The 57,671-nt window shown below is 39.1% G+C and carries 57 protein-coding genes, 3 tRNA genes, 1 pseudogene and 1 riboswitch (1 of these 62 running past the window's edge); of the genes and pseudogenes, 38 read left to right on the top strand and 23 right to left on the bottom strand.

All coding sequences use genetic code 11. The features are described 5' to 3' along the window. The 6 genes and pseudogenes from GVK91_RS07065 to purH form a co-directional block, all read left to right on the top strand. Positions 1–758 (top strand): annotated as a pseudogene (locus tag GVK91_RS07065) (hypothetical protein); the annotation flags it as partial. A gap of 72 nt (positions 759–830) precedes the next feature. Next, positions 831–2,423, top strand: coding sequence for a hypothetical protein (locus tag GVK91_RS07070; RefSeq protein ID WP_153848706.1), 1,593 nt, complete (start codon positions 831–833; stop codon positions 2,421–2,423). Positions 2,424–2,584: 161 nt separating this feature from the next. Further along, positions 2,585–3,340, top strand: coding sequence for a hypothetical protein (locus GVK91_RS07075; RefSeq protein ID WP_159727620.1), 756 nt, complete (start codon positions 2,585–2,587; stop codon positions 3,338–3,340). Between the two features lie 11 nt (positions 3,341–3,351). Continuing rightward, a complete protein-coding gene (locus GVK91_RS07080; RefSeq protein ID WP_159727622.1) occupies positions 3,352–4,272 on the top strand; it encodes a LysM peptidoglycan-binding domain-containing protein in 921 nt (306 codons plus the stop codon). A 32-nt stretch (positions 4,273–4,304) separates the two neighbouring features. After that, positions 4,305–4,943, top strand: coding sequence for a uridine kinase (locus GVK91_RS07085; RefSeq protein WP_075993390.1), 639 nt, complete (start codon positions 4,305–4,307; stop codon positions 4,941–4,943). Positions 4,944–5,065: 122 nt separating this feature from the next. Then, positions 5,066–6,592, top strand: a complete 1,527-nt coding sequence (gene purH / locus GVK91_RS07090; protein WP_159727624.1) for a bifunctional phosphoribosylaminoimidazolecarboxamide formyltransferase/IMP cyclohydrolase — start codon at positions 5,066–5,068, stop codon at positions 6,590–6,592. Positions 6,593–6,644: 52 nt separating this feature from the next. On the opposite strand, the gene GVK91_RS07095 is transcribed toward purH, so the two are convergent. Beyond that, positions 6,645–7,013 carry a YkvA family protein gene (locus GVK91_RS07095; RefSeq protein WP_159727626.1) on the bottom strand — a complete coding sequence of 123 codons (369 nt, stop codon included), beginning with the start codon at positions 7,011–7,013 and terminating at the stop codon, positions 6,645–6,647. 329 nt (positions 7,014–7,342) lie between these two features. Between GVK91_RS07095 and GVK91_RS07100 the strand changes: the two genes are divergently transcribed. Further along, a complete protein-coding gene (locus GVK91_RS07100) occupies positions 7,343–8,053 on the top strand; it encodes a DUF4397 domain-containing protein (protein WP_153848711.1) in 711 nt (236 codons plus the stop codon). Between the two features lie 86 nt (positions 8,054–8,139). Here GVK91_RS07100 and GVK91_RS07105 read toward each other — a convergent pair whose 3' ends face one another. Further along, positions 8,140–8,445 carry a septum formation initiator family protein gene (locus GVK91_RS07105; protein ID WP_075993394.1) on the bottom strand — a complete coding sequence of 102 codons (306 nt, stop codon included), beginning with the start codon at positions 8,443–8,445 and terminating at the stop codon, positions 8,140–8,142. Positions 8,446–8,676: 231 nt separating this feature from the next. On the opposite strand from GVK91_RS07105, the gene lpxB reads away from it, so the two are divergent. Together lpxB and GVK91_RS07115 are read left to right on the top strand one after the other, a co-directional pair. Next, entirely contained in the window at positions 8,677–9,792 is a 1,116-nt protein-coding gene (gene lpxB, locus GVK91_RS07110) for a lipid-A-disaccharide synthase (RefSeq protein ID WP_159727628.1), read from the top strand. A 57-nt stretch (positions 9,793–9,849) separates the two neighbouring features. Next, positions 9,850–10,485, top strand: a complete 636-nt coding sequence (locus GVK91_RS07115) for a hypothetical protein (protein WP_153848847.1) — start codon at positions 9,850–9,852, stop codon at positions 10,483–10,485. Between the two features lie 64 nt (positions 10,486–10,549). On the opposite strand, the gene GVK91_RS07120 is transcribed toward GVK91_RS07115, so the two are convergent. From GVK91_RS07120 to GVK91_RS07130, 3 genes are read right to left on the bottom strand one after another with little or no spacing between them, the layout of a single operon-like run. After that, the gene (locus GVK91_RS07120) at positions 10,550–11,629 is read right to left on the bottom strand and encodes a DUF3810 domain-containing protein (protein ID WP_159727630.1); all 1,080 of its coding nucleotides are present in this window, start codon (positions 11,627–11,629) and stop codon (positions 10,550–10,552) included. A 20-nt stretch (positions 11,630–11,649) separates the two neighbouring features. After that, the gene (locus GVK91_RS07125; RefSeq protein ID WP_153848845.1) at positions 11,650–12,708 is read right to left on the bottom strand and encodes a nucleoid-associated protein; all 1,059 of its coding nucleotides are present in this window, start codon (positions 12,706–12,708) and stop codon (positions 11,650–11,652) included. Positions 12,709–12,718: 10 nt separating this feature from the next. Beyond that, the gene (locus tag GVK91_RS07130; protein ID WP_200845548.1) at positions 12,719–13,624 is read right to left on the bottom strand and encodes a histone deacetylase; all 906 of its coding nucleotides are present in this window, start codon (positions 13,622–13,624) and stop codon (positions 12,719–12,721) included. 158 nt (positions 13,625–13,782) lie between these two features. On the opposite strand from GVK91_RS07130, the gene GVK91_RS07135 reads away from it, so the two are divergent. From GVK91_RS07135 to GVK91_RS07145, 3 genes are read left to right on the top strand one after another with little or no spacing between them, the layout of a single operon-like run. Then, on the top strand, positions 13,783–14,424 hold the full coding sequence (locus GVK91_RS07135) for a YceH family protein (protein ID WP_153845856.1): 642 nt from the start codon (positions 13,783–13,785) through the stop codon (positions 14,422–14,424). Positions 14,425–14,430: 6 nt separating this feature from the next. Beyond that, positions 14,431–15,621, top strand: coding sequence for an MFS transporter (locus GVK91_RS07140; protein ID WP_159727632.1), 1,191 nt, complete (start codon positions 14,431–14,433; stop codon positions 15,619–15,621). A 1-nt stretch (position 15,622) separates the two neighbouring features. Next, complete coding sequence (locus tag GVK91_RS07145; RefSeq protein WP_153845854.1) at positions 15,623–16,510, top strand: DUF72 domain-containing protein; 888 nt, start codon at positions 15,623–15,625, stop codon at positions 16,508–16,510. Positions 16,511–16,620: 110 nt separating this feature from the next. On the opposite strand, the gene eno is transcribed toward GVK91_RS07145, so the two are convergent. From eno to GVK91_RS07190, 9 genes are all read right to left on the bottom strand, one after another. After that, positions 16,621–17,916: a phosphopyruvate hydratase gene (eno, locus tag GVK91_RS07150; protein WP_046675452.1), complete on the bottom strand. Its 1,296-nt coding sequence runs from the start codon at positions 17,914–17,916 to the stop codon at positions 16,621–16,623. Positions 17,917–18,127: 211 nt separating this feature from the next. Beyond that, a complete protein-coding gene (gene carA, locus GVK91_RS07155) occupies positions 18,128–19,228 on the bottom strand; it encodes a glutamine-hydrolyzing carbamoyl-phosphate synthase small subunit (protein ID WP_075993402.1) in 1,101 nt (366 codons plus the stop codon). Positions 19,229–19,454: 226 nt separating this feature from the next. After that, positions 19,455–19,757, bottom strand: a complete 303-nt coding sequence (locus tag GVK91_RS07160) for a DUF2752 domain-containing protein (protein ID WP_159727634.1) — start codon at positions 19,755–19,757, stop codon at positions 19,455–19,457. 8 nt (positions 19,758–19,765) lie between these two features. Continuing rightward, positions 19,766–20,122: an NINE protein gene (locus GVK91_RS07165; RefSeq protein WP_088162229.1), complete on the bottom strand. Its 357-nt coding sequence runs from the start codon at positions 20,120–20,122 to the stop codon at positions 19,766–19,768. 177 nt (positions 20,123–20,299) lie between these two features. After that, positions 20,300–21,298 (bottom strand): GTPase ObgE, encoded by a 999-nt coding sequence (gene obgE, locus GVK91_RS07170; RefSeq protein WP_046675449.1) that lies wholly within the window; start codon positions 21,296–21,298, stop codon positions 20,300–20,302. A gap of 36 nt (positions 21,299–21,334) precedes the next feature. Beyond that, complete coding sequence (locus tag GVK91_RS07175) at positions 21,335–21,904, bottom strand: adenylate kinase (protein WP_046675448.1); 570 nt, start codon at positions 21,902–21,904, stop codon at positions 21,335–21,337. Between the two features lie 74 nt (positions 21,905–21,978). Beyond that, positions 21,979–22,052: transfer RNA gene (locus GVK91_RS07180), tRNA-Arg, on the bottom strand. A 172-nt stretch (positions 22,053–22,224) separates the two neighbouring features. Continuing rightward, positions 22,225–22,298: transfer RNA gene (locus GVK91_RS07185), tRNA-Arg, on the bottom strand. A gap of 29 nt (positions 22,299–22,327) precedes the next feature. Next, positions 22,328–22,401: transfer RNA gene (locus GVK91_RS07190), tRNA-Arg, on the bottom strand. Positions 22,402–22,589: 188 nt separating this feature from the next. Between GVK91_RS07190 and GVK91_RS07195 the strand changes: the two genes are divergently transcribed. After that, on the top strand, positions 22,590–23,423 hold the full coding sequence (locus GVK91_RS07195; RefSeq protein WP_159727636.1) for an alpha/beta fold hydrolase: 834 nt from the start codon (positions 22,590–22,592) through the stop codon (positions 23,421–23,423). A gap of 103 nt (positions 23,424–23,526) precedes the next feature. Here GVK91_RS07195 and GVK91_RS07200 read toward each other — a convergent pair whose 3' ends face one another. Then, on the bottom strand, positions 23,527–23,862 hold the full coding sequence (locus GVK91_RS07200; RefSeq protein WP_075993406.1) for a DUF3276 family protein: 336 nt from the start codon (positions 23,860–23,862) through the stop codon (positions 23,527–23,529). A 266-nt stretch (positions 23,863–24,128) separates the two neighbouring features. Between GVK91_RS07200 and GVK91_RS07205 the strand changes: the two genes are divergently transcribed. The 6 genes from GVK91_RS07205 (at position 24,129) to GVK91_RS27360 (ending at position 29,538) form a co-directional block, all read left to right on the top strand. Further along, a complete protein-coding gene (locus GVK91_RS07205) occupies positions 24,129–25,010 on the top strand; it encodes a LiaF domain-containing protein (RefSeq protein ID WP_228280190.1) in 882 nt (293 codons plus the stop codon). Between the two features lie 3 nt (positions 25,011–25,013). After that, complete coding sequence (locus GVK91_RS07210) at positions 25,014–26,060, top strand: sensor histidine kinase (protein ID WP_153845851.1); 1,047 nt, start codon at positions 25,014–25,016, stop codon at positions 26,058–26,060. Then, complete coding sequence (locus tag GVK91_RS07215; RefSeq protein WP_153845850.1) at positions 26,053–26,793, top strand: LytTR family DNA-binding domain-containing protein; 741 nt, start codon at positions 26,053–26,055, stop codon at positions 26,791–26,793. The genes GVK91_RS07210 and GVK91_RS07215 overlap by 8 nt, the downstream gene beginning before the upstream one ends. A gap of 31 nt (positions 26,794–26,824) precedes the next feature. After that, on the top strand, positions 26,825–28,255 hold the full coding sequence (locus GVK91_RS07220) for a serine hydrolase (protein WP_159727638.1): 1,431 nt from the start codon (positions 26,825–26,827) through the stop codon (positions 28,253–28,255). Positions 28,256–28,408: 153 nt separating this feature from the next. Then, a complete protein-coding gene (locus GVK91_RS07225; RefSeq protein WP_153845848.1) occupies positions 28,409–29,383 on the top strand; it encodes a D-glycerate dehydrogenase in 975 nt (324 codons plus the stop codon). Continuing rightward, on the top strand, positions 29,380–29,538 hold the full coding sequence (locus GVK91_RS27360; protein WP_182331205.1) for a hypothetical protein: 159 nt from the start codon (positions 29,380–29,382) through the stop codon (positions 29,536–29,538). The genes GVK91_RS07225 and GVK91_RS27360 overlap by 4 nt, the downstream gene beginning before the upstream one ends. Here GVK91_RS27360 and GVK91_RS07230 read toward each other — a convergent pair. Further along, positions 29,535–30,392 (bottom strand): mechanosensitive ion channel family protein, encoded by an 858-nt coding sequence (locus tag GVK91_RS07230; protein ID WP_153845847.1) that lies wholly within the window; start codon positions 30,390–30,392, stop codon positions 29,535–29,537. The genes GVK91_RS27360 and GVK91_RS07230 overlap by 4 nt on opposite strands. Before the next feature lie 143 nt (positions 30,393–30,535). Here GVK91_RS07230 and GVK91_RS07235 point away from each other — a divergent pair, with 143 nt between their 5' ends. The 6 genes from GVK91_RS07235 to GVK91_RS07260 all read left to right on the top strand — a co-directional run bounded on the left by GVK91_RS07235 (position 30,536) and on the right by GVK91_RS07260 (position 36,234). After that, positions 30,536–31,402: an AraC family transcriptional regulator gene (locus GVK91_RS07235; protein WP_153845846.1), complete on the top strand. Its 867-nt coding sequence runs from the start codon at positions 30,536–30,538 to the stop codon at positions 31,400–31,402. Between the two features lie 2 nt (positions 31,403–31,404). After that, positions 31,405–31,830 carry a DUF983 domain-containing protein gene (locus tag GVK91_RS07240; protein ID WP_046675442.1) on the top strand — a complete coding sequence of 142 codons (426 nt, stop codon included), beginning with the start codon at positions 31,405–31,407 and terminating at the stop codon, positions 31,828–31,830. Positions 31,831–31,856: 26 nt separating this feature from the next. Then, positions 31,857–33,035: a cysteine desulfurase family protein gene (locus tag GVK91_RS07245; protein ID WP_235032789.1), complete on the top strand. Its 1,179-nt coding sequence runs from the start codon at positions 31,857–31,859 to the stop codon at positions 33,033–33,035. A gap of 81 nt (positions 33,036–33,116) precedes the next feature. Then, positions 33,117–33,443, top strand: coding sequence for an iron-sulfur cluster assembly accessory protein (locus GVK91_RS07250; protein ID WP_153845844.1), 327 nt, complete (start codon positions 33,117–33,119; stop codon positions 33,441–33,443). A gap of 253 nt (positions 33,444–33,696) precedes the next feature. Next, a complete protein-coding gene (gene asnA, locus GVK91_RS07255) occupies positions 33,697–34,743 on the top strand; it encodes an aspartate--ammonia ligase (protein WP_227550166.1) in 1,047 nt (348 codons plus the stop codon). Between the two features lie 237 nt (positions 34,744–34,980). Continuing rightward, positions 34,981–36,234 carry a DEAD/DEAH box helicase gene (locus GVK91_RS07260; protein WP_235032795.1) on the top strand — a complete coding sequence of 418 codons (1,254 nt, stop codon included), beginning with the start codon at positions 34,981–34,983 and terminating at the stop codon, positions 36,232–36,234. Positions 36,235–36,739: 505 nt separating this feature from the next. On the opposite strand, the gene GVK91_RS07265 is transcribed toward GVK91_RS07260, so the two are convergent. The 4 genes from GVK91_RS07265 to GVK91_RS07280 form a co-directional block, all read right to left on the bottom strand. Continuing rightward, complete coding sequence (locus GVK91_RS07265) at positions 36,740–37,468, bottom strand: menaquinone biosynthetic enzyme MqnA/MqnD family protein (RefSeq protein ID WP_159727642.1); 729 nt, start codon at positions 37,466–37,468, stop codon at positions 36,740–36,742. Continuing rightward, positions 37,461–38,087, bottom strand: a complete 627-nt coding sequence (locus GVK91_RS07270; RefSeq protein WP_153845841.1) for a histidine phosphatase family protein — start codon at positions 38,085–38,087, stop codon at positions 37,461–37,463. The genes GVK91_RS07265 and GVK91_RS07270 overlap by 8 nt, the downstream gene beginning before the upstream one ends. Before the next feature lie 13 nt (positions 38,088–38,100). After that, on the bottom strand, positions 38,101–39,300 hold the full coding sequence (mqnE, locus tag GVK91_RS07275) for an aminofutalosine synthase MqnE (protein ID WP_153845840.1): 1,200 nt from the start codon (positions 39,298–39,300) through the stop codon (positions 38,101–38,103). 103 nt (positions 39,301–39,403) lie between these two features. Further along, positions 39,404–41,227 carry an ABC transporter ATP-binding protein gene (locus GVK91_RS07280; protein WP_159727644.1) on the bottom strand — a complete coding sequence of 608 codons (1,824 nt, stop codon included), beginning with the start codon at positions 41,225–41,227 and terminating at the stop codon, positions 39,404–39,406. Positions 41,228–41,492: 265 nt separating this feature from the next. Between GVK91_RS07280 and GVK91_RS07285 the strand changes: the two genes are divergently transcribed. Together GVK91_RS07285 and GVK91_RS07290 are read left to right on the top strand one after the other, a co-directional pair. Beyond that, a complete protein-coding gene (locus GVK91_RS07285; protein ID WP_120332598.1) occupies positions 41,493–42,653 on the top strand; it encodes a pyridoxal phosphate-dependent aminotransferase in 1,161 nt (386 codons plus the stop codon). Between the two features lie 131 nt (positions 42,654–42,784). Then, complete coding sequence (locus tag GVK91_RS07290) at positions 42,785–43,624, top strand: prephenate dehydrogenase (RefSeq protein WP_075993419.1); 840 nt, start codon at positions 42,785–42,787, stop codon at positions 43,622–43,624. A 55-nt stretch (positions 43,625–43,679) separates the two neighbouring features. On the opposite strand, the gene GVK91_RS07295 is transcribed toward GVK91_RS07290, so the two are convergent. The 3 genes from GVK91_RS07295 to GVK91_RS07305 all read right to left on the bottom strand — a co-directional run bounded on the left by GVK91_RS07295 (position 43,680) and on the right by GVK91_RS07305 (position 48,048). Continuing rightward, a complete protein-coding gene (locus GVK91_RS07295) occupies positions 43,680–44,900 on the bottom strand; it encodes a tetratricopeptide repeat protein (protein WP_159727646.1) in 1,221 nt (406 codons plus the stop codon). A gap of 49 nt (positions 44,901–44,949) precedes the next feature. Then, positions 44,950–45,333: a hypothetical protein gene (locus tag GVK91_RS07300; protein WP_088162243.1), complete on the bottom strand. Its 384-nt coding sequence runs from the start codon at positions 45,331–45,333 to the stop codon at positions 44,950–44,952. A 102-nt stretch (positions 45,334–45,435) separates the two neighbouring features. Next, a complete protein-coding gene (locus GVK91_RS07305) occupies positions 45,436–48,048 on the bottom strand; it encodes a TonB-dependent receptor (protein WP_153845836.1) in 2,613 nt (870 codons plus the stop codon). Positions 48,049–48,477: 429 nt separating this feature from the next. On the opposite strand from GVK91_RS07305, the gene GVK91_RS07310 reads away from it, so the two are divergent. The 11 genes from GVK91_RS07310 to GVK91_RS07360 all read left to right on the top strand — a co-directional run. After that, entirely contained in the window at positions 48,478–49,107 is a 630-nt protein-coding gene (locus GVK91_RS07310) for a Crp/Fnr family transcriptional regulator (protein ID WP_075993423.1), read from the top strand. Positions 49,108–49,167: 60 nt separating this feature from the next. Beyond that, positions 49,168–50,013 carry an NAD(P)-dependent oxidoreductase gene (locus GVK91_RS07315; RefSeq protein ID WP_159727648.1) on the top strand — a complete coding sequence of 282 codons (846 nt, stop codon included), beginning with the start codon at positions 49,168–49,170 and terminating at the stop codon, positions 50,011–50,013. Between the two features lie 118 nt (positions 50,014–50,131). Then, positions 50,132–50,875, top strand: coding sequence for a dienelactone hydrolase family protein (locus GVK91_RS07320; RefSeq protein WP_159728290.1), 744 nt, complete (start codon positions 50,132–50,134; stop codon positions 50,873–50,875). A gap of 45 nt (positions 50,876–50,920) precedes the next feature. Beyond that, complete coding sequence (locus GVK91_RS07325) at positions 50,921–52,159, top strand: hypothetical protein (protein WP_159727650.1); 1,239 nt, start codon at positions 50,921–50,923, stop codon at positions 52,157–52,159. A 124-nt stretch (positions 52,160–52,283) separates the two neighbouring features. Next, positions 52,284–53,126, top strand: coding sequence for a VanW family protein (locus GVK91_RS07330; RefSeq protein ID WP_235032797.1), 843 nt, complete (start codon positions 52,284–52,286; stop codon positions 53,124–53,126). A gap of 63 nt (positions 53,127–53,189) precedes the next feature. Beyond that, a riboswitch (TPP riboswitch) is annotated at positions 53,190–53,282 on the top strand. 82 nt (positions 53,283–53,364) lie between these two features. Next, positions 53,365–54,168: a hydroxyethylthiazole kinase gene (gene thiM / locus GVK91_RS07335; protein ID WP_159727652.1), complete on the top strand. Its 804-nt coding sequence runs from the start codon at positions 53,365–53,367 to the stop codon at positions 54,166–54,168. Further along, positions 54,158–54,790, top strand: coding sequence for a thiamine phosphate synthase (gene thiE / locus GVK91_RS07340; protein ID WP_159727653.1), 633 nt, complete (start codon positions 54,158–54,160; stop codon positions 54,788–54,790). The genes thiM and thiE overlap by 11 nt, the downstream gene beginning before the upstream one ends. Next, positions 54,787–55,626 (top strand): bifunctional hydroxymethylpyrimidine kinase/phosphomethylpyrimidine kinase, encoded by an 840-nt coding sequence (thiD, locus tag GVK91_RS07345; RefSeq protein WP_159727654.1) that lies wholly within the window; start codon positions 54,787–54,789, stop codon positions 55,624–55,626. Before thiE ends, thiD begins: the two co-directional genes overlap by 4 nt. Further along, on the top strand, positions 55,613–56,269 hold the full coding sequence (tenA, locus tag GVK91_RS07350; protein ID WP_159727655.1) for a thiaminase II: 657 nt from the start codon (positions 55,613–55,615) through the stop codon (positions 56,267–56,269). The genes thiD and tenA overlap by 14 nt, the downstream gene beginning before the upstream one ends. Before the next feature lie 240 nt (positions 56,270–56,509). Further along, positions 56,510–57,253 (top strand): DUF2807 domain-containing protein, encoded by a 744-nt coding sequence (locus tag GVK91_RS07355; RefSeq protein WP_159727656.1) that lies wholly within the window; start codon positions 56,510–56,512, stop codon positions 57,251–57,253. 326 nt (positions 57,254–57,579) lie between these two features. Next, positions 57,580–57,671, top strand: the 5' end (the start) of a protein-coding gene (locus tag GVK91_RS07360; protein WP_159727657.1) for a DUF1572 family protein. 487 nt of this gene lie beyond the right edge of the window; the window shows 92 of its 579 coding nt (coding positions 1–92); the start codon lies at positions 57,580–57,582; its stop codon lies beyond the right edge, outside the window.

Genomic DNA, 57,671 nt, shown 5'->3' on the forward strand with positions numbered 1-57,671 from the left:
GTTTGGGTTGGGGATCTTGCTGGGGCTGGGGATCTCCTTGGTATGGCGGCTACAGACCTTGGGGTGGCTGGTACGGCGGCGGCTATTGGGGATCTGGTTGGTATGGAAACGGCTACTGGGGCGGTGGTTCCTGGGGTAACTCAAGACCACGGTATGCATCAAGTAGATCTGTTTACAGAGATAACTATAACACGCGCAGTTCATCATCAAGAACCCGAACTTCAGGTGGATATGACCGCAACAGCGTTGCTCGAAATTCTGGAGGATACGATCGTACTGGCGTAGCACGCGATTCTAGAGGACGTATTACATCTGTTTCAAATAGGTCAAGAACTTCTGACGGTTCCGTGACACGTGGTTCTTCTTATGACAGGTCAAACGGTAGAACAAGAACATCTGATGGTGTATCGAATAGAGCTTACTCAGATGGTACTCGTTCAAGAACCTCAGATAGAGTCAATGGTTCCTATCCAAACAACACACGTAGCACCTCTAGCGGATATTATAATAATGATTCGAGAACACGAAATAGTTCAGGTGAGGTATCTCGTCCGATGAGCCGTTCGATGGAAACACGCTCCAGCAACCCAAGCTCAACGTCAAGACCATCGTATACTCCGCCAACAAGAAGCTATGATAGTGGTTCATCATCCCGCTCTTCTAGTGGTGGTTTTTCTGGAGGTGGTAGTTCTAGATCTTCGGGAGGAGGTTTCTCCGGAGGCGGAAGCTCAAGATCAAGTGGAGGACGTACTCGATAGTTAAAAGCATTTTGAATAGTAGCATACAAGAAATTGTATGCTACTAATTTATTATTGACGACATTTTAGCATATGACAATCAAAAAATTACTTTTTGGAACTGCATTCGTTTTAGGTGCAGCAGGGACTACTCAAGCGCAATATACGAAAGATGTACTTTTATTCTCCCAAGGGGACAATGGCGGAACAGCTCGTTTTAAAGCCATGGGAAATGCATCTACCGCATTAGGTGGAGATATAAGTTCGATTACGGGTAACCCCGCGGGTTTGGGCTACTTCAATCAATCTGACGTATCATTAACAGCCAGATACCTTAACAACAAAAATAAAACAGACTATTTTGGTCAAAATTCAAACAGCAGCAAGAATAATTTCAACTTAGACAATGCTGGAATTGTTTTTCACCTCCCAACTTACCGCAATGGAGGTAACCTCGATAGAGGTTGGTTAAATTTCAATGTCGGTATTGCTTACAACCGCAATTATGTCTATAACAACCTGCTAGAGTATCGAGGAGTAAATAATACGAGTTCGATATCAGATGCTTATTCCGACCGCCTTTCAGGTGTCGGAGGAACACAAGGTTGGGGCCAGGAAGTTTATAACAACTCTTTATTATTCGATGTAGACCCCAAAAACGCGGGTGCATATATCCCCATTACAGTTGGCGGAACTTTCGATGGAAAAAATGGTTTTAATCAAGTGAATTCCATCTTAGAAAAAGGAAGCAAATCCGAATCTGTCTTGTCATTTGGAGCCAATTATAGCAATAAACTTTATTTAGGAGCCTCTTTAGGTTTCACCGCATTTAGCTACGACAATTCCAGCTGGTTTACAGAATATGGTCAAACAATGACGGCCGACCAATTAAAAGCCATTAACAAAGATTCAGAATTTTTAAAACCAACCAATGCCCAAAAGTATGCCATGTTGGATAAAGATTATGAATTATATGATGATTATGCGCAAGCCACTGATGGTACCGGTGTCGACTTTAAACTTGGGGTAATCTATAAATTTACGCCAACGTTTAGCATGGGATTCACCGCTAAGTCACCTACATTTATGAGCATCCGGGATGAATCATATAGTAATTCTGAGTTCCGTTACTTCAGACCAAATGAAGACAAATCATTTAAAGAGTATAGAACCAGTGATGACGCAGGGCACAGTTACTTGGAGTATAATATGAATACACCCTATAAATTATCTCTTGGGGCGAGCCAATTATTTTCAAGAGGATTAATAACCGCTGATGTGGAATGGGTAGACTATGCCGCTATGCGTTTTAAAGATGTGGGAAATTACAGTAAAACGTTAGAAAAGAACATGAATCAAAACATCAAAGATACTTACCAAGGTGCATTTAATGCGCGAATTGGTGGTGAAGTGATGTTTGATAATGTATTTAGCGGAAGAGCTGGTTTCAACTACAGTGGCAACCCCTATAAAAATGCAGACTACACGAATTATACGGCATCTTTAGGTATCGGCGCTAAACTTGGCCGTGGCATGTATGTTGATTTGACTGGTGCCTATAATGCAGTCAACTACAAAGAAAGCCCATATTTGATTAATGAGAACTACTGGAATAATGCTAGTCCAGTAGCAGATATAAAAAATCAACGGACTAATGTTGTACTAACTATTGGTTCAAAATTTTAAACTATATTTTTTTCAAAAAAAGTCCAGCTATGTCTGGACTTTTTTTTTGAGAAAAAACAGCAGAGAACAAACATAAAACACGATAAAATTAGTTTACGCGTTATTATACTTGTATATAAAGGTAACTTTATCTAAGTTTGTCCCCTTGGATTGAAAATTACATGGCAAATCACACAATTTCAAAAGCATTCAATTTCATTTTTACATACCCCATTTGGCGGATAGAAATCGATGCGGAGAATGAATTGATCGCTGTGGAGACCAGAAACCCAGACGATACCCTGCCCTATTTTAATGTAGTCACTTTTGAAGGAACTTACGTATTAAAAGACTTCAAAGCAATAGCCAAAGAGTGGGTCCTAGCTGGAATTCAATGCAAAAAATTAATACTTAAGAAGATTGCCAATAACACACCTATCGACGCAGGCATACAGGTAGTCGATTGTTACAACCCAAAAATACAGGAAACCTGGTTCAACTACATATTCATCGGTATGGTTGACCAAGGTGTGCTTATTAGACCAAAAGTAATAGCAGAAGGCTTCCAATTATTTTTGAACCTCCAATCGATGTCGATTGAAAGTAAAAATGAAACTCCCTTTAAACCTTATACCAGCGAGCTCGTCTATCCTATTATCTACAATGGTGACATCCCCATTTTTTTGAAGGACTTCCCAATTGATGGTGAAATCTGGATAAATACGGTGAATGACTACTTTATTTGGGCTTTCTATGAAAAAGACAGAAACAATCGTTATCAAATCAGGCTAGTGCAATCCACTAGAGAAACATTGACAGAGTCTATTATTGCAGTTTCCGAGCTGGAACTAAAGCTCTTCAACATTTATTTTCTTATTCACGAACAAATATTCCTTTTGACAGATAATAAACGGGAGTTTGTTTCGTATTTAGTATAATTGCAAAATATATGAAAGTTTTATTCGAATTAAAAACATATAAAAAGATAGCTATTCTATCCATCGCGATATTAGCTATTCAACAAGTTGAAGCAAAGAATTCAACTTCTTTACGTACTGATTTTATCCCTGATTCAGTAGGAACTGAAGCTATCAATGGTGAAGAATACGTTCTGTTCAAAATTGAAAAAGGAGACAATTATTACCAGTTAAGTAAAAAGTATAAAACAACGGTAGGCCAGTTGACCCAAATAAATGGTAATGGAACATTAAACCTTGGCCAAATTGTTAAGATTCCAACCGGTCGGAAAGCGAAATCAACAGTAAGCAACGACCGTGGAAATACGGCAGTGCAAAACCCGCGTAATCCACAACAAGAAGGTTTTACGGAATATATCGTTGGTGAGAAAGAGACACTTTATGCCATATCTAAAAGATTCAGTATTTCTGTTGAAGATATTAAAAAAGCGAACAATTTAAAAAATAACGTTATTGGCGGAGGAATGAAGCTCATGATCCCCAATCAGCCCCTACCTCCTGAACGGCCAAAATTAGTTGAACCTAAAGGAATCGAAATTGTAACGCCTGATTCTACAGACGATGACGATAAAGAAGAAAATCAAATTTCAACAAACCGCTACGGAATACGCGAGAAGTCCGAACGTGGTATTGGCGTGTGGATTGATGGACTTTCATCTCAAGGGACCAGCAACCTTGCTCTTCATAAGAGCGCTCCAGTAGGTACTATTCTAAAAATTACCAACCCTATGACCAAAAGTGTTACTTACGCAAAAGTAGTCGGTAAATTTAATGATAATGCCGAAAACCAAAATGCAATTGTCGTGTTGTCAAAGTCTGCCGCCGCAAGCATAGGCGCACTTGATAAACGCTTCCAAGTTGAAATTGCGTATGGATTACCTCTAGAAAATTAACAGAATAAAATAGCTTTTATAGCATAGTAAGAATGAATAACAAACCGTATGTCATAGGAATTGCCGGAAGTAGTGGCTCTGGAAAGACTTTTTTTTTAAATAGTTTTTTAAAACATTTTAAGCCTAATGAGGTGACCTTAATTTCCCAAGATGATTATTACATCCCTGCCAATACTAAAACTCAGGAGGAAAATAGGCTCTATAACTTCGATATTCCGACATCAATCGACAGAGATGCTTTTTATAAAGATATCAAGGCACTCTTTAACGGTGAGACAATATATAAAGAAGAGTATACATTTAACAACCCTTCGTTAACACCCAAAATACTAGAGATTAAACCGGCACCAATTTTAATTATTGAGGGTCTATTCATTTTCTATTATACGGAAATTAATAATTTAATCAATCATAAGATATTTTTAAGCGCTGATCAGGATATCGCATTAAGAAGACGTCTACACCGCGATCTGGTTGAACGGGGCTACTTTGAAGATGATGTCATGTACAAATGGATAAACCATGTACTACCATCCTACAACGAGTACCTACTTCCCTATCAGGATACTTGCGATCAGGTCATATTTAACAATACCGATGAACCAGAACCAATCTGGGATATCACCAACCAAATTTCTGAAGAGCTAAAATTAAAACTCAATTTGGTATAAAATTAAAACAATGTAGAAAGGAGAATCTCGTAAACAGATTCTCCTTTCTATTTAAAGTGCTTGATTTATTGGTATCAAGATTTTAAATACCTATCTTTGCGCCACGAAACAAATCCATCATAATGAACCATCCTGTAAAGATTAAAAATGCATTGGTTTCAGTCTATTATAAAGACGGCCTTGCTCCTTTAGTTGAATTATTAAACAAATACGGTGTTACCTTCTATTCCACTGGTGGAACAGAAACATTTATCAAAGATTTAGGTATAGATGTTGTTCCAGTTGAAGACCTCACCAGCTACCCTTCTATTTTAGGAGGCCGTGTAAAAACATTGCATCCAAAAGTATTTGGCGGTATTTTGGCACGCCGCCCGCTTGAGTCGGATCAACAACAGCTTGCTCAGTATGAAATACCTGAGATCGATTTGGTTATTGTGGATTTGTACCCTTTTGAAGAAACTGTTGCTTCTGGCGCATCCGAACAAGATATTATCGAGAAAATAGATATCGGTGGAATTTCACTGATACGCGCTGCCGCTAAAAACTTTAACGATGTCGTTATTATCTCTTCCAAAAATGATTACAAAGAATTGGAAGAAATACTAGCAAACCAAGAAGGTAATACTTCACTGGAACAACGTAAAGAATTTGCTAAACGTGCATTCAATACATCCTCGCATTACGATACTGCAATCTTCAACTATTTCAATCAAGAAAATCCACTTCAGGTTTTTAAACAATCTGAGCAAAAAGCACAGGTGTTGCGCTATGGTGAAAACCCACACCAAAAAGGCATTTTCTTCGGCGATTTAGATAAGATGTTTGATAAATTAAACGGTAAAGAGTTATCTTACAATAATTTGGTTGACGTTGATGCTGCCGTTGCTTTGATTGATGAGTTCACAGAACCTACATTCGCGATCTTAAAACACACAAATGCTTGTGGAGTTGCCTCCCGTTCAACAATCAAACAAGCTTGGTTAGATGCTTTAGCATGTGATCCTGTTTCAGCTTTCGGTGGAGTCTTAATAACGAATGGTCAAGTTGATGCTGCAACAGCTGAAGAGATCAATAAATTATTCTTCGAAGTGTTGATTGCACCTTCTTATTCTGAAGAAGCCATCGCTATTCTTACCGCAAAGAAAAACAGAATTATTTTGGTTCGTAAAGAGGTTACACTACCAGGACAACAGTTCAAAACTTTATTGAACGGCGTTATTCTTCAAGATAAAGACAATACGATTGAAGGACCTGAACAAATGGTTACGGTAACACAAGTACAGCCTACTGCAGAACAACTGGAGGACCTTTATTTTGCGAACAAAATTGTAAAACACACCAAGTCAAATACAATCGTATTTGCTAAAAATGGTACTTTGTTAGCTTCAGGCGTAGGCCAAACTTCTCGTGTAGATGCATTGAAACAAGCTATTGAGAAGGCAATTTCTTTCGGTTTTGACCTTAAAGGCTGTGCGATGGCATCGGATGCCTTCTTCCCTTTCCCTGATTGTGTGGAAATTGCTTCAGGAGCTGGTATCGCAGCGGTATTGCAACCTGGTGGTTCAATCAAAGACCAGTTATCAATTGACATGGCCAATGAAAAAGGAATCTCCATGGTAACAACAGGTGTTAGACACTTTAAGCACTAGTTGAACTTCAATAATAAATAAAAAAGCTACTTTAGAAAAGTAGCTTTTTTATTTATCTCGCTTCTACAGGAAACTTCGAACGCTTATACTGTTCCATCTCAACGCTGAGTTTGCGAATCGCATAACCAACAATGGCCACATCATCTATCCACCCGCCCACGAGAATAAAATCAGGAATCGCATCAATCGGCGAAACCACATAAAGTATCGTTCCAATAATAATCGATAAATTCCATTTATCCATTTTATACTTCCCCGTAATTGTGTCCTTACACATCGCAATTAATACGTTGAAGTCGTCCATATAGCCCCCTAGATTCCTCGCTTTTGCCTCCGCCTGTACAAATTCAGATTCCGTAATTTTACGATGCCTAAACTGCTCAAACATTCCTTTCGCAATTCTTTTGATTCTATTGTTCATACCTCAAAATTAGGATTACTAGTTTAACAATCCAAATCCTCGCCCTAAACCAAACTCGATTCAAAATCGGATTGCATATCGCAACATAACGAAATCCTTCCCTTCAAACTGACTAAATTTTACCTAGAAACCATATTCATCTGTTACCGATCCCAAAACCACCATCTTTAAAAAGTGATTTACAAAGGCTATCTGAATAAAAAACGAGGTCTGAATATGGATTTTTATTATTTTTACAAATCGCTGTAGCAAAGTGTCAGTCATCTCCGTATAATAGACAACACAAGCGCAATGTGAGTCACAAAAACAGATTTTAATATTACACGGATATGAAAAACTATAGATTATTTAATTTTATTGCTATTGCTTTAGCGGCCCTCTTTCTAACAAGCTGTCTAAAAGATAACGATGACCAGCCAATTCCTGCTGCGTTGCTTACCATGGTCAATGGATACACGGATGCGAATGCAGTTATATATTTCGCAGACGGAGGCTCGCTTCAAAACCCCAATTATCCATTGGGATTCAAAAGTTATGCTCAAATTGGCTTATTTACAGGAGCACGTAGAATTACAGTTTCCGCTGAATATAACACTAAATTAACGGATACAACTGTAACAATCAAAGACAGCACCATATATACATCCTTTTTATTTGGAACTAAATCCAAACCCGTACAGGTGATCACCACAGATCGAATCAATAAAGACATCAAAAATACAGAGTCTGGTTTACGCTTCTTTAATCTTGCTGAAGGTACAGATTTAGTTAGCTTAAAAATAGGCGATCAGGCTTCCCCTTCAGAATGGACAAATAGAGCACAAGAAACACAGAATTCGGCAAGTGCCCATCAGGGATTTATCGCTCAAAAGAGCGGCACATTCACCGTCACAGCTCGTGATAAAGCCGGAAAAACAATCGCAACACGCAGCGACATTAAATTGGTTGAAGGCTATTATTATTCATTAATACTCATAGGCAAGGCTAATGATGAAAAGAAACCATTATATATTGGTTTAGTAGCACAAGCCGCAAATTAAAATACCCATATCTATATACTTTATAACAACGGCCGTCATGTAAACATGATGGCCGTTGTTTTTCATTTTATATTATACTGTAGATCTTAATGATTCTCTTTAGCTGCTACTTTAGTAATCACATAAATATCCTCATTATCTTTTTTCATCTTATACTTCTCACGAGCAATACGTTGCACTTCTTGCGGATTTGATCGAATATCGTTAATTGTTTTAATGATGGCGGCATTTTCCTTCAGATAGAAGGAGCGTTCACTTTCCAAATTTGCTTTCTGCTTTTGATAACTATACTGCGTAGCAAAGTCATTTCGATCAAAAAACAACATCCACACGAGAAAAGCCAAAGCGGCTAACAAATACTTATTTCTTATTAAAGACCACAATCGTTGCATAAGACAAAAATACTATTTAGCTTTTATACTTAGGATATTTTCTTCAAAAGTTGAACATCTTTAATTAAAGATATGGAATAATATATTCAAAGTCATCATATACCTAGAATAATCTTATCTTTAACAGTTCAAAAACGATCATTTCAATGAAATATCCATCGTTAAGACTAAACGCAGTTTTAACGATAAAAAGATATTCCAAATGATCATTAAAGAATAAATCGTTGACATATGAAATACTATCTTATTGCAGGTGAAACTTCAGGGGACTTACATGGTGCCAATCTTATTAAAGCATTAAAAATTGAAGACCCCAATGCGACTTTCCAAATAGTCGGGGGGAATCTAATGCAAGCAGAGGCCGAAAAAAAAGCGTTGATACATACCTCAGAAATGGCTTTTATGGGCTTTATAGAAGTTTTAAAAAATCTGCCAAAGATATCTAGAAATCTCAAACTTGTTAAAAATGATCTATTAAAAGAAAAACCGGACACCGTCATTCTAATAGATTTCCCGGGCTTCAATTTGAAAATTGCTGATTTTGCAAAAAAACATGGAATCAAAACATGCTACTATATTTCCCCTAAAGTGTGGGCCTGGAATCAAGGTCGCGTAAAGAAAATCAAACGGATTGTCGATCATATGTTTTGTATTTTGCCTTTTGAAGTAGATTTTTATAAGAAGTGGCGCATGCCCGCTGATTACGTTGGAAACCCGCTGTTAGATGCGATTTCAACCTATAATTTCAATCCCCAATTTAGAGCACAAAATGGACTTTCAGAAAAACCCCTGATCGCCCTTTTACCAGGAAGCCGGGAAATGGAAATTTCAAAGCTTCTTCCTATCATGGCCGAACTTCCCTTTTTCTTTCCTGTTCATCAATTTGTCATTGCCGGTGCTCCTAATTTTGATGAAGCCTACTACAAGCAGTTTTTTAAAGGTATTGATATTCCCGTGATCTTCGATCAAACCTACGATATTCTCCATAACGCAGAAGCCGCAGTCGTTACAAGTGGGACGGCTACACTTGAAACAGGTATTCTGAAAGTACCTCAAGTTGTCGTTTATAAAGCTAACCCAATATCTGTATGGATAGCCAAATTAGTCATCAAGGTTAAATTTATCTCTCTAGTGAATCTAATTAATAATTTCTTATCAGTAAGGGAATTGATTCAAGACGACTGCACGGCATACGATATTTCATATGAAGTAGGTGAACTTATCAATAACAAAGCTCATCGCGCAAGTGTGATGGAAAACTACGATATTTTGGCCGAAAAACTAGGTTCTCCTGGCGCATCAGAGAAAACTGCCAAATTAATTGTAAAATATCTCGCTAAAATTTAAACTCTTTTACCTTTTATTTGTCAAACTACTAGTTAGTTACAATTAATTAAAAGTTTTATGAAATTTAAATTTATTCTAGGCTTTTTTCTTTGCTTTGCAATGTCCTTCACTGGGAAAGCACAAGAAACACAACATATTTCTAAACTGGAAATTGGCAAAAAGGCAAAAAAAAATATCGATAATAGAGACTCAACTGTCGTCATGCACATCGATACTTTAATCATGAAAGACAATGCTACCCTTTCGTTCTATGGCAAGAAAAATGTTAAGCTAACGATTGGTTATGCTGAAATTGGAAATAAAGCAACCATCTATGGAACCGATGGGAAGAATAACGGTGCAAATTTTGACATCAATGCTAATTTTCAAAAATTAGGCTCCCTTTATATCATTGCAAAGGGAGATGATGCTTTTAATGGCACTAAAACTTTTCCCAATGGGAACGGAGGAAAAATTAAAGTCACTTTAACAGATGGCAGTCTCAAACCGCAAACAACAAACAAAAAAGCGGCGAACTATATCTATGGAGACGTAGCTGCAGGTGGGCGGGCTGTCAATGCAAACACAGACTTGAGAAACATCTATGATCGGATTAAAACTGCTCCCACCGGATTGAGAGGGTTGCCTCAAGGACAAATTTATTCTGGCAGTGCCGGCACTGAGGGTACATTTGAACTAATTTCAACACAATAACGAAATCCTTAACCCATAAAAAAGACGTATTAGAGAATAATACGCCTTTTTTATGGGTTCATTATTATCTACACCCTTTTCTTTTAAGCTCATAGGCCAATACCAACCGCGTCATACGGTCGTACCGTGCTATTCCTTCCTGTTGATTGTTATGTTTCAGGTATTGATTATAAAACAATCCCATCACATCGTCGACCCAACCCGTGTATTGACTCCAAAAATACCTTTCTTTTTCCACGTCTTTCAATACTTTCGCGCTTAATCTTCCCTTGTAATCCTTTCCTAAATCAGGATACATACCCTGCAGTTCGCGCAACATATAAAGCGTGGTCTGTAGATAAGCCGAGTATCGGTAAAAGATTTGTGGATGTTGCTGTAAGCGAACAAAAGCTATAAAATTCGCCTCGTCTTCAAAACCAATTCCCTGTTGATGCGCAAGTTCATGCACTGTTGTAAAAGGTAAAAAGGTGACTGGCATGGCTTTATTAACCTGTGCTTCATGAGTAAATGGATTAAAATAGCCCGAGACACCAAAAAAAGAGACTATCCTGCTATTTATTGGTGATTTTGCCCTAATTTGACCCCTTGACAAGAATTCAGCAAAAGCCGTATCCTGTTGTACCCATGTACTCAAATCCGTTTGAATAGTTTCTTTATGCTCTTCCCATTGGGATGGATCCACATGTTCCCTTAAATTATTTGTACTGTCCAGAAACCCATTCAAAACCACGAGATAATCGGCTAACTTTAAGCTATCAACTTGCAAATTGGCATTGGTACTGATTGGTTCACGATAATAATTCAGGCCCCAAGATAGGTAAAAGAAAAAATAGAGACCCAATAACAAGTTTATGATAAATAGAACCGGACGAAAGGAATTTTTCCATCTTCCTTTCCATAAATTTCCGATGAATTTAGCAATTGAATAAAGTAGCAATCCAACTACTATAGTATAAAATAGATCACCTAAACTAAAAGGAACATAACCAAAAATAAATCTTGGTACATGGCTATAGGAGCGGTAAAAGCCGCGTGCATAAAAGTCCTCAATCCATTGGCTATGTTTCTCAATCAGGGAGAAAATAAAAATTCCAATCAGAAGTAACAGCAGCGTGAAAACAGCTATTTTATCGCGCTTTTCCATTCAAATAAGATATAAAACGATTAACTTTCGTTCTCAAAATAGACCTTGTAATAATTCATGCCTTTATCCTCATCGTAACCCTTCTCAAGATATTCACGTTTACCATGAACATAGATATGAAAATTCTTATCTAGCTTTAAAACAGACTTATAAGAAGATTCCATTTTTTTCACCGCTTTATCTGCTATTTCAAAACTTGCCTGAAATGGAGAGTCAAATTCATCTTCAAAACCAGCTTTAAAGTCCTGAAATAAAGCAATCGCCTGCGGGTTGCCCAATACTTCCTCCTCAAACTCTTCTTGGACAAAAGTTTCCTTTTCCTTAAAGTAATTCATGGATTTGTTCATCAGATCAATCTTGTCCGCTTTCTCCAATTCAAACGTCTCGTCTAATTTTTCCTGAACAAAGTTCTTGTACACTTTCAGGTAATTCCCCGTTTGATTGAAATTATCGTTACGCACGCGAAGCTGCAGAAACTCATCTTTCCAATACACAGCCTCCTGTTGACGGTTTGTCTGATCGAGCACCAGCACCTTATAACCTTCTTCTTCTTCTACATTAACAATAATACAGCCCTTGTCCAGTTTATTGATATTGATCGCCTCCTGCTCATATTCCAACATAAAAGCACCTTGCTCCGGATATACTTTCAGATAAGTCTCTTTATTCTCAGATTTGAAGATACCAATCGCATCATGTTCTTCCCCCTCGATCTGTACATTCTTTAAGGCAACTACATACACCTCTCCAGCCTTAATTTTAGGATGGTTGGATACCTCATAAAGGTGTTTTGAAATTTGTTGGGAAAAATCATGAAATGGAAGCTGCTCCTTAAAATACTGTCTTGCAAAATAGAAAATCTCATTCAGCTCCAACTCTCCATTGGGATGATATAAGCGATATACCTCATTCACCTTTGCAAAAGGACTCATAAAATACTGCATCAGGAGTCCAGGTAACACTTCATCTCCTTCAAGAGATACCGGGGCATCCGACAAAATATAAAATTCATCTTGCGCTTTATTGCCTACACGATGAATAGATAACGCTTCAAAAGTTGCATCTTGGTGAAAAAACATATTTCTTATCTTATAAATTATATATATCTATTGCTATTCTAAAAGTCTGACAATGTGCATTGACAATATCTTTAATTTCAGGAGAATAACCTCCTCCCATACTTACTTGAACAGGGATATTGTGTTTATGGCACATTTTAAAGACCAATTCATCTCTTCGATGACAGGTACTGCTGCTTAAGTTCAATTTACCCAACTTATCTGTTTCCAAAATATCTACCCCAGCCTGGTAGAAAACGAAATCAGGCTCAAATTCCCGAAATACATCAACCAAACTTTCTTCCAATAAAGTGAGGTATTCCATATCCGTAATATGATCTGCTAAGCCAATATCCAAATGGGAACGCTGTTTGACAAAGGGATAGTTTTTCTCACCATGCATTGAAAAGGTAAACACCTGATTATGCCCCTCAAAAATATGGGCGGTACCATTTCCTTGGTGCACATCCAGGTCAATGATGAGGATACGGCTAGCATATTTATACTTCAACAAGTAGCCGGCGGCAGTCGCTTGATCATTCATCAAACAGAAGCCTTCGCCAAAATCATAACCTGCATGATGTGTCCCCCCTGCAATGGTAAAAGCAACACCATATTCAACTGCATATTTAGCACTTCGGATCGTCCCATCAAGGATATATCGCTCCCGATCAACAAGGCTTTGACTTAATGGAAAACCTATTCTACGAACCATCTTGGAATCCAAAGTAAGCTCAAACAACTGCTTTACATACACTGGATCATGGACCAAACAGCATGTTTCAAAACTCGCGAGCTCAGGACTGAAAAAACTTGACTCGTCTGCCAGACCTTCATGTTTTAACTGTAAAGGAATCAACTCGTACTTCAGCATCGGAAATCGATGCCCCTCTTTGACGGAATGGACAAATTCTTGACGAAAAGCTATCTTAAGCACCTTAAAATCTTCTATTACTCATGCGAAGATAAGAAAAAGATCTTTTGGAGTTATATGAGAAAAAGGGCATCTTTGAGAAGAAACAAACAGCAAGCCAATGTTATGTTGCCATAACAGCATACTTGTATTCGATCATAAATTTATATTCTTCAAAATAAATGGAAACAACTAATTTGCCCCAATTGTCTGCCATGGAACAACGTGTACTAGGCTCACTAATCGAAAAATCAAAAGTAACTCCAGAATATTACCCAATGACAATCAACAGCTTACAAGCTGCTTGTAACCAAAAGACTTCCCGCAAACCGGTTGTACAATATACAGAAGAAGATATTATTGCGACATTGGATATATTAAAGAAAAAGGGCTTAATCTCGACAGTTGTTGGCGGTGGATCTCGTGTAACAAAGTACAAACACAATTTTGCCATACAATTTCCACTGGTTCCCTCTGAATTAACCATTGTCTGTTTATTGCTACTCAGAGGACCACTGACCGCCGGCGAAATTAATTCAAACTCCGGAAGACTTTATGAATTTGAATCGTTGGGTGAAATCAATGAACAATTGGAAAAATTGGGACAAGAAGGCTATCTTAAGTCCCTACCTAAACAAATGGGACATAAAGAAGTCCGCTACATCCATTTATTAGGAGAAATCAATCTGGAGGCCTATGAAAATAATGGTCCGGTGAGCAGCTCCTCGAACGACCAGATCTTGCTCGATCGAATTGCACAATTGGAACAGGAAGTTGCAACATTGAAACAGCAATTTCAGGATCTCTGGGATGAATTACATTAATTGCTCATGTCGCAAACAATAGATTCAAAAAACGAAATATCCAAAGCAACCTTGTGGTTGATGACCATCGCCACAGGCTTAGTTGTCGCCAATAATTATTACAATCAACCACTATTGGGCTTGATTGCCAAAGACCTACATATTGACGAGGCTATGGTCAGTAATTCGGCCATGTTAACGCAGATCGGATATGCCTTTGGCCTGTTACTGATCGTTCCCTTAGGGGATATGTTTAAGAGAAAGAAAATGATCTTGATCGATTTCTTTTTCATCATTTTTTCTTTGGTAGGTATGGCCATGTCCACTTCTATCCTATCTATCTTGCTATTCAGCTTTCTGATAGGTTTCACATCTGTTATTCCACAGGTTTTTGTACCCATGGCTGCCGAACTTGCGAGCAAAGAAAAGCAGGCTTCAGCGATTGGTATGGTAATGTCGGGTCTGCTGATCGGTATATTACTCTCTAGGGTTGTAAGCGGGTTTGTTGGCTCCTACTTTGGCTGGCGCGAAATGTATTGGATAGCGTCAGCAATTATGGTCATTACAGCCATCACCATCGCATTCAAGCTACCAGAGGTACTGCCTAATTTTAAAGGTTCTTATAAGGAATTGATGCGATCAGTCTGGAACTTTGCCAGAAAACAACCTGTATTACAGCTGGCTGCATTTCGTGGAGCCATGGGATTTGGGGCTTTTTCTGCATTTTTTACAACGCTTGTTTTCCATCTTGCAGCCCCACCTTTCTTTGATGGCCCCGCAACCGCAGGAGCCTTTGGCCTTGTAGGTGCCTGTGGGGCGCTTGCCGCTGCTTTTGTCAATAAACTAACCATTTATATAGGCAAAGCAAAAATCATCTTGTACGCGATCCTATTGATGTTAATCAGCTGGTTATTATTCGCCCTCTTCGGCAATTACTATTGGGGCCTGATCCTCGGTGTTATTCTTATCGATCTTGGCCTACAGTCGATGCATATCCTAAATCAAAGCGATTTCTATGCGCTAAACCTCGGTGCCAACAACCGACTAAATACCGTATATATGGTCAGCTATTTTATTGGTGGATCAACAGGCACTTTTTTTGCTGCACAAGCATGGCAACACTTCCAATGGCCCGGTGTTATTTTCGTAGGCACATGTTATACGCTGTTGGCATTGTTGGCTCATCTATTATTTGATTATAAATTAAGAAAAAACTGATATGAAATTCGGCCAAGTAGAACATCCCGAGGAAATCGATTTTACCCTTCCTCCTACTACACCAGAAACCTTAACCTTATTACAGCACTTCAAAATAGACAAACCTTTTGAGGTATCTGTAGGTTGTGCAAAATGGAATAAACAAGATTTAAAGGGCTTTTATCCCAGAGGCACAAAAGACGAACTTGCCTATTACTCCACACAGTTTAACAGCATTGAACTCAATGCTACATTCTACAATTCACCTGGCATAGACCAGGTAGAGACCTGGAAAAAGAAAACACCTGCGAACTTCAAGTTCTTCCCAAAAATACCACAATCCATCAGCCATTTCAGCAGACTATTAAATACGGGTGATAAAGTAAAATTATTTACGGACTCCATTGTTCATTTCGATGAAAAACTGGGTATGGCTTTTCTTCAGATGCACGACAATTATAATCCAAAGGACATGGCCCGTTTAAAACTATTTCTTCATGACTGGCCAAAAGAAGTCCCGCTAGCGTTGGAAGTCCGAAATAAAGATTGGTTTTCCAAACCCGAAGTAACAAAAGAACTCTATGCACTGTTGGAGGAAACCAATGTGACCAATGTACTGGTCGATACTGCAGGCCGTAGAGACATGCTCCATATGCGCCTGACCACGCCGATTGCTTTCGTACGGTATGTAGGTGCAAATCATGCAACAGACTATGATCGACTGGATCAATGGATCGATGTTCTGAAACTATGGCGGGAAAATGGATTGCAAAAATTGTATTTCTTTATCCACCAGAATATTGAGGTGGAATCACCGTTACTGGCGACACATTTTATCAAAAAACTGAATACAACATTCGACTTGGATCTAACCTATCCCAACAAAAACACAGGAAATACCTTATTCTAAGACAGGTTATCAGATCCGGTCCCCGATGCACCAATAGAAAAAAAATTGCCCACAAAAAAAGCCGAAGTAGAGAATACTTCGGCTTTTTATATTAAAAATCAAGCTTTAGCTTATTTTTTAGCGTATTTAAAGTTTTTACCGATGAAACGGGCATTACCACCCAATTCTTCTTCGATACGCAACAATTGATTGTATTTAGCCATACGGTCAGAACGTGAAGCAGAACCAGTTTTGATCTGTCCACAGTTCAATGCTACAGCTAAGTCAGCGATAGTCGCATCTTCAGTCTCGCCAGAACGGTGTGACATCACCGAAGTATAACCAGAATTTTGAGCTAAAGTAACCGCATTGATCGTTTCAGTCAATGAACCGATTTGATTTACTTTCACTAAAATTGAATTCGCTGTATGGGTATCAATTCCTTGTTGAAGACGTTTTGTATTTGTAACAAAAAGATCATCACCTACTAATTGAACATGGTCACCGATTTTATCAGTCAATGTTTTCCATCCAGCCCAATCATCTTCAGCCATACCATCTTCGATAGAAATAATAGGGTATTTAGCTGTTAATTCAGCCAAATAGCTTGCTTGTTCTTCACTAGAACGTACAGCACCTTTATCACCTTCAAACTTCGTATAATCGTATTTACCGTCTTTGTAGAACTCAGAAGAAGCACAATCCAACGCTAAACAAACATCTTGACCTGGTTTGTAACCAGCGATTTCAATCGCTTTCAAAACTGTTTCGATAGCATCCTCAGTACCTTCAAAAGTTGGCGCAAAACCACCTTCATCACCTACTGCAGTTGAAAGACCTCTGTCATGTAAGATTTTTTTCAAGGTATGGAAAACCTCAGTACCCCAACGCAAAGCCTCAGAGAATGAAGGCGCACCCACAGGCATGATCATAAATTCCTGAAATGCGATAGGTGCATCAGAGTGTGAACCACCATTGATGATATTCATCATAGGGATAGGCAACGTGTTCGCATTTACACCACCGATATAACGGTATAATGGTTGACGTGACTCTTGAGCAGCAGCTTTCGCTACAGCTAAAGAAACTCCTAAAATAGCATTTGCACCCAAGTTTCCTTTATTTTCGCTACCGTCTAAATCAATCATGATTTTATCGATGGCATTTTGCTCGAAAACATCTACACCTTCTAGTGCTTTTGCAATTTTAGTATTTACATTCTCAACCGCTTTCAAAACACCTTTTCCTAGATATTTTGACTTGTCACCATCACGCAATTCTACTGCTTCGTGAATACCAGTTGAAGCACCTGAAGGAACAGCTGCACGACCAACAAAACCATTTTGTGTAGTAACATCTACCTCAATTGTAGGGTTACCGCGCGAATCCAAAATTTGACGCGCATGAACATCGATAATTAAACTCATCTCTTTATTAGACTATAATTTATTTTCATTACTTAGTGTAGATAAGACACACTCTTGTCTACAGACATTTTTCACAATCAAATATAATAAAAAATGTATTTATTCCCCTATTTATTATGAATAAAATATGCCCCATCGGCATAACTGTTCAAATAAATACAATAAAAAACCCTTCAAGATCTGAAGGGTTTTTTATATAATATTGTACAACTTAGTTTTTGATCATCGCTACAAAATCATCAAACAAGTAGCGCGAGTCATGTGGACCCGGTGATGATTCTGGGTGATATTGCACCGAAAATGCTTTCTGTCCTTTGATACGGATACCTTCGATAGACTGATCGTTCAAATTAACGTGTGTAATTTCGACGTTCTCAGAATTTTGGATATCTTCAGCCACAACCCCAAAACCGTGGTTCTGCGAAGTGATTTCACAACGATTAGCGATAATATTCTTCACTGGGTGATTGATACCACGGTGTCCGTTATGCAATTTGCTTGTGCGGATACCATTTGCCAATGCTAAGATCTGGTGACCTAAACAAATACCAAACATCGGTTTATTAGCATTCAAAATAGCTTTTACCGTATCGATTGCATAATCCATTGGTGCTGGATCGCCAGGGCCATTGGAAATGAAATAACCGTCCGGATTCCATTTCTCCATTTCCTCAAATGTTGTTTTCGCTGGAAAAACCTTCGTATATACATCACGAGCCTCAAAATTGCGTAAGATATTTTTCTTGATTCCTAAGTCCAAAACTGCCACACGTAACGAAGCATTTTCATTACCGAAGAAATAAGGCTCGGCTGTTGTTACTTTTGAAGACAGCTCAAGTCCATCCATTGAAGGAACTTCAGCCAATTGACGTTTTAATTCTTCAACATCCAATGTTTCTGAAGAAATAATCGCATTCATCGCACCTTTATCACGGATATGTCGCACCAATGAACGGGTATCCACATCAGAAATACCAACTAAATTACCCTCTTCAAAGTAGCTTTGGATAGATTCATCAGCCATTTTACGGCTATAGTTGATGTTGTAGTTCTTACAAACTAGTCCCGCAATCTGAATTTGATTTGATTCGGTATCATCCTCATCAATACCATAGTTACCAATATGAGCATTGGTGGTTACCATGATTTGTCCAAAATAAGATGGATCTGTGAAAATCTCTTGATAACCAGTTGTTCCTGTATTGAAACAGATTTCCCCAGTAGTCGTACCAATTTTACCAGCGGCTTTACCGTGATAAACTGTACCATCTTCTAAAACTAAAATTGCAGGCAATTTGCTGTAGTTGGTCATTATCGATGTAATATTATAAAATGTGTATCCTTACTTTTATGAATTTTAAAGCGTTCTTGATTGGATATAAAAAAAGCCCTCAAATGGGCTAAATATCAATTAACAATGCATCATCACGATTGACAAACCGTTTCCTAAGGCACCTACCAATAAAGACTCTACTCTAATTTTCACGGGAGACAAAGTTACGACATATCACTTAAAAGTGAAAACATTTTTTGTTTTTTTATTCTTCAACTAATTCTCTCCTCCAAAACGTTGCAAAGTCTCTCAAAATCAGACCTGTCAATAGCGGAACAAGCATATAAATCAACGGATTCTCTAGCCACGCTTCTCGAAACTCCAAGCGCAACAAGGCAATCAGCGCGGTAGTAAGACCACATCCCGGACAATCATAGCCACTCGCAGCCTTCCAAAGGCAAGGAACAAGAATATGGATATCCGTGAAAAGATATAAGCTTATAGCAATCCCGAAATACCCCAATACCAACGAATAAATCCAATGATATTTAAGGTATTTCAGCAGCATATAAATCATTAATTATTGTTTATAGGACTCTTAATGTAATTGCCATCTGCATCCTTATATTTACCGACAAGAATCATAATCAAATCGATTAAATACCAGATACCACATCCGCCCAAGGTAAGCAGCTGAATAACGGCGGTACCAATTTGCCCCAAATAGAACCGATGTGCTCCAAAAGGGCCTAGAAAAAAGCAAAATAACAATGCCGGCAACCATCTGTCATCCTGAAACGTGTTATTTTGTTGCTGAAAGGGTTGATTGGCATAAAATATAGGCTGTCTTACGCCACAATAGGGACAAACCTCGGCCTTGATATTGATCAACTTGCCGCATTCTACGCAATACTTTTCGTCTTCTGTTTTCATTTAGATTTAATTTGGTAATGGGGCTAAAAACCAGCCTTCCATCCGGGATAAAATAATAGCATGAAATTAACAAAAAAACTTATAAAATGTTCTTTTTTTAGCAACATATAGCATTTAATATAAACAGAAAAGGCGCTTCACCGTATGGAGCGCCTTTTCTATTTATATATTCAACCTTTAGGAGTTGATTGCTTTCCAGATCATATCTTTCAATGGCAATATATTTTTACCTGTCACCGAAGAAATGAAAATATAGGGTACATCTTCCGGTAGCTCCTGCTCCATTTCCTTCTCCAGCTCCTCATCGAGCATATCAGACTTGGTAATAGCCAGCAATTTGGGTTTATCTGCCAATTCCGGATTATATGCAGTCAGTTCATTCAATAGAATCGCGTACTCCTCACGGATCGTTCGATCGGTATCGGCCGGCACCATAAACAGCAAAACTGAATTTCGCTCGATATGCCGCAAGAAACGGTACCCTAATCCCTTTCCTTCTGAAGCGCCTTCGATAATACCCGGAATATCGGCCATAACAAAGGAACGGTTATCCCGGTAGCTCACCATACCCAAATTAGGTACCAGTGTTGTAAAGGGGTAATTCGCGATTTCTGGTTTCGCAGCAGAGACGACTGACAACAACGTTGATTTACCAGCATTTGGGAATCCAACCAACCCAACATCAGCAAGAACCTTCAATTCGAGAATCATCCACTGTTCTTTACCAGGAAGACCAGGTTGAGAAAACCGTGGTGTCTGCTGCGTAGGCGACTTAAAATGCCAGTTGCCCAGCCCGCCTTTTCCTCCCGGAACCAATATTCTGGTTTCACCGTCTTCTGTGATATCGAACAACACCTCTCCCGTCTCTGCATCCTTCGCAATCGTACCCAATGGCACTTCCAAGATCTCATCACGTCCAGTTGCCCCCGTACGCAAAGAACTGCCGCCAGACTCACCGTTTGACGCAATAATATGCTTACGATATTTTAAATGGAGTAACGTCCAGAGATTAGTCGTTCCTTTCAGTATAATATGCCCTCCACGACCGCCGTCACCACCATCGGGTCCACCGGTAGCTGTGTGCTTGTCACGGTGCAAATGAGCCGAACCTGCCCCACCATGTCCAGAACGACAACACACTTTCACATAATCAACAAAATTCGAACCTTGCGCCATTACAATTTATTACAGTCTAAAAAGTACTTATTTTAATTAATAATTATCGATGATATCTGTTAAACTTTTAAAGATAGAATCGATATCACCGATACCATTCACTTTAGAAAGTTTACCTTGTGCCTCATAATACGGCAACACATGAATCGTCTTCGTGAAATATTCATCAATACGCTTCACCAATTTATCAGCATCATCATCCGCACGACCAGAAATTTCCTTACGTTTAGCGATGCGTGCTTTCAATTCATCCTCATTCACATCCAGTGCGATTACTACCGAGATTGAGGTATTGATACCTTCTAAAAAAGCATCCAATGCCTCAGCTTGAGCAACAGTACGAGGAAATCCATCAAAAATAAATCCTTTTGCATCCGGATTTTTCTTTACTTCCTCTTCCAGCATTGCTATCGTAATCGAATCTGGCACTAAATTTCCCTCAGCAATAATCTGGCTCACTTGTTGACCAAGTGGCGTTTGACCTTTAATATGTGCTCTAAAAATATCACCAGTGGAAACATGAACCAATTGATATTTTTCAATAAGCTTTGCAGATTGGGTTCCCTTACCTGCACCCGGAGGGCCAAATATTACAAGGTTTAGCATAGTTTTATTTAAGAAATTAAAACGAGTTAAAAAATAAAAGCCTAATCACAGATGATGACTAGGCTTTTCAGTTGTGCGCTCCAAGGGAGTCGAACCCCTAACCTTCTGATCCGTAGTCAGATGCTCTATCCAATTGAGCTAGGAGCGCAATAAACCATTACGTTTAGAACTCTGTCCCATGTGTTTTGGTGACGCAAATATAGTCAGAATTCGTTTTTTTACAAATTTTTTTTCAAAAAGAAGTTCCCTCCTTCCATCGACTGCCCTGCAATAATGCTTCTAAAAACAAAAAGCCAATCAAATTGACTGGCTTTTATTTGTGCACTCCAAGGGAGTCGAACCCCTAACCTTCTGATCCGTAGTCAGACGCTCTATCCAATTGAGCTAGGAATGCCTCTTTAAACAATACAAAAACTGTATTTGTGCGCACCAAGGGAGTCGAACCCCTAACCTTCTGATTCGTAGTCAGATGCTCTATCCAATTGAGCTAGGAGCGCTAGGCAACCAAAACAAATCCGTTATCCTTTTCCGTTTTGGTGATGCAAATATCGTTATATTTATCGATTTAACAAACATTTTTTCTCTTTTTTAAACTTTATACAACAACATTTCTTTTATCTCGTTGATAATATTATATTTAAAATATCAACTTTTTTTTTTCAGACACGGACAAATGTTAGCATTCATGAGCAAAAGAGAATTAAAACTCAGTAAAATCCGCATCGGAGATATCAGTATCTCTTACTATATTCGCCCAAGCAAATTATACCCCTCTCCGAAAACAGTCATTTTCATCCATGGTTTCCCCTTTAACAAAAACACCTGGAAACAACAACTCCTACAACTCGACGAAGATTATACAGGCATCGCCATTGATGTTCGAGGACATGGCCTAAGTACCAATGGGCATGGTTTTTTCTCCGTCGATGTTTTTGCCAAAGATCTTGTGGAGTTTATTCGTAAACTCGACCTCAATCATGTCATCCTTTGTGGAATCTCTATGGGTGGCTACATCGCCCTCAGGACCTATGAACTGATCGGACAACAGCTCAAAGGTCTTATCCTCTGTGACACGAATTCCCTTTCCGACGACAACAAAGGCAAACAAAAGCGTTTTGATTCCATTCAGGCTTTATTAAAATACGGCAGAAGACCATTTGCCATTGGCTTTATCGCAAACGTGTTTCACGATAAAACAATCCGTGGAAACCCCGAAGCTGTTGAACTCATCAAAAGCTGTATTCGCAGAAATGAAGTCGCCAGCATTTGCGCGACACAACTCGCTCTTGCTTCACGAACAGATACAACCCATTCGTTGAAGACAATTATTATTCCAACACTGATCATAAAAGGTAAACACGACAAGTTGATGAGCGAAGAGCAAACAAATATCCTTATCGAAAATATACCCGACGTCCGCTATATGGAGTTTGAAGAATCCGGGCACCTGCCAAATCTCGAGGAACCCGAAAAATTCAATGCGGTGCTCAATGATTTCCTGCGAAATATACCATTATAACCATCACCTTGGTCGTCAAGTGCGGCATAGAATATAATTCATAAAAAAAGCCACAACAGTGGCTTTTATTTCTTTTTTTCATTAAGATTTCGTTCTACGGATACTAGAACGAAAAATCATCTTTTGACCGAACATCCGCTTCCTCAGCGTATGCATCATCAAAGTTAGGCTCATAACGTTTCTCGATTACTTCCTGATTAGACTTGATGTAATTAACCACATCCGTCAAACCATCAGCGAATTTCTCAAAATCTTCTTTATATAAGAAAATCTTATGCTTAATAAACTGGCCATCCTCAAAGCGCTTCTTGCTTTCTGTGATAGTAATGTAGTAATCGTTCGATCGAGTTGCTTTTACATCAAAAAAATAAGTACGCTTACCTGCTCTCACCTTTTTTGAAAAAACTTCTTCACGTTCTTTGTTTTCAAAATCTCCCATTGGTTGTTATTTAAGTTTAAAGTAATCTTAATCTTTGATAAATATATAATAATTCATTTTAATACACCAAATAATATTAAAAAAAAAGACAATTACGCATAAAAATGGCAGTTCACTTCTATTTATAGCTGGGATAAAAAATAAACAACAAGATTTTTTACCGACGAAATCATTACATTTACCGAAAATATAAGTTGTATTACCTAAAGCAAATATGTAGAATATATTTGTGCCTCTATCTTTGAGTCATAAATAGTAAAAACATTATGGAAAAAGAACCCATCATACCAAACAGCAATAATAGCCGCAATATTGTAGGAGCGATTGTGATCATCGTAGGTATATTCTTATTATTGAATAACCTAAATTTAGGAAGCTGGTTTCCGGATTGGTTATTTGGCTGGCAAACGATATTAATCATCATTGGATTGGTCATCGGTATAAATTCCCAATTTCAGAAAAAATCGGCAATTATCCTACTGATCATAGGCGGAGCAAGCCTTATTTCAAGAATGATGCGCACAGACTTTGGTTCCGTAACCGTCCCAATCATCATCATTTCTCTCGGGATTTACTTTATCATGAGCAAAAGGAAACCTCCGATGGCTCCTCCAACCTTCCCTAATCCGCCGCAAGGCTCTTACGACTGGGATAAGCGAGTCAATGTACCTTCGGAGGGCGCTACAGATAGCAGTCTTGCTGACCAGGAATCAAGACCATTTAACGAACAATACGGTTCAAGCCAACAAGCCTCGCCTAATCAGCAGGCTTTTGGCAACAAAGATAAAGATTCCTTTCACCAGTCATTTGAGGACAACCTCAATCTGAACACCATCTTTGCAGGCCAAAAGAAAGTAATCTATTCCAAACATTTTAGAGGGGGCAATTTGACCAATGTATTTGGAAGTGTAGAGCTGGATTTAACAAAAGCAGATATTCAGCAGCCTATTGTGATCGATACATTCCAATTGTTTGGCAGCGCACGTATTATTATACCTCCGCATTGGACGGTATTTAGCAACGTCGCCTCAATCTTGGGTTCTGTCGATGACCGCCGGTTCCAAACGATTTATAACCCCGATACAGATAAAAAAATCTATATAACAGGCACCTGTATTTTAGGTAATTTAACCATAAAAAATGCTTAATAGATGAAAAGTAAGCTGTTCCTCAGTGTTAAAAGTCGATTAATTGGCATTATCTGCATATCCGTATTTATTGGATATCTTGCATTACAATACCTATTGATGCTTCGTTCTGGTTTTGACCAACAACTCGCATTCAAAGATTCATTCATAAACAGTATTGTTATGATGTTTTGCTGTTATGGCATGTCATCAGCACTCAATTTCTATACCCCACAACCCCGGGAGATTTGGAAAGTACTCATCATCGGTTTAATCATGGGCGCAATAAGCATCGCATTAAGCCGATTCTTGATGAGTTACTTTATCCAATCGACCTTTACCCCTTTGCTGGATTTAACATTACCCTATCGGGGTATCGTTAACTTCCTCATTTTGACTTCTGTTGCCATTATCAATATCGTTTGGAATATTCAGGAAGACAACATCAACAATATCAAGCGGAAGCAGGAATCCGAAAATTTACTTCGGGAAGCCGAACTGTATAATTTAAGACAACAGTTACAACCTCATTTCCTATTCAATAGCCTCAACTCCATTATAGCACTTATTGGTGCCAATCCGGATGAAGCCCGAAACATGACATTCCAACTATCGGACTTTTTAAGAGGAACATTAAGAAAAGAAAACAATCAAATTATCACGCTTGAAGAAGAGCTCGATCACCTTCAACTTTATCTCGATATTGAAAAAGTACGCTTCGGTCATCGACTAAATACATCCATCTCTTCCTCAGAAGAAATTTTCAACAATAGATTACCAGCCATGATTATTCAGCCACTGGTAGAAAATGCGATTAAACACGGCTTATACAATGTAACGGATCAAGTAGAAATTAAAATAAAATGCCATTCGAATGATGGTCAGCTGCTGATTCAGATTACCAACCCCTTCGACAGCGAAGAACAGTCAAAACCGAAAAAAGGCACCGGATTTGGGCTATCGAGCATTCAGCGCAGATTATATCTCCTGTATGGAAGAAATGATCTACTGGAAACTCAAATTCAGGACAACATATTTATTAGCACCCTAAAAATACCTCAATATGATTAAAGTCGTTATTATCGATGATGAACCCCTTGCACGCTCCATTATTGCGGGTTACCTAAAAAATGAAGACGATATATCCATCATGGCAGAATGCGGTGATGGCTTTGAAGCTGTTAAGGCTATCCATGCGCACGAACCGGATTTAATTTTTTTGGACGTACAAATGCCCAAATTGACCGGATTTGAAATGCTTGAACTCGTTGACGATCCTCCTGCAGTCATCTTTACGACCGCTTTTGACGAATACGCCTTGAAAGCTTTCGAAAAGAACGCCCTGGATTATCTATTAAAACCGGTATCACCAACACGATTCAAAAAAGCTTTAGAAAAATTCAGAACAAGCTACTCCGCACCTGAGAAAAAAGTCCAACCCAACTACGAAGTACTTACGGCGCAAGACGAAACAAAAATCGACCGTATTGTTGTAAAAACAGGCACCCAGATCAAGATTATTCCGATTGATACAGTCAAATATCTGGAGTCTTATGATGATTATGTTAAAATTCATACCAAAGATGGCATGTACCTGAAAAATAAAACAATGGCATTTTTTGAAAAATCTTTGGATCCAAATCAATTTGTCCGCATACACCGTTCTTTTATCATTAAAGTGGATCAGTTGGCCAAATTGGAACCTTATGAAAAGGATTCTTATATTGCTGCACTGACATCGGGCGAAAAGCTCAATATCAGTAAATCAGGCTATGCACGATTAAAACAATTGATTGGAATTTAAACATTCCGTAGATTTGTGCCCATCAATAGTTATGAAACATTTTATTACAATAGTATTGCTGGGCATCACATCTTACTCCTTTGCCCAAACGAATCCTGAGGAACAGGTCAACAGAGGAGTTTATAATAGGCTGGAATTTTTTATCAATTCCCAGATGACAGACTCTGCCTATAATTTGGCCAGTAATTCCTTCAAACAACAATTTAGCCTAGCCAAATTCACCCAAGTACTACAGGAGCTCTATCCCCTAGGAAGAGTAAAAAGCTCAACGATAAAAGAATTTGAAAAAGGGCTTGCAACCTATCAGATGGACTTCGACAGCAAATCGTATGAGGTTCTTTTTGCAACAGATACAAGTCTAAAATTCAATACATTAAAATTCACTCCTTTGGCAATAAAGCCTCAAGTGGAAAAAACTATTGTGGTACCTGCCACACAGAAATCAGTCGATAACGACGACCTTTTTGTCGATTCGGTTGCAAATGCCTATTTGAAACAACAAAATACGCAATCACTTGCCATTGGCATTCTAAAAAATGGACAAACCAAAACCTATTTCTACGGTGAGACGGCCAAAGGCAACCAAACTCCGCCTACAAAAACGTCTATTTATGAGATCGGTTCACTGAGCAAAGTTTTTACGGCTATACTTTTGTCAAATCTTGTCGAAGAAGGAACGATAACGTTAGATCAGCCTATAGCGCTATTTCTTCCTGATACACTCAAGAAAAATGAAGAGCTTTCGAAAATAACGTTTCAAATGCTGGCCAATCATACCTCTGGCTTACCTAGGCTTCCTGACAATCTTGACAAAGTCAAAGGATTTAACGAAAACGACCCCTACAAAACATACGACAAAAAAGCACTTTATAATTACCTCGCAAGCTTTAAAAATAAAAAAAATCCAGGTGAAGAATATGAGTACAGCAACCTTGGTTACGCCGTATTAGGAGACATTATATGCAGTATCTATAAAAAAAGTTATGATCAGCTTGTAAAAGATATCATCTGTAAACCACTTGAAATGAGTAATACCTTTCAAGTATTAGACCCTAAGAGAAAAGATACTTTTAAAGTATACAACAAAGAAGGCCAAGAAGTAATTCCTTGGGCGTTTGACGCTTTCGGTCCCGCTGGCGGATTAAAATCGACTCTGGAGGATCTGCTTAAATTTGCGAATGCACAATTCAAGATGCCACAGACTCCCTTGGAAAATGCGATGGCAAATACCCGGTTATTTACATTTTTTCTACCCCCAGACACAGATCTGGGACTCGCATGGCATATGAATTTGATTGACGACCTAACGGTTTATTGGCACAATGGCGGAACTGCTGGAAGCAGCTCCTATCTAGCCTTATCGCCCGACAAAAAAAGTGGCGTAGTCATCTTGTCCAATTCAGCCATCTCTACCGATGACACGGGTAAAGCTATCTTGGATTACCTACTCCGTAAAAAGTAAAGTTCAAAAAACAAGGAATAATGAGCCATATTGAAACAACAATATGGCTTTTTTTGTTGTAATAGCGATGAGTGATCATTAATTTTGAAGATACTATAAAACAAATGGATTCAGAGGAATCAACCGACAACAAGCTAAACAGCATCTATTTACATGAAGATATTTATCACTAAAAAAATTCCACAAAAAGGCATAGATCTATTAAAATCTGCAGGGCACGACATTTCTATACACGATTCAAGTACCCCCCTATCCGAAACGGAGCTTATCAAAGCTAGCCAACAGGCCGACTACGTCCTTAACGGTGGGATGCAAAAGTTTGATGCTAATTTTTTTCAAAACTGCCCCAACCTAAAAGCCCTATCTCTCATGAGCGTCGGCTATGACAATGTGGATATCTCAGCCGCTACACAGCATGGAATACCCGTAAGCAATACACCAGGCATTCTTTCGGGAGCAACAGCAGATGTTGCTTTCCTCTTGATGCTATCGGTATCGCGGAAAGCATTTTTCAACCACAAAAGAATTTTGCAGGGCGAATGGAAAGGTTTTGATCCCACTGCAAACCTAGGCGTCGAGCTCAATAACAAAACACTGGGCATCTATGGACTGGGACGAATTGGCTTTGAATTCGCCAGAAAAGCCAAAGCAGCTTATAACATGGAAATTATCTATTACAATCGGAGCCGTAATGAGGAAGCTGAACAAATTCTTGGCGCACGATATGTTAATTTCGACGATCTGCTCACGCGGAGCGATGTACTTTCAATCCATGCAGCTTTGACTGCGGAGACTAAAAACCGGTTTGACAAAAATACGTTTACGCGCATGAAAAACTCCGCTATATTAGTGAATACTGCTAGGGGCGGATTGGTCAATGAATTGGATCTAACAGAAGCCCTGCAGACTGGCCAATTATGGGGAGCCGGGCTTGATGTAACAGACCCGGAGCCGATGGATCCAAAAAACCCACTCTTAACGATGGAAAATGTTTGTATCCTGCCGCACATCGGCTCTGCCACCGTAGAAACAAGGGATAATATGGCACTTATGGCCGCCAGCAATGTACTGGCAGCAATCAAAGGCGAAAAAATGCCACAAATTATCAATAAAGAAGTATATCAATGAAACGAAGATTTTTTCAGCTTTTAAACAGCTTAAATAAAGCCATCTTACCAAAATACGGTAAGATGGATCCGTTAAAATTAAAAAAGTACCAGCAGGCTATCATTGCCTACAGGTACTTTGTCCTTATACATGCATTGGAAACGAACCAGGACTAAGCTTTTGCAGTTCCTTGGTCACTTGAATTTGAAACAATGCTAATCTGCGTCGGATTGGAAGACAAACTAATATCGTTCCTTTCCAGCTCCAACATAATCTTTTCCTGCATCGAGTTTCGAGCAGCGACATAATGCTCTCTTTTCGTCCAGGCACGAACGGTCAATACCATGGCACTATCTCCCAATTCTTTGATGAAAACAGTTGGCTCCGGAGTTGTCAACACATTCTCATTCGAACGGAGAACCCTTAATATGATATCTTTCGCTTCTTTCACGTTTTTATCATACGAGATACTGATGGTATATTCAAACATCCGTTGCACAATTTTCGTATAATTTTTGATAACCGAATTAGCCAAGGGGCCATTAGGACTAAAAACACGTACCCCATCATCCCCTATTAAAGTAGAATACAAGATATCAATCCTTTCTACCGTACCTGCGGTACCATTTGCGCTCGAAATTGAATCTCCCACTTCAAAAGGCCTAAACATCAATATGAGCACTCCGCCAGCAAAATTGCTCAAGCTGCCCTGAAGTGCCATACCAACAGCCAATCCAAAAGCAGACAATGCAGCGATAAACGAGGTTGTCTGAATCCCAATCTGGCTGGCTACAGTAAGAAGCAACATCACCCACATGACAATCTTGACGATGCTAGAGATAAAAGCCCGGATCGAAGGATCCACATTTTTCCTTTCAAAACGTTTATGTAATAATCGGTCCACAAAACCAATCACATATTTACCAAGAATCAATAGGATAATCCCCCCTATAATCCCCGGAATAGACTCAATCACAATGTCTGTCAAACGCCCAAATCTCGTTTCTAGGCTATTCAAATTACTTTCCATTTATAAATATATTTTAAAATTTTAGACACAAGGATTGTCCCAACATCGCCCACGCACTATCAAAAGATCAAAATCATTGAAAAATACCACAAAAGAACAAATAAACACCACTATTAAAAGAATATTTAGTGTAATTTTGCTGTATGAATAGAAAAAACACCATTCCTATCATTGATAGTTGTAGTATTGATCTCAACAATAATACAACGATTCATATTGATGATCTAAAAGAATATATCATCAAGCATCAGGATATGGTGTTTCCTCACAAACATAATTTTTTTCATTTTGTACTATTCACTAAAGGCTCAGGGGAACACATTATCGATTTCAATCATTACAACATTGAACCTTATCAAATCTATTTTATGGTACCGGGCCAGGTTCATACCTGGAACTTTACAGGTGACGAAGATGGTTATGTTGTCAATTTTTCCATTGATTACTTTCAGTCTTTTCTCTTACGGACCGATTACCTGGAGCGCTTTAGCTTTTTACAGGGTAAAATTGAACATCTGATATTTGTTTTAGCTGAACAATATCGACCCCAGGCGACGGCTATTCTCGATCAAATCTTATCTGCAAAAGCGGAACGATTACCAGAAGACTATATCCGTACACTTTTATTGCAGTTTATATTATATATATCGATTGCTACAGAAAAGGATCATCAAGAACACAGTACGCCATATAATCACAAAATATTCAATAGTTTTCAGCAATTGGTTGAACAGCAATTCAAGTCTACCAAATTGCCCAGTGTGTACGCAGATCAGTTATTTATTACGCCCAATCATCTGAATGCAATCTGCAAATCCTATATTGGACAATCTGCGGGAGAAATCATCCGGAACCGCATTGTCCTTGAAGCGAAGCGGCTGCTGGTCAATAGAAATTTAAATATTACCGAAATTGCAGATGAGCTGCAATTTAAGGACAACTCATACTTTACTAAATTTTTCAAAAAATCCGCTGGGCTCACACCAGAAGAGTTCAGAAAACAACTATAACTATGGAAGAGGTTAAATACGAATTATCTGAATTTAAAGCCGCATGGCAAGCAAAATGTCCAAGATGCAGAATCGGCCATGTGTACCAAGGGCCTGCATACGGTCTGAAAGTACAAAAAATGAATAGCCATTGCGAATACTGTGGACTTCGTTACGAACGTGAGCCAGGTTATTTTTATGGTGCTATGTATGTTACCTATGCGTTCTCCATCGCCGAAATGGTTACTGCCTGTATGGCAACCTATATCCTAACAGGCAATGATTCTTCTTTTATACTTTATGCAACAGTTGCTATCATGAGCGTTGTTTTAATGTCGCCATTCAACTACCGCTATTCCCGTATCATACTGATGTATTGGTTAACTCCGGGCTTAAGATATGATCCGAATGTCAAAAAAAAGGAAGTTGATGTGAAGGCTTCAGCATAACCTTCATTATCCTTATCTTTATCCTGATGAAGGATATCATTTATTTGGACAACAACGCAACAACTCGAATTTTGGATGAAGTATGGGATACCATGACTCCCTACTTCATCCAAAACTATGCGAACGCATCGAGTGCCTATCACCAAATGGGGCGTGAAGCCAACGCTGCCATCCAACTTGCCAGAGGACAAATAGCTGAAGTGCTGAATTGCTCACCGAAAGAACTATTTTTCAATTCAGGTGCAACAGAAAGTATTAATACCGTAATCTGTGGCATATTTGACAAATATCAATCCAAGGGGAATCATATTATCACCGTTTCAACAGAACACAAGGCTGTCTTAAGTTGCTGTGAACAATTGACGAAAAAAGGAGCACAGATCACCTATCTCCCCGTCGATGCACAAGGAATGATCAATATAGACGACTTGAAAAATGCGATGAGTGCACAGACCATACTCGTTTGCATTATGGCCGCTAATAACGAGACAGGGGTATGTACATCGCTAGCACAAATTGCTACTATTTGTACAGAGAAAGATATCTTGTTCTTCTGTGATGCAACGCAGGCTGTTGGAAAAATCGACATTGATCTACAAAAAATCCCTATCGACCTCTTATGCCTGAGTGCGCATAAACTTCATGGACCAAAGGGAATCGGCGCCTTATACATTCGTCGAAAATCAAAGCCGATTCAAATTACCCCACTAATTGTGGGTGGTGGTCAGGAAGGCGGATTTAGAGGCGGGACATACAACGTGCCAACTATCGTCGGCTTTGGAAAAGCCATGTCTCTGATTAAGCCAACATCTTATAATACGGTCGAACAAAACCGCAATCTATTGGAAGAAATTTTAAGTGCCATTCCTGAAATCATCATTCATGGAAAAAATGTACCCCGCCTACCAAATACCAGTTACATTAGTTTTAAACATATACTGGCCAGCGAAATAATGACTACCTGCCCTGCATTGGCGCTTTCCTCGGGCTCGGCCTGTGTGACCGGATCCAGGGAACCTTCCCATGTTTTAATGGCTATGGGCATTTCCAAAGAAGACGCATTATCGGCCATTCGCTTTAGCTTAAGCATATTTACGACTCAAGAGGATATTATACGTTGTGCCCAATTGATCACAGAAGCCGTTCGTAAAATCCGCGATCAATCCCCCATCTGGCAGCTTTTCAAAGCTGGCCTGATCGATTAATTTATGACATTCTAAAAACTTTATAACAGACGAAATATAACAAGATTGTATGTATCTTTGTGTCATACAAAGGATATTACTATGATTACAGTTACTGACAAAGCCAAATCTCGTATCGAGGAAATCATGAAGGATGAGCAATATGACAGCAATTACTTTGTGCGTGTTGCTGTGGAAAGTGGCGGTTGTTCGGGCTTGAGTTATAAGCTGAACTTCGATAACGAAGAAAAAAAAGGTGATCAATTCTTCGAAGATAAAGGCGTGAAGGTCTGTTTGGATATAAAATCATTTTTATACCTAGCAGGCACAGAATTGGATTATTCCGATGGTTTGGACGGAAAGGGTTTTGAATTCCACAACCCGAATGCGAGCCGGACCTGTGCATGTGGCGAAAGCTTCTCCGTTTAATCAATCAATCGATCCACCATAAACAAAAGAGCCCTGAAATATTTCAGGGCTCTTTTGGTAAGTAACCAAACACTTTTGGTTGCACCAACAAATTATTAGTTTTATAATTAAATATTGACCTACCTTCATTTTGTTGGAATTTTTTTATTTTTTCAACTTTTTAATGGATAAATATTAAAAATCACAACCAAACAGATTAACCAATGATATTTTCATACTTTTGTATGAAATAACTGAATAAAAAAATAAAACCATGCATATCAATCCATGTATGGTATTTCATTTGACTCATATGGAGGGAAGAAAACTTTTAAGTACCGAAGTTGCTATCAGCTTCGTTAAAGATACATTTGTCCAACAACTAAAGAAAGCATTAAATTTAATTCCGATCTCATCACCATTGGTGGTTTTAGACGGCACAGGATTAAACGATGACTTAAATGGAATTGAGCGTCCCGTATCATTTCCGATTAAATCATTGAATGAAAAAAGGGCTGTCGTGGTACATTCATTGGCAAAATGGAAAAGAGTCCGTTTAAAAGAGCTTGAAATGTTACCTGGGGAAGGCATTGTGACAGACATGAAAGCACTGCGTCCTGATGAAGATTACACCCCTATTCACTCGATCTATGTAGACCAATGGGATTGGGAAAAAGTAATCGATAAAGATCAACGTAATTTGGCCTTACTGAAAGAAACCGTATTAAAAATTTACGATGCGTTACGATTTACAGAACAACAGGTTGAAAGCAAATATCCACAGATAAAAGCGATTCTTCCAGAAACCATTACATTCATTTCGGCTGAAGAACTACTGCAAAAATATCCTAATCTAAGTGCAAAGGAACGTGAAAATACAATCACAAAAGAATATGGAGCTGTGTTTTTATATGGTATCGGAGGGGCACTGAGCAATGGTGTTGCACACGATGGACGCGCAGCGGACTACGACGACTGGAGCACTGCCAATGAGGCTGGGCACAAAGGATTGAACGGCGATATTCTCGTATGGAACCCGATCTTAAATTCAGCGTTTGAACTTTCTTCCATGGGAATCCGCGTCGATAAAACAGCCTTGGCACATCAAATGGAAATCAGAAATTGTACTGAAAAATCCAAACTGACTTTCCATAGCATGCTTCTTAATGATCAATTACCGGAATCTATGGGCGGTGGGATCGGACAATCACGTGTCTGTATGTTTATGCTCAAGAAACAACATATTGGAGAAGTCCAAGTCAGTATCTGGGAAGAGGACAAAAAAGAAACGCTAAGACAAGAAGGTATTGATATCTTATAAAACAATACTTATTAAGAATTAATAACGCGGCAACTATACCACGTTTTCCAGTATATCGATACAAATCAGCGCAAGGTAATCATCTTTTATAGACCGATTACCTTGTTTTTTTAGGTATAAAATGCCTAAAAAATTTTCATTCTAGTTTGTTCCTTTCAAGATAGCGGTATTTTGTATTTTTGCTAAATGCAGCTAGAAGCTATTTTAAATAAATTAGGCATTTCATCCTTAAATGAGATGCAAGAAAAAGTAGTGGAATCATATCAAAAAGACCATGATTTCATCTTACTTTCACCCACAGGATCTGGCAAAACCTTGGCCTTTTCATTGCTCATTTTAGAGCAATTGAGGGAAATCGTTCGGGAGGTTCAAGTACTGATTTTAGTGCCAACCCGCGAACTTGCCTTACAGATAGAGCAAGTGCTACGCAAGGTGGCCACAGGTCACAAAGTCACCTGTGCCTATGGCGGTCATAGTACCCATATCGAAAAAAATGAATTCAAGGATGCTCCCGCAATTATTATAGGAACTCCAGGACGTATAAAACAACATATCGAAGAAGGAAATTTTGATCCAACCAGTATCCACACCCTTGTGTTAGATGAATTTGATAAATCGTTGGAACTGGGATTTCAGCATCAAATGGATTTCATTATTCGACATATACCGGCCATCAGATCACGGATATTGACTTCTGCAACAATGATGGATGTGATCCCGCCATTTACACAGATAAAGGAGCCTATTCTTGTTGATTTTCTGAATAACTCACAGAACATACCCCGCATTACAATAAAAAAGGTCGTTGCTCCTGTTCAAAAGAAATTGGAGGCATTGCTAAAACTCATCTGCAAGATCGGGACGAAAAAAATGATTATTTTCTGTAATCATCGCGATGCAGTAGATCACATCAGCGAACTGCTGGACAATCGCAATATTATTCACGACACCTTTCATGGCGGACTTGAACAGCAAGATCGTGAGCTGGCGCTTCTCAAATTCCGTAATCATTCCAACAATGTTTTGATCACGACCGATCTGGCTGCAAGAGGGCTGGATATCCCCGAAGTTGATGCCATTATTCATTACCAGCTGCCGCATAAAGAAGATGGCTTTATTCATCGCAATGGACGTACTGCGCGTATGCAGGCAAAGGGTGATGTCTATGTCATCTTAAAGCCTGAAGAAGCCTATCCCTATATAGCGGAAGAAATACCTGAAGAGGAATTTCCCGAATACTATGATCTTCCGGAAAATTCACCTTTCGCCACACTTTATATCAGTGCTGGACGAAAAGATAAAGTCAATAAAATTGACATCGTAGGTTTTCTCCTGCATTTGGAAGGTGTTGAAAAAGACGACATCGGTATAATAGAAGTGAAAGATAAGGTAGCTTATGTTGCCGTTAAAAGAAAGCTTGCTTCCGTTATTATCAATAAGGCTAGTGGGCAAAAAATCAAAGGGCGTAAAGTAAAAATTGGACGTACCTAGTTCTTTACACTCCAAGAGATCCTCCTTACCTATTTCGCTGGCGAAGGTCAGATCCATCATCAAACTGTGATTCCAATACATAAGGAGACCTGCATTGTCGTTTAAATAAGTTGATATAAAAACCACTCAATGAGTGTTTTTTTTTATAGGAACCTGATTAACTCTTGGTTAATATCATGTTTGATTCTAACAGGGGTATTACAGGGGGTTAGTAGGGGTATAACAGGGGGTTAACAGGGGTATACCCCTATTAACCCCCTGTTAATACCCTGTAAAAAGAGTACTGTCACCCTTTTAATTCCAAACATGGTGTAATCGGAGTTATACGCCTTACCGAAGTCGTTATAAACAAAAGCAAGAAATAAAGGAAATTTATCAGGCGGGTAGTGCCCCCGGGGGATCAATTGTCAGGTAAGCCTTCACACTACCGTGTAAGGCTTACCTGACAATTCTGATTTAAAATTTTTTAGGGTATGTGGGTCCTGTTCAGGTCAAGCGACCCAGGTTAATCCAATTCTTTTAAATACCGGAGATACAACTGCACAGCTTCGCGTTTCTTATCTGTCAAATGGAAATTAAGATGCTGTGTCAGATATTTGGTATAATCAAAGTCCTCAAATTCTGGGAGACCGGCTATCACATCGGTTGCATGTTCAACGCCATATGCTAAAGCTTCATTAAATTGCTCCACAAAAGATTCGGGAAGTTTTTTGTTACTTACCCATAAGGCAAAAGCGAAAGGTAATCCGGTGAAGTTAAACCACTCTTCCCCCAAATCATAAACATAGGGTACTGCATTCTTCTTACCGAAAGTACGATCCCCAATTAGAACATAGGCATCTGGCTCTATAGATTCATCAGTGATCAATTCTACATCCTTTTTCCAATAATTTTTAATCAATACACGTGCTAAACCATTTGACGTGCGCGATTGCTTATCTAAACGTAAAGTTTTTACCTCTTCAATAGGCTTATTGGCAAAAATAAAGACAGAATCGACAGCACCTTCTGTGCCGATACAAAAATCGGTATTAATATAATACTCGGGAAGACTTAATAAGGCAGCTGTCGGTATAATACCGATATCAGCTTGATCATCGATTACTTTCTGTGCACAGGCACTTGGATAATCAACGCTCAAGTCGATTTGCTCCATCACTTTCGATTTACGTATTCCATTCAAAAATGGATAAGTATTGGTATACGATACGGCAGAAACTCTAATTTTATTCATTTATCAATGCTTCTAAGTGTGCGGTATTGTAATGGTCCACAATCTCAAATTGACCATTATCATACAGCAATTTATATAAAGCAGTATTTGTATGCGGGAAATCATCCATATAACGGGCATCGACACCTGTCATTAGACAAAGCATAATCCGTAAAGCACGACCGTGCATACAGACTAATATGTTTTTTTCATCTGTCCGAGCGAGCATATGATCCAAGGCGACTTGTTGACGAGCCATCAATTCATAAGGAGACTCTCCGTTTTCAATACTGACATCCAATTCTCCGTTGCGCCATGCTGCGACCAATTTTTCAAAACCAGTTAGCAACTCTGGTGTCTGTTCTTTTCCTTCATAAACTCCCCAGCTTATTTCATCCAAACCAACAAGCTGTTCCCAAGGTAAATCCAAGTCAAGAAATCCCTGTACAGTTTGATGCGTACGCAATAAAGTGGAGGTATATATCTTATCAAAAGGCACCGTCTTATAGCGATCAAAGAAAGCCTGAGCTTGGGCTATGCCCATCTTATTGAGCGGGGAATTAACACCCCGTCCCTGCACAATACCTTTTAAATTTAGATCAGTCTGTCCGTGTCGTATAAAATAAAATGTCTTTTTCAACGTGCGATATGAGTTATGAATTGACAACAGGTAATGCATAATAGCTTTTCTTTTGATCACCTTGATCAAAAACAAAATCATTATAATCGGTCACCACATTGTAGAGGGTATCTCTTTCTATCGGATGGCGTCCAACATTTTTTATCAGCTCGACAACCTCTTGTGTGGTCATCCCCGGTTTTTGCTCTTCTGCTCCTGCCATGCTATATATTTTTGTCGTATCATCCAGTGTTCCATCGATATCATCGACCCCAAAAGCCAAGGACAACTGGGCCGTATCTCTCGATATCATTGCCCAATAAGCTTTAATATGATCAAAATTATCCATGTAAATTCGAGCGATCGCATAATTCCTTAGGTCTTCGATAACGGATACCTCGGGAATATGGGACATTTGGTTCTCCTTATTTCTAAATTTTAAAGGAATAAAGGTCTGAAAACCGCCAGTCTTATCCTGCAGCTGTCTTAGGCGCTCCATGTGATCTACACGATGCCAAAACTGCTCAATATGACCATACAGCATTGTGGCATTGGTATGCATTCCCAGCTTATGCGCTTGCTCATGAATATCCAACCATTGTTCGGCGGTACATTTATCATGTGCAATCTGTTCTCTGACTTCTGGATGAAAAATTTCTGCTCCCCCACCCGGCATGGAATCCAAGCCGCAAGATTGCAAATACTTCAGGCCATCGTAATGGCTTAATTTTGCCTTCTTAAAAATATAGTAATACTCTACAGGTGTAAGTCCTTTAATATGCAGCTCGGGGCGATGCGCCTTACATTTGCGAAAGAAATCAGCATAAAATTCGAGGTTTTGTTTAGGAACAACCCCTCCAGTGATATGAACTTCAGTAACAGCCTCATTGTCATATTTTTTGACAATATCCATCATGCCGTCAACTTCCATCTCCCAACCTTCTGCTCGTTCTTTTATTAACCTGGAATACGAACAGAACTTACAGTCATAGACACAAACATTAGTCGGCTCAATGTGAAAATTACGATTGAAAAAAGTATGATCTCCATGGCGTTTCTCACGAATATAGTTAGCAAGCACACCAAGATAGCCTAGCTCACCTTTTTCATATAAAAGCACTCCTTCCTCAAAAGTGATACGCTCCTCTCGCAAAACTTTCTCCGCTATATCTCTCCATTCGACAGCTAAGTTTTTGTCGTTTATCAAGAAATTCAATTTATCTATTGCGTTCATTAAATGTATCTCCTATCTTAAATCAAATGTACCGAAAAGGCAACAAAAGTTATAATAAAAAATGTGACAACAACTAATTTGACAAACCTCTTAGAAAAGAAAGCTAATCTGTAAATTGTTGCATCTCGATTAATTTGCGGTATAATCCTTCACGTTGTATCAGCTCACTATGGCTACCTACTTCTACAATCTTTCCGGCTTCAATAACCACTATTATATCCGCATTCTGAATGGTACTTAAGCGGTGGGCAATGACAACCGTTGTTCTATTGTCCATTAATTTATATAATGAGTCCTGTACCAATTTTTCAGATTCGGTATCTAGCGCAGAAGTCGCCTCATCAAGAAGCATGATCGGTGGATTCTTTAAGACTGCCCGTGCGATACAGATCCGCTGGCGTTGGCCACCCGATAATTTACCGCCCCGATCACCAATGTTGGTCTGATAACCATGTTCTGTTTTCAAAATAAATTCATGCGCATTGGCAATCCGTGCAGCGGCTTCAACCTCTTCCTGGCTGGCAGAAAGATTAGCAAATGCTATATTATTGAAAATCGTATCATTAAACAAAATGGACTCCTGATTGACGACACCGATCATGTCCCGTAAAGAATCCTGGTTTAAATCCCGTAAATCAGTACCATCAAACAAAATTTGCCCTCCAGTGACGTCCATAAAGCGTGGAATCAAATCAACCAAAGTTGATTTTCCACCACCTGAAGGCCCTACCAATGCAACGACTTTTCCTTTTTCTATAGTCAAATCGATGTTCTGGAGAATCTCTTTATCTTTGCTGTACGAAAAATTGACCTGGTTAAATACGATATTCCTCTCAAAGCTTTTCACAAGTTTCGCGTCGGCGCGATCTTTCACTTCCGTCTTTTCATCAATAAGCTCCAATACCCTTTCACCTGCAGCAAGACCATTGTGGATACCGCTAAAAGAATCTGTTAACGCCTTTGCCGGACGCATCACCTGCGAAAAAATAGCGATATAGGCGATAAATTCCGGTGCAGTTAACCCCTTGTCACCTGAAAGCACCAAATGACCGCCATATAAAAGAATAATTGCGACCATAATGACACCCAGTAGCTCAGAAACAGGCGAGCTTAACTGTTGTCTTTTAGCCATAGCACGGCCGATATTCGCATAACGTTCGTTCTCATTATGAAATCTGTTCTTAATAAAGGAGACCGCATTGAAAGCTTTGATAATTTTAATCCCAGATAATGCTTCGTCCAAATAAGAAATCATATTTCCATAGGACTCCTGTGCGGCATGCGCCTGACTTTTAAGATTCTTAACGATTCTTGCAATAAAAAATCCAGATATAGGAATAACCAAAAGGGAGAAAAAAGTCAATTTTGGAGAAATATTAAACAGCATCACGATATACGCGATCAATTGCAAAGGTTCCTTAAAAACCACCTGCAATGTCCCTGTAACAGAATACTGAACAACCTGCACATCTGACGCGACTTTAGAAACAATATCTCCTTTTCGTTGCCCCGTAAAATAGCCAACATGCAGATCCATCACATTATCAAACACCGCTCTACGCAATTTGAGCAGGGTATGAATGCGAAAATTCTCCATAATACGCTGACAAAAATAACGAAATAGATTACTGATAAATACAGAGATCACAATAACAATACAGACGTATTTCAATGCACCATAGGCTCCAAACTGGCTATTAGCAACACTGGCATAGTAATTAAACCACGCGAGAATGTCTGTATAAGCCTCTGGCTTTACGGCCTCGGCGGTCTCTTTACCAGCGTTAAAAAGTGTATGGAGTAATGGAGCAAGCAATGCTAAATTCAAGGTGCTAAATATAACCGTGATCAGCGTGCAAATTACATAGGGGATTGCAAATTTCTCAATGGGTTTAGCAAACGATAAGAGCCTAAAATATGTTTTCATTTATTTTGAACTAAGACAAATTACCTTTATACGAAAAGTCATTCGTCGGTCTCTCCTCTACCTTTCAGATTTTTGACGAGGAAATTGAACAAAAATAACAAATTAATCAAGAAAAGCACATATCCTGGTAAGGGACTATAAAATTGTTGCATCTCAAGACTAAAGCATCCAGCTTGTTTTGCTTGAAAAATCGATAAAAAAATCTCCTTTTAATAGATAATTCCCTAATTTAGCCTTATTCAAATACCAAATTTATTAAAATAAAATGCAAATAGACGTTGCCAAAAGATTGCAGCACACTGAAGAATATTATTTCTCCAAAAAATTAAGGGAAATAGATGAGTTAAACAAACAGGGTGCGCGTGTAATCAACCTAGGAATTGGAAGTCCAGACTTGCCCCCACACCCGGAGGTGATCGAGACATTAAATACGAATGCCCAACTTCCAAATGTGCATGGCTATCAAAATTATAAAGGCGCCCCCGCCCTACGACAAGCCGTTGCAGATTGGTATCAACGTTATTATAACGCGACTTTTAATCCAAATACAGAAATATTACCCTTAATAGGGTCAAAAGAGGGTATTGTGCACATCTGTATGACCTATCTACAGGAAGGAGACCAAGCGCTTATACCCAATCCTGGCTACCCAGCTTATGCTGCTGCAGTGAGATTGAGTGGTGCTGAAGCGATTACCTATAATCTTACACAAGAGAAAAATTGGCTTATCGATCTAAATGAGCTCAAAAAACAAGACTTGTCAAAGGTTAAACTGATGTGGATAAACTATCCTCATATGCCAACAGGTGCCTCGGCACCCGATGCATTTTATCAAGAGCTGATTCAATTTGCCAAAGAGTATAATATCCTGATTTGCCACGATAATCCGTATAGCTTTATTTTGACAGATACGCCAAGAAGCATTATGAGTATCCCTGGCGCGAAAGATGTGGCCATTGAATTGAATTCGCTGAGCAAGTCTTCCAATATGGCGGGATGGCGAATTGGTGTGCTCGTGGGTGCCGAAGAACGTATAAACCAAGTACTCCGTTTCAAAAGCAACATGGACTCAGGTATGTTTTTACCTGTTCAGCTGGCTGCGGCAAAAGCCTTACAACTTGATGCCTCCTGGTATGCTGATCTAAACAAAATTTACGCTGAAAGACGTCAACAGGTGTATGAAATTATGGATTTACTGGACTGTTCTTATCAAAAGGACCAAGTAGGTCTATTTGTATGGGCACGCATCCCTGAAAAATATAAGGATGGTTATGCGCTAAGCGATGCTGTTTTGGACAAATCACGGGTATTTATTACACCGGGTGGAATTTTCGGAGACAAAGGCGATCAATATATACGCATCAGTCTCTGTGCAACAGTAGAGGTGCTCAAAGAATCAATCCAGCGCATTAAAGATAATTTCTAAGACATTCGATATCTCGACAGCTTAATCGCTTTGAAATTATCGATAGAATAATTGATCGACAAACAACCAGGGTATAAAGTGTTCGGTGTATAACATTTGAACAAAAATACGCTTAATATAATTGTTTACATATGAACATTGCCATTGTAGGCGTAGGCTTGATCGGCGGCTCAGTTGCCATTCGCCTAAAAGAAACAAAATTCTGCGACAAAATAATCGGTGTAGATAAGAGTCAAAAGAACTTAGATAAAGCGATGCATATCGGCTTCATTGACGAAACAGCAAGCTTAGAAGATGCGATTAAGAGCTGTAAAGTATTGGTGCTCACAATTCCTGTCGATGCCATTTTACATGTTGTTCCTCAAATCTTGGATCTGGTTACAGATCAGGTCGTCATTGACATGGGATCGACAAAAACAAATATTCTCAACAAAATCAAGGATCACCCTAACCGGGGGCGTTACGTTGCAGCCCATCCCATGGCCGGAACCGAGTATTCGGGGCCTGAGGCTGCAATACCGGGCTTATTCAAAGGCAAGATGATGGTGTATGTCGAAGCATTTAAAACTGATGAGGATGCTTTCGAGATCGCGGATGCCATCACCGACCAATTGGAGATGCGCAGCTGTTTTATGAATGCGGACGAACATGATGTACACACTGCTTATGTATCACACATCTCTCACCTGACCTCTTTCGCCCTCGCCTTAACGGTATTGGAAAAAGAGAAATCTCAGGGACGTATCTTTGAGCTAGCGGGCTCGGGATTTGAATCTACAGTACGTCTGGCCAAAAGTTCGCCCGATATGTGGACACCTATTTTCAAGCAAAATCGCGAAAATGTACTCGAAGTACTCGAAGAACATATCAAGCAGCTTCAATCCCTGCACGATTCTATTGCCACAGAGGATTATGACAAATTGCACAAACTTATTACCCGTTCCAATAAGATAAAAAGGATCATTAAGTAAAGGGTGCTCTAGTTAGAGCAGCAGGTATAAAAGTCCACCTTTTGGTGGACTTTTTTTATTCATCTTCCAATTCATTGAATTTATCCAAGTCGGCTTTTGCACCTATAGGATCACCCAATTTTTCGCGAATTGCTGCCCGGTAAGAATACAGATCAGAATAATATGGATTCAAATCGATCGCTTTCGAGTAATCTGCCAGTGCGCCTGGTAAATCCTCCAACTTTTCATTCAAATCGGCCCGTAATGAATACACATAAAAATCTTCCGGATTGAGCGTAACAAGGCGGTCAAAATCCAATAATGCTTCCTCAAAATTTCCCAATCGCTCAAACAAAGATGCCCTTTCTTCGTATACGATCGATGAATCACGATCTATTTCCTCCGCTTTGGCATAGTCTTCCAGGGCACTTTGGTAATTACGATAGGATTCAAACACTTTAGCGCGAAATATATAGGCGGCAGAACGATTCTCATCAAGAGCAATAGCCTGATTGAAATCAGACAATGCCAACTCAAAACAGGTCAATTTCAGGTACAAACTTCCTCTAAAAACAAACAGATTGCTATCCTTATTGTCGGATTCCGCAATAGCAGCAGAATAAAGACCGATTGCTTTTAGATAGCTATAGCAATGAACATATTCAAGTCCCAATGAATTTATTTCGTCAGTACTCAGCTGCTTTGGCTTCGATTCCAGCTCTTGAATAACCAAATTATCGGCCTCAAAGTAAGTGAGTTCAGCTTGATTCTCCGCCCATTCCAATACACTATGGTAATTAAAATCCAGTCTCTTGGCAATCTGATAATCATAGAAAGCACCTTCGTCTTCATCGATGAGTCGATAAACTAAACAACGGCTCGCATAAAAAAATGGCTCCTCTTTATACTGTTCGATTGCGCTTGTAAATGTTGCAATAGCTTGGTCATAGGCTGCTATTTTAAAATAATAAAGACCTAAATAGCTATAGGCAAGTGCATGATGAGTCAAAGCAATCGCCTGCTCAAGTAAAGCGACAGGATTGCCATCGCCACCGATTCCGACATTAAATCCTTCCAACGTAGATTTAAGCCCGCTCTGTTGGATCGTATCTAGCCAATCAGCGGAAAAAGATAAGCTCGCTTCCGGAAAAAATGATGAAATAGGTAAAAAAGAAAACTTAGCAAGAAGTACGGGTACTGGCAGTGTAAAATCTGATTCCACAAAAGTATTGTTTTGTAGAATGACAGCTAGATTTGAAAACATATGCTTCATACCCAAAACTAAGCTAAATTTCATTACAAAAGAAATCTAACGGTAGATCAAGTACCCTATTCGGGTATTCTTATCAACTAATTTCACCTGTCAGGTATAAGTATTTATAGCGGACAATATCCCTCGAATTTGTAAATTTGATTAATTTTTCCTTTTTGAAAACATAATTGGAAACCTTCTCTTCCATCAAACGCAGGAATTCAACAAATTCAGCAAAAAAGTCTTGACGTTCTCCTGGTGTAAACTGGCTGTTTTTTACAATCCAAAAGAATTGCTCTTCATTTACATGGAAAGATACCTCATTTTTCTTTTCTTTTCGAAAAATAAAGATTGGGTCATTTTCTTGGTTAATAAATAAAGCAAAGCCCGTATTTCCACCATCCAAATTAACAACAAAAGCAGAAAAATGGACAGTACCGATCTGTAAATTTTCCAGACAAATTAATTTATGCAACATCAGGTTGACAATTAGATCACCTAAAATTATTAAGTTTTTATTAAAAAACAAAAAAAGGCCCACAAAATAATTGTGGGCCTTTTGTATTCGACGTAAATCTAATTAGAATGTAAATTTCACAGATGCATTCCAAGTTCTACCCTGTCCGATCAAAACAAAATTGGAAGTGTCAATACCATTCCAAGTATTGTTCACATCTGTCACCAAGTTACTCGAAGTAGCTTCCGAAATATAGAACTTATTCAACACATTGTTCATGTTGACACGGAAACTCATACTGTTCTTGTCACTTACTTTGACATTGTAAGAAAGACCGGCATCCAAAAGATTAAAAGACGGTAATTTCATATAGCGTCCATAAGTTTGGCCATCTATTACTTCTCTACGATAATTCGATGCATACAAACGCTCATAATATCTGTAGTTTGCGTCAACAGACAAACCCTTAAACACTTTATATTTAGCACCAAATCCATAAGAAGTTTGCGCTGCGTTACCAACATGTTCACCGGTTAAATTAACCTGAGAACGTCCCAATTCGACGCGGTTATCGTTACGTATAACAGAGTTTACTGCGCCATCGTATTTCCAGTCACCTATCGATAAAAACCCTGTTAGGCTTAATTTTTCGATTGGGCGGGCCTCAAAATCAACTTCTACCCCTCTATGCACCTGTTTTACACCGTAATTTGTTGTATATAAATAGGCACCTTCGACCAAAATACCAGGATCATTTGTTGGATTGTATTTTTTCACATCATCTGCCGTCGCTAAACTCGAACTACCCGTAACACGGTTTTCCCAAGTTGTGCGGTAAACATTCACATTCACATCCAAGAATCGAGAAGCAAATTTATAACCAGCCTCTAAACCAAGGATTTTTTCATTTTCAGCATTTTCATTAATATCATTTGCAAAATTCATGAAAATATTGTTTTGATAAGGCTGACGAGAATAGTACCCCGCATTACCAAAAACACTATGATGTCCCAATGTATAACTTACACCACCCTTCGTATTGTAGCCAAAGTTGTTCACGTCTTTAGAATCCTCATTACCTGGTGTGTATTGAAAATAATCAGAACGTTTGTTTTGTTGTTCGGAAACCGATCCTTGGAAAAACGCTGTAAAGCCATTTTTCGCATATTCCAATTGACCGAACAGACCTCCGTAACGGATGTATTGATTGTAATCCCAAGCTAAGCGATCTTCACGCGAATCAGGTTTACTTGAGAAAGCTTTCCAAGGGTTTGTTGAGTACGTATTGGTAACCAATGGCTTATTAGGGAAATTAACATTACCGCCTAATACAACACCATTTGTATTTCCAAGTGGATCTGTCAATTTACGATAGTGTGTACCTTTATAATCCCTTACATCAAAACCGACATTGAAATTCAAGGATTCTGAAAGTTTACGATTATAGTTAGAAACTATACCAAACCATTGGTGATTGTTCACATCAGCAGCTAAATATTTGCCTGTATTGTATTTATCGCTTCGCAAGGATTGGCCACCCCCAGCAGCTAACGATGCGTAAACGACAGTTGACAACGATGATTTATCATCGATCGTCCAGTCCCAGTTCAAGTTGGCTACTGGCTTATGATAAAAGTTCTTTTGTGCATTCATCATCACGCCGTTTGCATCCTTATAATTGTCGTTATAACGTCTGCCATTAGCGAGATAGTTAGACAATTTTGAGGTATACCCCTGGTTGTGCCACTGTGGAGCACCCGTTAACATAAAGTTCAGGTTGTGCTTTTCATTCGCTTTATATCCAACAGACAAGAAATAACTTTGTCCAGCACCTTCTGTATGGTCCATATAACCGTTACCTGACCACTGTGTAAACATAGCCGAAACAGCAAAGCCGTTTTTCATCAGACCGGTATTGTAACCTACCGTTGCCTTCATAAACATATCGTTACCAACAGTGGTACGAACAAAACCACCCTCTTTCATTGCAGTGGATTGTGTCACGTAGTTCACGGTACCCCCGACAGATGAAATCGCTAATTTAGATGATCCCAAACCACGTTGAATCTGCACTAAAGAGGCAATATCTGTAAGTCCCGACCAATTTGACCAATATACACTTCCATTGTCCATACCATTGATAGGCTGACCGTTCAACAAAAATGCTGTATTAGACTGATCAAAACCACGGGTTGTCATAGAAGACTCACCAAAACCTTTTGCCTGACCAGTGATATAAACCGAAGGGGTATTAGCTAATGCTGAAGTAATATCCTGTGCTCCTACCCTTTCTTCCAAATCCTGCTTACGGATCGTCGAAACGGCAATCGGTGTCTTTCTTCCTGCCGCAATATCGATAACCCCATGACCGACAACAACAACCTCATCCAAATTTGTTGAAGATCCAGCCGTAAAAATTGGATTGATATTCAACGATTCCCCCGATTTCAGCATGATGTTTTCGAAAACAACAGGCGTTTCGCCAATGTAAGTTACCTCTACTTTGTAGGGGCCTCCTTCTTGAAGATTTGAAATTTGAAATTTTCCTTGGGCATCGGCTGAGCCACTTACTACTTGTCCACTTGGGATGTGGGTAATTTTAATGGTTGCTCCTTTAACCGTTTGTCCAGTAGCTTCTTTGACAACTCCTGAAACCGAACCAGTATTTGCTGTTTGACCTTGAACGGCACTATAACTAGCAAAAACAAGGGCAAAAAAAAGTAAAGACTTTTTCATGTTAGATGTGATTGTTTTGTTTTTGTGCCGCAAAATTAGGAATTGATTGTCTTTTTAACTAATTTTAACAATACCAATATGATGCAGTATCTCTATATAGAAAGAATAAATTTTAATCTTCCACAGAAAAACAGCAAATTTCAGCAAAAAGAGGCAATAAAAATACAGCATACATAAAATAAATACAACACATCCATCCTATTCATGAAAAAACATCAAAAATAATCAGAATAATATTTTGTCTGTTTTGAATAAATCAAAATTTATCAATTTTACGATTTTTATGAATTGCATACAAGATTTTATAGCTTATCCTCATGAGGTGCTAAAAATTATTTCTTTCAATCCGTCGTTTCCACCTACCTCCTTTTCTTCCCACAACAGCTGAAATAAGCCTATAAATAATTAACTTTAACTAATTTAAAAAATATGTTATCCATAGAACAAGCTTATACAGGCATTCTTGAACCGGAATTAATCGCTGAAATAGCGGAAAACGCGCATATAAAAACGTTCCGTGAAGGCGATCTCATCATTGATACCAATCAATATATCAAGGCGATGCCTCTCCTCTTGGATGGGGCAATAAAAATTGTCCGGGAGGATGAAGATAAAGGCGAATTATTGCTCTACTATCTGGAAAAAGGTCAAACCTGTACAATGTCAATAGCCTGTTGTCTCGGGAATAAAAAAAGTGAAATTCGTGCGCTCGCAGAAAAAACAACGACTGTAGCCATGATTCCAAATGAGCTTGTCAACCTTTGGATGGGAAAATACCCTTCCTGGCGAAATTTCATCATATCAAGCTATTCAAGCCGTATGGACGAAATGTTACAAGCTGTTGATAGTCTAGCTTTTTCCAATATGGAAGAACGCATCATCAACTATTTGAAAGCCAAAGTGAAGCTGAATGACGACCGAATACTCACCCTTACGCATCAGGATATCGCTTCCGATTTAAATACATCCCGAGTCGTTGTCTCCCGAATTTTAAAAAAACTGGAACAGGAAGATAAAATAGTGCTGCTTCGCAACGAGATTAGGGTATTGGTAGAATGAGTAAAACATTTGTATCTTTAGCTATACGTAAATTTTGATAGCTATTAATGTAATTTTTAGATGAAGATAGAAAAAATAGGATTTATAGGATTAGGAAACATGGGGTACCCCATGGCTAAAAATCTAGAAAAAGCAGGATTCCCCCTTTCTGTTTACAATAGAAACAAGGCTAAAGCAGTAGGCTTTGAAGAGCAATCAATTATCAGAGAAGATATAGGTGAATTAGTCGATCATAGCGACACTATATTCTCCATGCTCACCAATGATGAAGCAGTCAGCGAAGTATATGAAAAAATCCTCCAAAGGGAGATCAAGGGCAAATTATTTGTCGATATGAGTACAATATCTCGTGAACGCTGTATTTCAATAGCCACTAAGCTAAAAGAAAAAGGCGCTGCTTTTATAGATGCTCCTGTTGCCGGCAGTACCAAACCAGCGACTGAGGGTACACTTATTATTATGGTGGGTGGTGATCCCGAAGATCTTCATCGCGCCCAACCATACCTCGAGCAGATGGGAAAATCGATCAAACATCTCGGCGAAAATGGCCAGGGAATTGCCGCTAAACTTGCGATCAACTATTTCCTTTCCACCATCTATCAAGGTCTCGCGGAGACGATCTTATTTTCAGATAAACTGGGAATTCAACGAAGCGATATGCTCGAAATCATCAACGATAGTGCCAGCGGCAGTGGGGCAACAAAAGTGAAAACACCATTATTGGTGGAAGAAAACTACAGTCCTGCATTCGCGCTAGACCTTATGCTGAAAGATATTCGACTGGCTCAACAAGCCGGTGCTGACTATCCCCTCCTCAAGACCTTACTCGAAACCTACGGGAAAGCACACGATCAAGGTCTCGGACAGCTCGATGTTATTGGTATCATTGAATCCATCAAGTCGTAGCTTCAGGTTGGCGACAGTGAAAAAAATGTACATTGAAAATTATATTTAGTTGAGATGGACTCCAAATTAGGTTCATTTCTGAACACACAAAATAATGAGTGGAACAAATTCTTTACAGATGAAAACAGTTATGACACTATTGATGCTTACTATGGTCACCATGACTACGCAGGCCCAACAATTAAAACAGGTTTCTTACCAGGATGGTGAACAAAAACTCAACGGCATGGTAACCGCCAATAGGGCAAAAAAAGGCCCTGCTGTCTTAATTCTTCCGGCATGGAAGGGAATTGACAACGAAGCGAAACAAGCTGCATTGCTTCTTGAAAAAGAAGGTTACATCGCTTTCATTGCCGACATCTACGGTGAAGGAAATATTCCCTCGGACAACACCGCAGCTTCGAAAATTGCCGGCCACTACAAGACAGACTATAAAGCTTATCAGCATCGCATAATGCTCGCATTGGAACAACTGAAAAAAGAGGGCGCTGATCCGACGAAAATTGCTATCATCGGCTATTGTTTTGGAGGTTCAGGAGCATTAGAAGCGGCGAGAGCCGGCTTCCCCGTCAATGCAGTGATCAGTATCCATGGAGGCCTATCCAAAGCTGCCGACAGACCCAATGGTTCAATCAAAACAAAAGTACTCATTGAGCACCCAGCAGCCGATAAAAGTGTATCAAAAGAAGATTACGATGGGTTGGTCAAGGAATTAAATGAAGGAAAAGCAGACTGGCAAATAATCACTTACGCAAATTCTGGACACACATTTACGAATCCCGAGTCACCCGAATATAACCCCGTAATGGCTAAACGTGCCTGGGAGCACACCTTATTATTTTTGAAAGAAGTATTAAATTAAATAGCAAAGTCAACAACAGCAATATCGACCCAAATGAATTATAACGTGAAACTGCACATTTATCCGATTATCGTTCAGTTGTTAATATTGCTGTTGTATAGTCCCATCGCCATATCACAAACAGTAAAATCGCTAACCATAGCTAGTCCTTCGCAAGCAATATTGTTTGTCACCAATGAGTCCGATAAATCGACCGATTTTATCATGCGTCTACACGAAAAAAATGCTGCTGAGATTTTCAAACAGGTACCTTTTAGCACAACAAAGTTATTGGTCACAAAAACTGATGCAAAAAAACTTACATTCATCGTTAAAAATCACCAGTGGACCATCGACGTATTGTCATTGAAGCAACGTCATGCCATGATCTTGTTTGATGGATTAGCAAAACCCAAGATCATATACGATAGTAATACCTATCTGGCAGCAGCCAAACCGATATTAAACACCAGCACACCAATTGCGTCAAAGAAAGCTTCGGCACAATATAATGCCTCACATTTCTTTGACTCAATCGCACAAGTTCAATTTATTCCATCCGGGCAATATGCAGCGGCTGTTATCGCAAATCCCGCTCTTCCTCTTTATTACAGTCAGCGTAAGAATATATGTGACGGCACTTATGTAATGCAGCAGTTTTCGGACGAAAATGAGGTGCAATCCGGTGCAATTATGACGACTGTATATGAAGAAGGCAAAGAGATCACATCGAACAATCTTTCCGGGGGAAATAATTATTACAACAAAAGATGCTATAATCAATTCGGACTTATCGACTCCATACAGTACCTTCAAAATAGTAAGTGGAGCAGCAGTACAATTTACCGGTATCTCCCAAATGCCATTGTTTCCTACGATCCTACATTTGAATCGGCGATGATTTATCACTTGAACAATAAACTCCAGGTTATAAAAAATGAATCCATTCATTTTGTATATCAACGGAGAGACTGGACCATTTACAGTTATGATCAACAGAATCGAATTACTGAAGAGATTTCGGGCAGAAATGATCAAAGAGAAAGTCGCGTCCGCTATCAGTATGATAGTCCGGAAACAAGTGACTACTCACTACGCCAAACCTTCGATCAAAGCGATCGACTGACAGCCGAAATCAAGCGATCGTACCGAGCCAACGAAACGATTGATGAGTTTTATTATGAGGGTGTATTACAACAAAAATCTATTGTAAAAGATCTCGGAAACTGTACCTACGAAAGCTTGATATATAACAAGGAGGGAAAGTTAACAGCAAAATACATACAGGCAAAGAAAACCAACTAAACGAACAGAAAAACTGCACTAAGCTCAGACAATAAGATTCTTGATTTTGATAAAAAATATTCGACGAAACACGGTAAAAAACACATTTCTGCACTAATTTTGATAGCGATACATAAACGTCAAATTGAGAAAAAGAAAACTGATCAGTCAACACCATCCCATACTCTATTTTATTGCAGTATGGGCGAGAAGAGTGCAGCGCAAAGCCGTTTGGCTATTTGATAATAAGAAATACAGCACAGCTAAATCAGCTGAAAAACTTCCCTTTCGTATTAAAAAGCATCAGTCTGTCTTATTAAAAAAATTGGGCGAAAATAATATGCAACTGCAGATTAACAAAGTTACCAACCTGAAAATTGCAGCAGCACAGATTAATAGCATTCTGATCAGACCGAAGGAAACCTTTTCATTTTGTAAACTCGTTGGACTACCCACTGTAAAAAAAGGATATCTGCCCGGCATGGAGTTATCCTTTGGTGAAGCAAGAGCGGGTATTGGCGGTGGAATCTGTCAAATATCCAACCTCATCCATTGGCTTGTTATCCATAGTCCACTCACCGTCAATGAACGTTATCACCACTCTTTTGACCCTTTTCCTGACGATGGCCGTGTTTTGCCATTCGGTAGTGGAGCTACCGTCTTTTATAACTATCGTGATTATCAATTCACCAACAACACGCCTTACACCTTTCAAATAAATCTCTGGTTCACAGACAAATGTTTAGAAGGTGAATTGAGGATCGATCAAGAACTGGATTTTGCGTATCATGTCTTTGAAAAAGAACATCAATTTCTTAAAATAGACAATCAGTTCTTTCGTAAAAATGAGATTTGGCGCGAGAAGTTTTTAAAGTTTCAGGGTGGAAAAGTTTTAGAGACAGAGCTCTTGACCAAAAATTTTGCCCGCGTCACCTATGTTCCTACTGCGTATATTGAAATTAGTGCCGATCAAAATACGGCCGATTAATTCAACAAGCTAAGTGATCGAAAAATGACTGATATGAAAAGTCCTCTTTTTTGTTTAAGTTTGGTCTGGCTTTGGGGGTATTCTGTATAGAATTGAGATAGTCCCTTTGAACCTGATTCGGTTTATACCGGCGTAGGGAAAAGCAAAAATCCACTGTACAGCATACTCCTTTACTGCACAGGCTATCGCTCTTCTTCCCTCCAAGGCCACAAAGTACATCTTAGCATATGTAAAAAGAATGGAAGATTCAATTATCAATTTATTAGAGCAGCTGAGGGTTGAAAAACCCCTTGTACACAACATCACAAACCTAGTCGTGATGAACAATACTGCCAACGCACTTTTAGCCTTAGGAGCGTCCCCTGTGATGGTACACAGTCCATTAGAAGTACGCGAGGTTGTCGATATTGCACAAGCTCTTGTCATTAATATCGGCACCTTGAGTGAAGAAACAGCCGAAGCTATGCTGGTTGCTACCGAACATGCCAATACCATTGGACGGCCATGGGTACTTGATCCTGTTGGTGCTGGAATATCAGCATTCCGCAATGATTTATTATCCAATCTACTGGATCTTAAACCAACAGTTATTCGTGGAAATGCATCAGAAATCATGACGCTGTACAACTTCAACCAACCGAACACAAAAGGAGTCGACAGCACGACAGCAAGTAAAGATGCCCTCCGATTTGGCCAATTATTACAAGAACAAACCGGCTCCATTATCTGTATTTCTGGAGAAGTAGACTATATCCTTTCACAGCAATACCGGGTTGAAGTTTTTAATGGCAACCCTCTAATGACACAGGTAACAGGACTTGGCTGTAGCGCTACTGCACTTATTGGCGCATTTTTAGGTGTTACAGACCAATATTTTGAAGCAGCTGTTGCCGGTGTGTCCATTTTGAGCTTGGCGGGAGAACTCGCTGCCCAAACAGCAGCTGGCCCGGGTACCCTGCAATTGAATCTCTATGATGAACTCTATCAGCTCAATGCAGAACGTCTAAAATCAAAGCTCAAGATCAAACGCTATGCGCATTAATCCGCTTTTCCCCTACCCTCTATATTTGGTGATTTCTGAGCGAGACTGTTATCCTCAAAATTGGCTCAGTGTCGCCGAAGAGGCCATTATTGGTGGAGTCGATCTTATACAACTGCGCGAAAAAGCTGACGATCCGGCTACATTTTTGGATAAAGCCTTGCGCTTGAAAAAACTGACCGATCATTATGGTATTCCGCTCGTGATCAATGATGTTGTAGCAATCGCTGCCCAAATCGAGGCATGGGGAGTACATGTGGGTCAAAATGATTTCCAGCCGCTCGCTATTCGTGAAAAATATGGCGATAAATTAACTATTGGCTGGTCAATAGAAGACATGCAACAACTGGAAAGTCAACAAATGTACGCCGTTGACCACCTTGGTGTAAGTCCCATTTTTTCAACGAAAACAAAGGTGGATACGGTTACTGAATGGGGAATTGCGGGTTTAAAACAACTTCGGAGTAGGACGGAAAAACCATTGATCGCAATCGGAAGGATGAACTTACAAACTGTAGAAGAGACCTGGAATGCAGGTGCAGACTCCATTGCAGTCGTTTCGGCCATATGCCAAAGTCAAGATCCCAGAGCTGCCAGTGCACAACTAAAAGAACTATTAAAATGACAAAAGATAAAAAATACCGCGTCCCCACTGTACTCAGCATTGCAGGTTTCGACGGTAGTGGTGGTGCAGGTATACAAGCAGACACCAAAACGATATCTGCATTAGGATGTTATGCCATGAATGTCTTAACTGCCCTACCCGTACAGAATACACAAGGTGTAAGAAATATTTATGAAATTCCTACGAACGCTGTCCGAGACCAATTAGATGCTATTTTTGACGACATCTATCCCGATGCAATCAAAATAGGGATGGTACACAACATTGAACTTGTGGAGCTTATTAGCAGCTATTTAAAAGAATATAAGGGACCTATTGTTTTTGATCCAGTCATGGTATCGACCAGCGGGCACAAGCTCATTCACGATGATACAATTCAGGCCTGCATAGAACTTCTTTTTCCTTTAGCAACGCTGATTACACCAAATTTAGATGAGGTAAGTGTTTTAGTAGACGAAGTTATTGACAATGTCGAGAAAATGGAAAAAGCGGGAAATAGCTTGTTGGCCAAGGGGTGTCAATCCGTACTGATTAAAGGCGGGCATCTCCAAAGCCAAGAGTTAACATCCCTGTTGTTCCAGCAGAAGAATCCAATAATTGAATTCAAATCACAAAAAATTAACAGCAAAAATACACATGGCTCCGGTTGTTCGCTTTCTTCAGCAATTGCGAGCCATTTGGCACAAGGCGTTGGCCTCGTTAGCGCAGTAGACTTCGCATTGGCCTATATACACGCAGCAATAGCTGGTAGCAAAGACCTCGTCATTGGCAAAGGAAATGGGCCATTAAATCACTTCCACAATCCGATTAAACTTATTCAATATGAACTGGACTGATCATGCCTGGGATTCAATAACATCAATTTATTCAGATATACTTGCTATGCCGTTTATTGTTCAGCTTAGTAATGGCAGTCTTCCCCTGGATAAATTTCAATTTTACATGCAGCAGGATGCTTTCTATTTAGAAGAATTTGGCCGCGTCCTTGCTTTTATAGGTGCTAAAAGCACGGATAATCAACAAGCATTGGACTATTTCGAATTTGGTCGCAATGCGCTTCTTGTTGAACGGGCACTACACGAAAATTACTTTCGGGAATTTGGTTTAAGTCCTGCCGACAATGGCAACAAGATCGAACCAACCTGCCATCATTATGTCCATTTTCTTAAAAGTGTAGCCGCTTTCGAGAGCGTTGAGGTCGCTATGGCGGCAACACTCCCCTGTTTTTGGATTTATAAGGAGGTCGGAGATCACATTGTATCGACAGCAAATACACAAGGAAATCCCTATTCCAAATGGATAGAAACCTATAGCGGTGAAGATTTTGCACAGGGCGTTATCAAAGCGAAAAACTACGTTGACAAAATTGCAGCAGAAACTACTGCAACAAAACGGGAGAAGATGCGACAAGTATTTATAACAGCTTCCCAATTAGAGTATCAATTCTGGTTAGCAGCCTACAAACGAAGGGTATGGTAAACAAACTATTGTCCGATACCGAACAGTTGATGTTCAAAAATGAGCATTAACGAAAATAGCACTCAGGAACAAAACTAGTGTTAATCAGTATTTTAAACGGATTTAAAGTTTTGGCATTACTATTATACTATAGGTGGCAGTTAACAATAGAGCCTGTGCATAAGCACATAAGAAACGATAAAAAGGGAAATTAAAATGAAACTTTCAGTAACAATAAATTTAAACTAATAACAGAAAATAATGAAAAGAATCTTAACCATTGCCTTTATTTCATTTTTATATGTAGCTCAGGCACAAGAACGCGAAACGCGCAAGATCACTGCTCCAGATGGCATTTCATCGGCAACTTCACTACGTGTGGATTACATTCATTCAAATCGAAATGAAGTTGTTGTTGAAGCAAACAACCCTGAACATTTATCCCTTATCGAAACGACCGTAAAAAACGGTACATTGTACGTACAGTATAAAAGAAATACGCAAATTAGAAATGCGAGAAACAATCGTGTAATTGTTTATTCAAGTAAGATACCAACACGTTTCTCAGCATCTTCTAGCAGTTCAATTCATACCGATGAAACTATTAAGGCCGATAAAATTTCTGTTGACGTATCTTCTTCAGCAAGCATATCTCTTAAAAAATTAATTGCGGATGATATAAGCCTTTCAACCAGTTCTTCGAGTAATTTAACAACGGATGTGAGCAGTAAAAATTTGCAGGTATCTGCAAGTAGTTCGTCCAGCCAAGACATTTCAGGAAGTGCTTCAAATTTAAATTTGAACACCAACTCATCGGCATCGGTTGATATGAGCCGTTTCTCAACGACAAATGCCCAAATACAAGCGAATTCATCTGCAAATGTAACGCTCAGCGTGAAAGAAAACTTACAGGGAAAGGTTTCTACATCTGCAAGAATTGCGTTAAAAAATCAACCAAAAAATGTCCAAGTTGACAAATCAACTAGCGGCAGAGTAGTACTATAATTTTTAGTGTGGTCTTTAATAAAGACTGTTTGTTTATGTTTAATGTTTAGTTAGCTTAAAGGTGATACATACCCCAGTATCACCTTTGCTTTTATCCCCCTTTTTGCTCACACTTCTCCTTCTCCTTCTCCTTCTCCTTCTCCTTCTCCTTCTCCTTCTCCTTCTCCTTCTAAATTTACACATTAATCACCTCAAAAAGCAGTATCAGGAAATTAGTGAGATCGATAGCAACACCAGATTTCTACTCAAAAAAAACTATTTTAGGTCTCGGTTTCACGACATTTTTTGTATATTAATATTCATATAAATGACAAACTTTCGGCGTAATGGATAATTTTTTAGCGACTTGTATAAAGCAATTTCAATATTATAAATCATTGGGTGATAAAACATTTACACAACTAAGCACTGAACAACT

Source organism: Sphingobacterium sp. 18053 (assembly GCF_902706145.1).
Lineage (GTDB): Bacteria > Bacteroidota > Bacteroidia > Sphingobacteriales > Sphingobacteriaceae > Sphingobacterium > Sphingobacterium paramultivorum.

Coding starts and splice junctions, on each gene's coding strand:
- GVK91_RS07070 (WP_153848706.1), top strand. CDS start 831: ATGACAATCAAAAAATTACTTTTTGGAACTGCATTCGTTTTAGGTGCA.
- GVK91_RS07075 (WP_159727620.1), top strand. CDS start 2,585: ATGGCAAATCACACAATTTCAAAAGCATTCAATTTCATTTTTACATAC.
- GVK91_RS07080 (WP_159727622.1), top strand. CDS start 3,352: ATGAAAGTTTTATTCGAATTAAAAACATATAAAAAGATAGCTATTCTA.
- GVK91_RS07085 (WP_075993390.1), top strand. CDS start 4,305: ATGAATAACAAACCGTATGTCATAGGAATTGCCGGAAGTAGTGGCTCT.
- purH (WP_159727624.1), top strand. CDS start 5,066: ATGAACCATCCTGTAAAGATTAAAAATGCATTGGTTTCAGTCTATTAT.
- GVK91_RS07095 (WP_159727626.1), bottom strand. CDS start 7,013: ATGAACAATAGAATCAAAAGAATTGCGAAAGGAATGTTTGAGCAGTTT.
- GVK91_RS07100 (WP_153848711.1), top strand. CDS start 7,343: ATGAAAAACTATAGATTATTTAATTTTATTGCTATTGCTTTAGCGGCC.
- GVK91_RS07105 (WP_075993394.1), bottom strand. CDS start 8,445: ATGCAACGATTGTGGTCTTTAATAAGAAATAAGTATTTGTTAGCCGCT.
- lpxB (WP_159727628.1), top strand. CDS start 8,677: ATGAAATACTATCTTATTGCAGGTGAAACTTCAGGGGACTTACATGGT.
- GVK91_RS07115 (WP_153848847.1), top strand. CDS start 9,850: ATGAAATTTAAATTTATTCTAGGCTTTTTTCTTTGCTTTGCAATGTCC.
- GVK91_RS07120 (WP_159727630.1), bottom strand. CDS start 11,629: ATGGAAAAGCGCGATAAAATAGCTGTTTTCACGCTGCTGTTACTTCTG.
- GVK91_RS07125 (WP_153848845.1), bottom strand. CDS start 12,708: ATGTTTTTTCACCAAGATGCAACTTTTGAAGCGTTATCTATTCATCGT.
- GVK91_RS07135 (WP_153845856.1), top strand. CDS start 13,783: ATGGAAACAACTAATTTGCCCCAATTGTCTGCCATGGAACAACGTGTA.
- GVK91_RS07140 (WP_159727632.1), top strand. CDS start 14,431: ATGTCGCAAACAATAGATTCAAAAAACGAAATATCCAAAGCAACCTTG.
- GVK91_RS07145 (WP_153845854.1), top strand. CDS start 15,623: ATGAAATTCGGCCAAGTAGAACATCCCGAGGAAATCGATTTTACCCTT.
- eno (WP_046675452.1), bottom strand. CDS start 17,916: ATGAGTTTAATTATCGATGTTCATGCGCGTCAAATTTTGGATTCGCGC.
- carA (WP_075993402.1), bottom strand. CDS start 19,228: ATGACCAACTACAGCAAATTGCCTGCAATTTTAGTTTTAGAAGATGGT.
- GVK91_RS07160 (WP_159727634.1), bottom strand. CDS start 19,757: ATGCTGCTGAAATACCTTAAATATCATTGGATTTATTCGTTGGTATTG.
- GVK91_RS07165 (WP_088162229.1), bottom strand. CDS start 20,122: ATGAAAACAGAAGACGAAAAGTATTGCGTAGAATGCGGCAAGTTGATC.
- obgE (WP_046675449.1), bottom strand. CDS start 21,298: ATGGCGCAAGGTTCGAATTTTGTTGATTATGTGAAAGTGTGTTGTCGT.
- GVK91_RS07175 (WP_046675448.1), bottom strand. CDS start 21,904: ATGCTAAACCTTGTAATATTTGGCCCTCCGGGTGCAGGTAAGGGAACC.
- GVK91_RS07195 (WP_159727636.1), top strand. CDS start 22,590: ATGAGCAAAAGAGAATTAAAACTCAGTAAAATCCGCATCGGAGATATC.
- GVK91_RS07200 (WP_075993406.1), bottom strand. CDS start 23,862: ATGGGAGATTTTGAAAACAAAGAACGTGAAGAAGTTTTTTCAAAAAAG.
- GVK91_RS07205 (WP_228280190.1), top strand. CDS start 24,129: ATGGAAAAAGAACCCATCATACCAAACAGCAATAATAGCCGCAATATT.
- GVK91_RS07210 (WP_153845851.1), top strand. CDS start 25,014: ATGAAAAGTAAGCTGTTCCTCAGTGTTAAAAGTCGATTAATTGGCATT.
- GVK91_RS07215 (WP_153845850.1), top strand. CDS start 26,053: ATGATTAAAGTCGTTATTATCGATGATGAACCCCTTGCACGCTCCATT.
- GVK91_RS07220 (WP_159727638.1), top strand. CDS start 26,825: ATGAAACATTTTATTACAATAGTATTGCTGGGCATCACATCTTACTCC.
- GVK91_RS07225 (WP_153845848.1), top strand. CDS start 28,409: ATGAAGATATTTATCACTAAAAAAATTCCACAAAAAGGCATAGATCTA.
- GVK91_RS27360 (WP_182331205.1), top strand. CDS start 29,380: ATGAAACGAAGATTTTTTCAGCTTTTAAACAGCTTAAATAAAGCCATC.
- GVK91_RS07230 (WP_153845847.1), bottom strand. CDS start 30,392: ATGGAAAGTAATTTGAATAGCCTAGAAACGAGATTTGGGCGTTTGACA.
- GVK91_RS07235 (WP_153845846.1), top strand. CDS start 30,536: ATGAATAGAAAAAACACCATTCCTATCATTGATAGTTGTAGTATTGAT.
- GVK91_RS07240 (WP_046675442.1), top strand. CDS start 31,405: ATGGAAGAGGTTAAATACGAATTATCTGAATTTAAAGCCGCATGGCAA.
- GVK91_RS07245 (WP_235032789.1), top strand. CDS start 31,857: ATGAAGGATATCATTTATTTGGACAACAACGCAACAACTCGAATTTTG.
- GVK91_RS07250 (WP_153845844.1), top strand. CDS start 33,117: ATGATTACAGTTACTGACAAAGCCAAATCTCGTATCGAGGAAATCATG.
- asnA (WP_227550166.1), top strand. CDS start 33,697: ATGCATATCAATCCATGTATGGTATTTCATTTGACTCATATGGAGGGA.
- GVK91_RS07260 (WP_235032795.1), top strand. CDS start 34,981: ATGCAAGAAAAAGTAGTGGAATCATATCAAAAAGACCATGATTTCATC.
- GVK91_RS07265 (WP_159727642.1), bottom strand. CDS start 37,468: ATGAATAAAATTAGAGTTTCTGCCGTATCGTATACCAATACTTATCCA.
- mqnE (WP_153845840.1), bottom strand. CDS start 39,300: ATGAACGCAATAGATAAATTGAATTTCTTGATAAACGACAAAAACTTA.
- GVK91_RS07280 (WP_159727644.1), bottom strand. CDS start 41,227: ATGAAAACATATTTTAGGCTCTTATCGTTTGCTAAACCCATTGAGAAA.
- GVK91_RS07285 (WP_120332598.1), top strand. CDS start 41,493: ATGCAAATAGACGTTGCCAAAAGATTGCAGCACACTGAAGAATATTAT.
- GVK91_RS07290 (WP_075993419.1), top strand. CDS start 42,785: ATGAACATTGCCATTGTAGGCGTAGGCTTGATCGGCGGCTCAGTTGCC.
- GVK91_RS07295 (WP_159727646.1), bottom strand. CDS start 44,900: ATGAAATTTAGCTTAGTTTTGGGTATGAAGCATATGTTTTCAAATCTA.
- GVK91_RS07300 (WP_088162243.1), bottom strand. CDS start 45,333: ATGTTGCATAAATTAATTTGTCTGGAAAATTTACAGATCGGTACTGTC.
- GVK91_RS07305 (WP_153845836.1), bottom strand. CDS start 48,048: ATGAAAAAGTCTTTACTTTTTTTTGCCCTTGTTTTTGCTAGTTATAGT.
- GVK91_RS07310 (WP_075993423.1), top strand. CDS start 48,478: ATGTTATCCATAGAACAAGCTTATACAGGCATTCTTGAACCGGAATTA.
- GVK91_RS07315 (WP_159727648.1), top strand. CDS start 49,168: ATGAAGATAGAAAAAATAGGATTTATAGGATTAGGAAACATGGGGTAC.
- GVK91_RS07320 (WP_159728290.1), top strand. CDS start 50,132: ATGAAAACAGTTATGACACTATTGATGCTTACTATGGTCACCATGACT.
- thiM (WP_159727652.1), top strand. CDS start 53,365: ATGGAAGATTCAATTATCAATTTATTAGAGCAGCTGAGGGTTGAAAAA.
- thiE (WP_159727653.1), top strand. CDS start 54,158: ATGCGCATTAATCCGCTTTTCCCCTACCCTCTATATTTGGTGATTTCT.
- thiD (WP_159727654.1), top strand. CDS start 54,787: ATGACAAAAGATAAAAAATACCGCGTCCCCACTGTACTCAGCATTGCA.
- tenA (WP_159727655.1), top strand. CDS start 55,613: ATGAACTGGACTGATCATGCCTGGGATTCAATAACATCAATTTATTCA.
- GVK91_RS07355 (WP_159727656.1), top strand. CDS start 56,510: ATGAAAAGAATCTTAACCATTGCCTTTATTTCATTTTTATATGTAGCT.